This is a genomic window from Verrucomicrobium sp. BvORR034, assembly GCF_000739635.1.
In the GTDB taxonomy this organism is placed as follows: Bacteria; Verrucomicrobiota; Verrucomicrobiia; order Verrucomicrobiales; family Verrucomicrobiaceae; genus Verrucomicrobium.
Window position 1 is genome coordinate 56,483 of record NZ_BATQ01000041.1, and the last position, 57,671, is coordinate 114,153.

Annotated in this window: 46 protein-coding genes, 2 tRNA genes and 1 pseudogene (2 of these 49 running past the window's edge); 30 read left to right on the forward strand and 19 right to left on the reverse strand. The window is 60.0% G+C overall.

The window, feature by feature from the left end; translation table 11 throughout:
• A protein-coding gene (gene fusA, locus BV034_RS06495) for an elongation factor G (protein WP_050025316.1) crosses the window boundary here: on the forward strand, positions 1 to 18 show its final stretch. 2,100 nt of this gene lie to the left of the window's left edge; 18 of the gene's 2,118 nt are visible here — the last part of the coding sequence; its start codon lies off the left edge, out of view; the stop codon is at positions 16 to 18.
• A gap of 850 nt (positions 19 to 868) precedes the next feature.
• Positions 869 to 2,082: pseudogene (locus tag BV034_RS06505) on the forward strand (IS110 family transposase).
• Positions 2,083 to 2,512: 430 nt separating this feature from the next.
• Here the strand turns inward: BV034_RS06505 and BV034_RS06510 are convergent.
• From BV034_RS06510 to BV034_RS06545, 8 genes are all read right to left on the reverse strand, one after another.
• Positions 2,513 to 3,298, reverse strand: coding sequence for a hypothetical protein (locus tag BV034_RS06510; protein ID WP_265592708.1), 786 nt, complete (start codon positions 3,296 to 3,298; stop codon positions 2,513 to 2,515).
• A gap of 22 nt (positions 3,299 to 3,320) precedes the next feature.
• Positions 3,321 to 3,662, reverse strand: coding sequence for a hypothetical protein (locus BV034_RS35790; RefSeq protein WP_265592709.1), 342 nt, complete (start codon positions 3,660 to 3,662; stop codon positions 3,321 to 3,323).
• A gap of 770 nt (positions 3,663 to 4,432) precedes the next feature.
• Positions 4,433 to 7,270, reverse strand: a complete 2,838-nt coding sequence (locus BV034_RS35795; RefSeq protein ID WP_050025324.1) for a von Willebrand factor type A domain-containing protein — start codon at positions 7,268 to 7,270, stop codon at positions 4,433 to 4,435.
• Between the two features lie 28 nt (positions 7,271 to 7,298).
• Positions 7,299 to 7,814 carry a sigma-70 family RNA polymerase sigma factor gene (locus BV034_RS06525; RefSeq protein ID WP_265592710.1) on the reverse strand — a complete coding sequence of 172 codons (516 nt, stop codon included), beginning with the start codon at positions 7,812 to 7,814 and terminating at the stop codon, positions 7,299 to 7,301.
• 114 nt (positions 7,815 to 7,928) lie between these two features.
• Positions 7,929 to 8,963, reverse strand: coding sequence for a PH domain-containing protein (locus tag BV034_RS06530; RefSeq protein WP_050025327.1), 1,035 nt, complete (start codon positions 8,961 to 8,963; stop codon positions 7,929 to 7,931).
• Between the two features lie 45 nt (positions 8,964 to 9,008).
• A complete protein-coding gene (locus BV034_RS06535) occupies positions 9,009 to 9,530 on the reverse strand; it encodes a YbjN domain-containing protein (protein ID WP_050025329.1) in 522 nt (173 codons plus the stop codon).
• A 69-nt stretch (positions 9,531 to 9,599) separates the two neighbouring features.
• Positions 9,600 to 9,676 (reverse strand) — tRNA-Pro (locus tag BV034_RS06540).
• Between the two features lie 87 nt (positions 9,677 to 9,763).
• A complete protein-coding gene (locus BV034_RS06545) occupies positions 9,764 to 10,576 on the reverse strand; it encodes a DUF4339 domain-containing protein (protein ID WP_050025331.1) in 813 nt (270 codons plus the stop codon).
• A gap of 153 nt (positions 10,577 to 10,729) precedes the next feature.
• On the opposite strand from BV034_RS06545, the gene thrS reads away from it, so the two are divergent.
• Positions 10,730 to 12,688 carry a threonine--tRNA ligase gene (gene thrS / locus BV034_RS06550; RefSeq protein WP_081887611.1) on the forward strand — a complete coding sequence of 653 codons (1,959 nt, stop codon included), beginning with the start codon at positions 10,730 to 10,732 and terminating at the stop codon, positions 12,686 to 12,688.
• An 881-nt stretch (positions 12,689 to 13,569) separates the two neighbouring features.
• Here the strand turns inward: thrS and BV034_RS06555 are convergent.
• Complete coding sequence (locus BV034_RS06555; protein ID WP_050025334.1) at positions 13,570 to 15,162, reverse strand: excinuclease ABC subunit UvrC; 1,593 nt, start codon at positions 15,160 to 15,162, stop codon at positions 13,570 to 13,572.
• Positions 15,163 to 15,289: 127 nt separating this feature from the next.
• On the opposite strand from BV034_RS06555, the gene BV034_RS06560 reads away from it, so the two are divergent.
• Both BV034_RS06560 and BV034_RS06565 read left to right on the forward strand, forming a co-directional pair.
• Positions 15,290 to 15,697 (forward strand): hypothetical protein, encoded by a 408-nt coding sequence (locus BV034_RS06560; protein WP_050025336.1) that lies wholly within the window; start codon positions 15,290 to 15,292, stop codon positions 15,695 to 15,697.
• 241 nt (positions 15,698 to 15,938) lie between these two features.
• Positions 15,939 to 18,101, forward strand: a complete 2,163-nt coding sequence (locus BV034_RS06565; protein WP_050025338.1) for a TonB-dependent receptor — start codon at positions 15,939 to 15,941, stop codon at positions 18,099 to 18,101.
• 703 nt (positions 18,102 to 18,804) lie between these two features.
• Here BV034_RS06565 and metF read toward each other — a convergent pair.
• A complete protein-coding gene (gene metF / locus BV034_RS06570) occupies positions 18,805 to 19,707 on the reverse strand; it encodes a methylenetetrahydrofolate reductase [NAD(P)H] (protein ID WP_050025339.1) in 903 nt (300 codons plus the stop codon).
• Between the two features lie 125 nt (positions 19,708 to 19,832).
• Entirely contained in the window at positions 19,833 to 22,193 is a 2,361-nt protein-coding gene (gene metE / locus BV034_RS06575) for a 5-methyltetrahydropteroyltriglutamate--homocysteine S-methyltransferase (protein WP_050025341.1), read from the reverse strand.
• A gap of 72 nt (positions 22,194 to 22,265) precedes the next feature.
• Between metE and BV034_RS06580 the strand changes: the two genes are divergently transcribed.
• From BV034_RS06580 to BV034_RS06600, 5 genes are all read left to right on the forward strand, one after another.
• Positions 22,266 to 23,201 carry a LysR family transcriptional regulator gene (locus BV034_RS06580; protein ID WP_050025343.1) on the forward strand — a complete coding sequence of 312 codons (936 nt, stop codon included), beginning with the start codon at positions 22,266 to 22,268 and terminating at the stop codon, positions 23,199 to 23,201.
• Between the two features lie 889 nt (positions 23,202 to 24,090).
• A complete protein-coding gene (locus tag BV034_RS06585) occupies positions 24,091 to 24,522 on the forward strand; it encodes a hypothetical protein (protein ID WP_050025345.1) in 432 nt (143 codons plus the stop codon).
• A gap of 216 nt (positions 24,523 to 24,738) precedes the next feature.
• Entirely contained in the window at positions 24,739 to 25,227 is a 489-nt protein-coding gene (locus BV034_RS06590; RefSeq protein ID WP_081887612.1) for a cytochrome c, read from the forward strand.
• 4 nt (positions 25,228 to 25,231) lie between these two features.
• A complete protein-coding gene (locus BV034_RS06595) occupies positions 25,232 to 25,990 on the forward strand; it encodes an SCO family protein (protein WP_050025347.1) in 759 nt (252 codons plus the stop codon).
• Between the two features lie 259 nt (positions 25,991 to 26,249).
• Positions 26,250 to 26,624 carry a heavy-metal-associated domain-containing protein gene (locus BV034_RS06600; RefSeq protein ID WP_081887613.1) on the forward strand — a complete coding sequence of 125 codons (375 nt, stop codon included), beginning with the start codon at positions 26,250 to 26,252 and terminating at the stop codon, positions 26,622 to 26,624.
• A 182-nt stretch (positions 26,625 to 26,806) separates the two neighbouring features.
• On the opposite strand, the gene BV034_RS06605 is transcribed toward BV034_RS06600, so the two are convergent.
• The 3 genes from BV034_RS06605 to BV034_RS06615 form a co-directional block, all read right to left on the reverse strand.
• On the reverse strand, positions 26,807 to 27,184 hold the full coding sequence (locus BV034_RS06605) for a hypothetical protein (protein ID WP_050025351.1): 378 nt from the start codon (positions 27,182 to 27,184) through the stop codon (positions 26,807 to 26,809).
• A 44-nt stretch (positions 27,185 to 27,228) separates the two neighbouring features.
• A complete protein-coding gene (locus BV034_RS06610) occupies positions 27,229 to 28,716 on the reverse strand; it encodes an Hsp70 family protein (protein WP_050025352.1) in 1,488 nt (495 codons plus the stop codon).
• A 66-nt stretch (positions 28,717 to 28,782) separates the two neighbouring features.
• Positions 28,783 to 33,684, reverse strand: a complete 4,902-nt coding sequence (locus BV034_RS06615) for an FHA domain-containing protein (RefSeq protein WP_081887614.1) — start codon at positions 33,682 to 33,684, stop codon at positions 28,783 to 28,785.
• 121 nt (positions 33,685 to 33,805) lie between these two features.
• Between BV034_RS06615 and BV034_RS06630 the strand changes: the two genes are divergently transcribed.
• Positions 33,806 to 34,618 carry a hypothetical protein gene (locus BV034_RS06630; RefSeq protein ID WP_050025358.1) on the forward strand — a complete coding sequence of 271 codons (813 nt, stop codon included), beginning with the start codon at positions 33,806 to 33,808 and terminating at the stop codon, positions 34,616 to 34,618.
• A gap of 74 nt (positions 34,619 to 34,692) precedes the next feature.
• Positions 34,693 to 35,133, forward strand: coding sequence for a nucleoside-diphosphate kinase (gene ndk, locus BV034_RS06635; protein ID WP_050025359.1), 441 nt, complete (start codon positions 34,693 to 34,695; stop codon positions 35,131 to 35,133).
• A 115-nt stretch (positions 35,134 to 35,248) separates the two neighbouring features.
• Here ndk and BV034_RS06640 read toward each other — a convergent pair whose 3' ends face one another.
• Positions 35,249 to 35,662: a TM2 domain-containing protein gene (locus BV034_RS06640; RefSeq protein ID WP_050025360.1), complete on the reverse strand. Its 414-nt coding sequence runs from the start codon at positions 35,660 to 35,662 to the stop codon at positions 35,249 to 35,251.
• Positions 35,663 to 36,020: 358 nt separating this feature from the next.
• On the opposite strand from BV034_RS06640, the gene infC reads away from it, so the two are divergent.
• Both infC and BV034_RS06650 read left to right on the forward strand, forming a co-directional pair.
• Positions 36,021 to 36,824, forward strand: coding sequence for a translation initiation factor IF-3 (gene infC, locus BV034_RS06645; RefSeq protein WP_081887615.1), 804 nt, complete (start codon positions 36,021 to 36,023; stop codon positions 36,822 to 36,824).
• A 31-nt stretch (positions 36,825 to 36,855) separates the two neighbouring features.
• Positions 36,856 to 37,560: a haloacid dehalogenase-like hydrolase gene (locus tag BV034_RS06650; RefSeq protein WP_050025362.1), complete on the forward strand. Its 705-nt coding sequence runs from the start codon at positions 36,856 to 36,858 to the stop codon at positions 37,558 to 37,560.
• A gap of 92 nt (positions 37,561 to 37,652) precedes the next feature.
• Here the strand turns inward: BV034_RS06650 and BV034_RS06655 are convergent, their stop codons facing one another.
• The gene (locus tag BV034_RS06655; RefSeq protein ID WP_050025363.1) at positions 37,653 to 38,435 is read right to left on the reverse strand and encodes a DUF1080 domain-containing protein; all 783 of its coding nucleotides are present in this window, start codon (positions 38,433 to 38,435) and stop codon (positions 37,653 to 37,655) included.
• A gap of 146 nt (positions 38,436 to 38,581) precedes the next feature.
• Between BV034_RS06655 and BV034_RS06660 the strand changes: the two genes are divergently transcribed.
• Together BV034_RS06660 and BV034_RS06665 are read left to right on the forward strand one after the other, a co-directional pair.
• A tRNA-Met gene (locus BV034_RS06660) sits at positions 38,582 to 38,658 on the forward strand.
• Between the two features lie 160 nt (positions 38,659 to 38,818).
• Positions 38,819 to 40,078, forward strand: a complete 1,260-nt coding sequence (locus tag BV034_RS06665) for a tyrosine-type recombinase/integrase (protein ID WP_050025365.1) — start codon at positions 38,819 to 38,821, stop codon at positions 40,076 to 40,078.
• Here the strand turns inward: BV034_RS06665 and BV034_RS06670 are convergent.
• Entirely contained in the window at positions 40,070 to 42,649 is a 2,580-nt protein-coding gene (locus tag BV034_RS06670; RefSeq protein WP_050025367.1) for a hypothetical protein, read from the reverse strand. The two genes, BV034_RS06665 and BV034_RS06670, sit on opposite strands and share 9 nt — an antisense overlap.
• A gap of 37 nt (positions 42,650 to 42,686) precedes the next feature.
• Between BV034_RS06670 and BV034_RS06675 the strand changes: the two genes are divergently transcribed.
• From BV034_RS06675 to BV034_RS06690, 4 genes are all read left to right on the forward strand, one after another.
• Entirely contained in the window at positions 42,687 to 42,938 is a 252-nt protein-coding gene (locus BV034_RS06675; RefSeq protein WP_050025369.1) for a hypothetical protein, read from the forward strand.
• A gap of 22 nt (positions 42,939 to 42,960) precedes the next feature.
• Complete coding sequence (locus BV034_RS35800; protein WP_050025371.1) at positions 42,961 to 43,524, forward strand: hypothetical protein; 564 nt, start codon at positions 42,961 to 42,963, stop codon at positions 43,522 to 43,524.
• Positions 43,525 to 43,861: 337 nt separating this feature from the next.
• A complete protein-coding gene (locus tag BV034_RS06685; RefSeq protein WP_265592711.1) occupies positions 43,862 to 45,235 on the forward strand; it encodes a DNA polymerase in 1,374 nt (457 codons plus the stop codon).
• A 52-nt stretch (positions 45,236 to 45,287) separates the two neighbouring features.
• Positions 45,288 to 45,731, forward strand: a complete 444-nt coding sequence (locus BV034_RS06690) for a hypothetical protein (protein ID WP_050025373.1) — start codon at positions 45,288 to 45,290, stop codon at positions 45,729 to 45,731.
• Here BV034_RS06690 and BV034_RS06695 read toward each other — a convergent pair.
• Positions 45,728 to 46,000, reverse strand: a complete 273-nt coding sequence (locus tag BV034_RS06695) for a hypothetical protein (protein ID WP_050025379.1) — start codon at positions 45,998 to 46,000, stop codon at positions 45,728 to 45,730. The genes BV034_RS06690 and BV034_RS06695 overlap by 4 nt on opposite strands.
• Before the next feature lie 220 nt (positions 46,001 to 46,220).
• On the opposite strand from BV034_RS06695, the gene BV034_RS06700 reads away from it, so the two are divergent.
• From BV034_RS06700 to BV034_RS06740, 10 genes are all read left to right on the forward strand, one after another.
• Positions 46,221 to 47,723, forward strand: a complete 1,503-nt coding sequence (locus BV034_RS06700; protein ID WP_265592712.1) for a hypothetical protein — start codon at positions 46,221 to 46,223, stop codon at positions 47,721 to 47,723.
• A 2-nt stretch (positions 47,724 to 47,725) separates the two neighbouring features.
• Positions 47,726 to 49,159 carry a hypothetical protein gene (locus tag BV034_RS06705; RefSeq protein WP_050025382.1) on the forward strand — a complete coding sequence of 478 codons (1,434 nt, stop codon included), beginning with the start codon at positions 47,726 to 47,728 and terminating at the stop codon, positions 49,157 to 49,159.
• A gap of 153 nt (positions 49,160 to 49,312) precedes the next feature.
• Positions 49,313 to 49,528, forward strand: a complete 216-nt coding sequence (locus BV034_RS34545; RefSeq protein WP_081887617.1) for a hypothetical protein — start codon at positions 49,313 to 49,315, stop codon at positions 49,526 to 49,528.
• Between the two features lie 117 nt (positions 49,529 to 49,645).
• On the forward strand, positions 49,646 to 50,203 hold the full coding sequence (locus BV034_RS06710; protein ID WP_050025384.1) for a hypothetical protein: 558 nt from the start codon (positions 49,646 to 49,648) through the stop codon (positions 50,201 to 50,203).
• A 112-nt stretch (positions 50,204 to 50,315) separates the two neighbouring features.
• Complete coding sequence (locus tag BV034_RS06715) at positions 50,316 to 51,932, forward strand: hypothetical protein (protein ID WP_050025386.1); 1,617 nt, start codon at positions 50,316 to 50,318, stop codon at positions 51,930 to 51,932.
• A 126-nt stretch (positions 51,933 to 52,058) separates the two neighbouring features.
• Entirely contained in the window at positions 52,059 to 52,325 is a 267-nt protein-coding gene (locus BV034_RS35805; protein WP_265592713.1) for a hypothetical protein, read from the forward strand.
• Positions 52,297 to 52,824: a hypothetical protein gene (locus BV034_RS06725; RefSeq protein ID WP_050025390.1), complete on the forward strand. Its 528-nt coding sequence runs from the start codon at positions 52,297 to 52,299 to the stop codon at positions 52,822 to 52,824. The genes BV034_RS35805 and BV034_RS06725 overlap by 29 nt, the downstream gene beginning before the upstream one ends.
• Positions 52,825 to 52,946: 122 nt before the next feature.
• Positions 52,947 to 54,020 carry a hypothetical protein gene (locus BV034_RS06730; protein ID WP_050025392.1) on the forward strand — a complete coding sequence of 358 codons (1,074 nt, stop codon included), beginning with the start codon at positions 52,947 to 52,949 and terminating at the stop codon, positions 54,018 to 54,020.
• A gap of 125 nt (positions 54,021 to 54,145) precedes the next feature.
• Positions 54,146 to 55,618: a hypothetical protein gene (locus BV034_RS06735; protein WP_050025394.1), complete on the forward strand. Its 1,473-nt coding sequence runs from the start codon at positions 54,146 to 54,148 to the stop codon at positions 55,616 to 55,618.
• A 151-nt stretch (positions 55,619 to 55,769) separates the two neighbouring features.
• A complete protein-coding gene (locus BV034_RS06740; RefSeq protein WP_265592714.1) occupies positions 55,770 to 56,540 on the forward strand; it encodes a DUF932 domain-containing protein in 771 nt (256 codons plus the stop codon).
• A 111-nt stretch (positions 56,541 to 56,651) separates the two neighbouring features.
• On the opposite strand, the gene BV034_RS06745 is transcribed toward BV034_RS06740, so the two are convergent.
• Positions 56,652 to 57,671, reverse strand: partial view of a S8 family peptidase gene (locus BV034_RS06745; RefSeq protein ID WP_265592715.1) — the 3' end only. The gene runs 1,209 nt beyond the window's last position; 1,020 of the gene's 2,229 nt are visible here — the last part of the coding sequence; the start codon falls outside the window, past its right edge — the gene reads right to left on this strand; it ends in the stop codon at positions 56,652 to 56,654.

Below are 57,671 nucleotides of genomic sequence, written 5' to 3' on the forward strand. Positions count from 1 at the left end.
GAAGGTGCAGTGAGGTGAGTAAATAGGAAATACGAGGAACCGCTGACTGGCGCTCACGAACTCTCATGGTGAAAGCCTGAGGGTTCGAGGTGTTGGTCAGCGGTTCTTTTTCTTCGTAGCGCAGATTGTTAATCTGCTTTGCCGCCGATTGGCAATCGGCACCGGTCGCTAACGCGAAAGACGTTTGTTCTCACACGAAGGCACAAAGGCACGAAGGTTTGAGATCCCGGATGTTCCTAAAGGAGGCGGGAGCGCAGCCTCGCTCAATGATCGTAGCACCACTGACTTTTCGGATTCTATCTCATGCGCATCTCGGCTGTGTCTGTGTCCCGGAGGGACGATGGACATTAGCCGGTGGTGCCAACCACCGGGTAGGGTGTATGAAGTGAATTTGCGTCCCGCAGGGGACGCCGGAATTCCCGCTGACCGACTGCTTCCACACAATCATTCCGCGCTCCTCTCCAGCGTCCCTCCGGGACGCGACACCTATGCGGGGATGCAATCCGGTGGTTGGCACCACCCGCTAATATCCGCCGTCCCTCCGGGACGAATGCTTTGACCATCCTGCCGCATCAACCAAACACCCAAGCAGCTCATGCTGGGCAGAGGTGACACCGGCGTCTTGCCGGTGAGCTTCCCCAATGCCTCCCTGACCACCTTGAGGTCATAAAGGAGGCGAGGGCTCCCAGTCTCGCTCAGTCTCCCCACCGAGCAGGTGCAAAATACCCAGATCCAACTTACGCTCCTTCCGCCCGCCAATCGGACTCCACGCCGAAGGCATCCCAGAAGGTAGACGCCATGATGGCGGGATCAGCAAACAACAGGCAACATGCCTGGTGCCACGCGAAAGGCACTGACCCACACCATCATGACTACCTATACTTTGCACACCCCCGTCCCTTGTCACGCTGCGATCTGCAAGGCCCTCAATCTTGCCGGCCAGGAACGCCGTGTCACCCTGGGCCTGGACCTGGAGCTAAACACTCCCGCCGGAGCCCTGATCGTCGCTGGAGGCCAACCGCTCAATCTGGGCAAGCATCCTCGCAGCCTCTGGGTTGAACTGGTTGGCTGGCTCATCAAGCAAGGCTGTGAAGTCCATTGCGTGCAGGAGGCTTGTGGCTTCGGCTGGGAGTTCCACCGTGAGTTGGAAGGGGCCGGAGCCGGCAGCATGGTGGTTGCTCCCCAGGAGCTCAGTGGCAAACGCAAGACCGACAAACGCGATGCCCGCATGCTGGCCTCCCTCTCTGGGACTATGTGAGCCGGGGCAACCGGGCCTGTCTGCGCCCGGTCAGGGTCCCCTCGGTGGAGAAGCAGCAGCAACGAGGGTATCACCGTCGCCGGTCTCAGGTGATCAAGATGCGTTGTCAGATTGCGGCTCAGGGGCGCAGCCTGTTGTGGGACCATGGCTGGTTGAAGCAACTCAAGAGCTGGTGGACGCCCAAGAACTGGGAGCAGCTCAGAGCCGATTTGCTCGCCGCTGGCTGCAGGTGGCTGGTGGGCATGATTGAGCCCATGCAGAAAATGTGCCTGCAATTGAACGGGTATGGCAACGAGCTTGAAAAGAAGGCCGTCAGCGAAGTCAAGCCGCCGAAGGCTGCCACCAGGAAGTCCGAATCTGGCTTGCCCTTGAATGCGGCCCAATCTCCCGCGGCGTCAGAGGCCGCCCCGACAGGCAAAGTTCGCCCCAAAGGACTGGGTGAACTCAGCTATGCCATTATCACTTCGGAAGTGGGTGACTGGAACCGGTTCAAGAACCGGGGTCAGCCCGGCTCCTTCATCGGCTGCTGCCCCAGTGAGTACAGCAGCGGAGAAAGTCAAAAGATGGGGGAGATTGACCGGATGGGCAGCTCGCGGATCCGCACGACGCTGGTGGAAGCGGCGTGGAGGATCTGCAGGCTCAATCCGAACTGGAGGGGGGTGAGGAAATATCCCGAGGAACTGGGGCCTGAGGCTACGGTCCGAGGAGCCAGGAAGCGCAAGGCCATCGTGGCATGCGCCCGGATGCTGATGATCGATCTTTGGAGATTGCATGTAGGTACGGCAACGTTGGAAGGCCTGGGCTTGGAGCCAGCCACCACCTGAGAGCCGCCCTGCTGAAACACTTTCAGTCGGAGAATCTGATCGACCCCTGGCTTGGTCGCCGCAAGGCTTAGCCCGCAGTAGTAGAATGATCGATTCCTGACTGATCCTTGGAGCCCGCAAGGGCGCGATGCACGGCCCTGAGGGCCTGTGCGGATAGGAGCATGAGAGCAGGAGTAAAGCTGCTCAACAGCGCGTGTCGTAGACCGGGCTGCATCAAGGATCAGACGACAGAAAGAATCACGACGAACCCTTCACCCTCAAAGAGCAGCAACGCCGAAGAAAACCGCAAGTCACCTCACAAACCAATTGACCCGCCTCATAGGAGCCAGGGGCCGGGCGAGTTTGACGAGCCCTGTCCCTTGAAAGTGTAAAGAGAGGATCGCACCCTGAAGGGGTGCCAGACAGTCATCACCACAGAGCTCGCGTCCCATTACTTCTCAACTTCCTTCCGAGTCGCCTTGGACGCCCGCTTTCCCTCCCACTTCTTCAATCCCTCCGACCTTTCCTCATCCCGTTTCGTCATATCTGCCTTGGGCGTGAACGAGAACACTTCCGGCTCCACCTTGTGCAGCGAGGAAAGCGCCACATCACAGACCCGCGGTGACTTGGGCCAGCCGTAAGCCACCATGCCGATGACGGGCGATGCATCCCCCAGGGCGCTGATCAGCAGCTGCAACGCCGTCTCTCTGCTCGCCTCATCCCGATGCACCAGAGAAGGCCCATCAGATCGGATCGGTCCGTGATTTTCTGCCGCCAGCATCTCGGGGAGACGTGTGATCACAGCGGCGCGTATTCCGGAAGGCAAAGCATCCCATCTCCCCTGCAACGCACGGAGCGCACTGGAGTCGCCACATCTGGCAAGGAAGCTGGCGTAGCCGCTCATTTCCGGATAGGAGCGCGCTGCGGCATGGGAACCAGGTAGTTTCTCGAACTCAACGAGTGCTGCCGGCAGGGCCTCCGGATGTTGCCGGTCCCAGAGTTTCTGAATGGCCAGGAGCTTTGAATCAGAGTTCGGCACCTGACGCAGCAGGTCCAGCAGAGTGTCGTCTACCAGATGATCACGGTTGATGCGGACCAGAGCTTCGGTCAGGTCGTCGAAGTAGGGTTGAGATTGAGTGTTACGAAGCCCGGCGACCAGTGCAGCCTCCAGAGAGCGAGGGTACTTGCTGTCGAGCACTTGTGCCAGTTCGCGGGGTGGCCAGTTTCCAGAAGACAAGGCATCCACCAAGGTCTTCTCCTCACCCTTCGCCTGGACCTCCTGCCACCAGTCGTTGAGCAGTTTGTTGTCGATAGGAGTGAGCCTGTCCCTGATGCTGCCGAATCTGAAGGGGCGCAGATTTCTGCCCGAGATCTTTCCGGCCAATGACAAATGCGGGAAAATAGTTACCTTTGCTCGGCTCACTGCCGATGTTCGTTCCATCCGGAATCCACACCTGCACCCAATTCGCCTCCTTGAGCTCGGGATATCCCAATGAGTTGAACCATTCAAAATCAGCCTTGGCCTCCGGGGAGAGCGGGGCTGCCGCAGCCGCGGCAAGGGCCAGCGCGTACAGGAACGAGGCGATGAGGAAGGGTTTCATGGCGGCCTGGAGAATACCGCAGACAGGGCAGAAGCGGCAAGGGGAGAGAAGGGGGCGCTCGGGTGTTCCTTCCCAGAGCGGCATGGCATTGCATGTCTAAAAAGCAAGGAAACAACTAATTCAGCAGTTGTTGGAGGTTGTTTTGTTCAAACTTTTTGCTCAGTACGTGCTACCCCCGTGAGCTGAGGCAAACTGATGTTTGAACTACGAGCAGGGCCTCGCTGGCATCATCAGGGGGGATGATGAACTTGCTCGTTTGATTGGGCCTATTGTGGCCGTTGTTGAAGGGTGTTGTTTGCTTAGGCGACTGAGCCGACTAAAGTCGGTACTCCAACCCCGGTGCGAAGGTTGCTTGGAGGTTGGAGAGGGGTTCGCGCTGTTGGGTGGGCATGGGGAATTTGAGCCGCGAGGTGGGTTTTTTCAGTTGATGAAGCGTTCGTGGCAGGGTTGGAGTTCCGCCTTCACGCGGTGTGTTGGAGGGGGGCGCGGGACGGTTCTAGGAGGTTGTGATGAGGGGCGTGTGGCGTGTTAATCGGGGGAGGGCGTTTTCTCCTCCGGCGACTGAGCCGCCTAAAGGCGGAACTCCAACCCCGGTGCGAAAGCGGTCTGGAGATTGAAGATGGTTTGGCGCTGTTGGCGTGATGGTCGTGTGCTGAATGCTGTCGTCAGACGCAGCCGCAAAAAAACCGGGGCGTCCTCGTGGAGAGAACGCCCCGGTCTGGGGTTGTTTATTTAGGGTGGGGTCTTTTGAAAGGGTGCGGACCGCTTGCTTACTGCGGACGGTCGGTGACAATGCCGCGGGCCTTGTCGATGAGTTGGAGGAACTCGCCGCGATAGCCCAGGTCATCGGAGCCTTTGCCCGCGAGGGCAAGCTGCCGGATTTGTTCCCAGGTGAGTTCGCCGGTGTGTTGGGAATTGCGGAGCATCATCCCAAATCCTGCGACGGACGCGGCGAATTTGAAGTCACCGGGGGCGTCGGCCATTTTCTTCTCCTTGTCCACCACGGGCACCTCCATCAACACGCTGGTGTCGGCAAGCGGTTGCTTGTAGCGGAGCTTTACGGTCATGGTTTCATTGCTGGCGGGGGCGGATTTGGCGGCTTCGGCAGGCATGGCTGCAGGGGCCGCCGGATTGTTGGCGTATTTGAGGTCATCCACCAGGGGGCGTCCGTCGGGGAACTTCACGTTGGAGGGAACGATCTCATAGAGGGCGGTGACGGTGTGGCCTTCGCCGATCTCGCCGGCATCCTTGCGGTCGTTGTTGAAGTCCTGCTTGGCCAGCACGCGATTCTCGTAGCCGAGGAGGCGGTAGGCCTGCACCTGGGCGGGGTTGAACTCCACCTGGATCTTCACGTCCTTGGCGATGGTCACGAGGGTGGCGTTCATCTGCTCCACCAGCACCTTGCGGGCCTCGCTGAGGCTGTCGATGTAGGCGTAGTTTCCGTTACCCTTGTCGGCCAGGGTCTCCATGGTGCGGTCCTTGAGGTTGCCGGTGCCGAAGCCCAGCACGCTGAGGAACACCCGGGACTTGGCCTTTTCCTCGATCAGCTTCTGCAGCTCCTCGGGGCTGCTGATGCCGACGTTGAAGTCGCCATCGGTGCACAGGATCACGCGGTTCACCCCTTCTTTCTGGAAGTGCTGTTGCGCCTGCTCGTAGGCCAGGCGGATGCCGCCGGCACCGTTGGTGGAGCCTCCCGCTCCCAGGCCGTCAATCGCCTCGATGATCCTGGACTTCTCCGTGCCTGCCGTGGAAGACAGGGTGACGGCGGTGGAGCCTGCATAAGTGACGATGGCGACGCGATCCTTCGTGGAAAGGCGCTCCGTGAGCATGCGCAGGGACTGCTTCACCAGGGGGAGTTTGTCGGGTTCGTCCATCGAACCTGACACATCCACCAGGAAGACAAAGTTGGCCGGGGCGCGCTCTTGCTGGTTCACACGACCTTTGATGGCGATGCGGGCCAGACGGTGCTCGGGTTTCCAGGGGGCCTCCGCCATGTCCACCTGCACGGCGAAGGGCTTGTCGTCTGCGGGAGGTTCGTAGGCATAGGGGAAATAATTGATGAGCTCCTCCAGGCGCACCGCGTCAGCAGGCGGGCGCTGGCCGCTGTTGAGGAAGCGGCGGACGTTGGCGTAGGAGGCCGTGTCCACATCGATGGAGAAGGTGGACAGAGGCTCCTGGGCCACGGCCTGGAAGGGGTTCTCGTAGATCGGGGTGTAGGTTTCGCCCGCGGAGGCACTTTCTCTCCGGCGGAGGGCCTCCGTGCCATCCTTATCCGGTGCCTCCAAGTACGAGCCTGCAAAGGCCCCGGCGGGTTTGCTCTTGTCAGTCTTCGTGAGATCTGTCCCCACGTAGAAGTTTGATCCTGCTGTGATCGTCACCCCTGATTGCGGCTGTGCACCTGCAGCAGGTTGGGCTGGCTGACGGGCTCTCAAGGAAGCTCCATCTGCCGGCATATCCAGTTGGGGGACGGCATCCAGCATGGCTGGCGCTGCTGCCAAAGGGTCCGGATTGGACGGTGCTGCGGGAGCGGCTGGTGCAGCTGCTGGTGCTGGTGAGGCACCCGCCGCCGCAACGCCGCCGGTGGTGCGGGTGGAGGGGACCATCTTGGCAAGAGGCTTGGCCGGAGCCGGGGCGGGGGCCTTGCTTGCGGTGGTGAGGGCTGGTGTGGCTGGCGTGGTTGGAGAGGATGAGGTTGGGGCGGCGGCGGCTGTCTGCTTGGCGCGCTCCATCGGATCCACGGGCATTTCGGAGAGCTGCGCTTCTTTGGCTTTGAAGGTGCGTGCCGGGGCCTGGGAATCCAGCATGTAGCCCGCAACGCCAGATGGCGGGGGGCTTGGGGCCACGGAGCCAGCGGATTCTGGCGCAGGCGCGGTATTGGCCTTCCACCCTCCTTTTTCAGACTGCTCCTTTTTACTTTCGACGGCCCCCAAGCCGCTGCCAGATCCAGCGCCTCTGCCACCCGTTGCGGGCTGAGGCGCGGAGATGGGAGCAGGAGGCGGGGTGGGGAGCGCCAAAGGCGCTGCCGGAACGTCGCCCAGGAGCGATTTCCTGCCCGCTCCCTCCGCATCGGTAGTACCCATGAACCGATCATCCTGGAGCTCGACCTTGTCAGCGACGCTGGATGAGCGCGCCTCCGCGGGGAGCGTGCGGTTCTTCTGCTTCACGGCTGACTCCAAGTCTTTGAGCGCCGGTTCCGCACGCGTCACCGTGATTTCCTCGGACGCATTGGACCGGGCGGCCGCTTCAGGCATGTCCTGCTTGCGCTCAATGAGCACACCACTGGGGACCAGCAGTGTCAGAGCCAGGCCCGCAGCGATGGCGGTGGAAATGAACTCGGCCCGCTTCCAGAAGGGAGGGCGCACGACTTTGCGAGGTGTGTTGAGGAACGCCTTGAGCACCTGATTGCGTTGATCGCCGGTCAGTTCCTCTTGCTCGGGTGCGGATTGACCGGTGTGTTCCCCCACCTGCTCCTTGAGGAGGCTGCAAAAGACCTTCATGGCTTCGGCTTCCTCACGCAGGGCGGGGTCCAGGGTCATCTGCTGCTCCAGAGCTGCCCGTTCGTCCGGAGGCAGTTCATTGAGCGCGTAGGCAGTGAGTTTTTCGTTCATGGCTGGAAAAGGGTGGTGAAGGTTCGCCTCAGGCATTCAGGGCGAGCCAGCGTTCGCGGAGGTTGGCCACTCCGAGGTGGATGAGGGTTCCGACGTTTCCGACGCTGGTCTTGAGAGCCTCGCTGATCTCCTTGTAGCTGAGATCTGCTTCAAATTTGAGCCGGACGGCCTCCCGTTGCTTCTCGGGAAGCTGGTGGAGCCACTGGCGCAACTGCTGCGCCAGCTCCTTCTGCTCCAGCTCTGCAGAGGGCATTGGAGTGTTGGAGGATTCCTGGTCGAGAACTTCGAGGTCCATGGGAACAAGACGTTGATGTTTGCGCTGGTGGTCCAGAGCGCGGTTGCGGCAGACCGTGAAGAGCCACGGGGCCAGGCGCTCGCGATCCAGCGTGGCCAGCGACTGGCTCAGCTTGATGAAGACATCCTGGGCGATGTCGCGAGCCTGGTTGATCTCTCCCACGATGCCAAACGCATAGCGAATGACGGGGCGCTCGTAACGTTCGAGCGCGGCGAGGAGGAACGCATGATCAGGGTCACGTTGGCTCATGAGATGTTCAGGGGGCATGACGGCAGGGCGGACCGGATCTTGGAAAATAACGAAAACATTCTTTTCGCGGTCTCCGGAGGGGATCCGCGGGCGCAGAGTTCGTGGAGAGACGCGCTAGCCCTGGAGCTGGCGGACGAGCTGCTTGATGTCATGCGGACGACGCACGTCCTTGAAGCGCACCTCCGCACCAGGGCTGGCGGAAGAGTCGAAGTCCACATTGCCGATGCCAAGGAGGGCTGCGTAACTTTTTTGCCGCACATCGATGGCGCGAATGTCGGCGATGCGCACCTCCTTCGAATTCCTGCCCACCAGCCCAAACTCCATTTCCACGCGCCGGGTGGTCACGAAGTAGGTCGTGGTGGTGCGGTCCAGAGAGACGAAAACCAGGATGAGCGCGGCGATGGAGCCGAGGAGGACGATCCACTCCAGCCCGTACTGCTGGGTGAAGCAGAAGGCCGCACCGCCCAGGCAGGCAAAGGAAACCGCCAGAGATTTGGGATAGGCGAACCAGCTGGGGTGACCCAGGAAGAGAATCTCCTCGCCACCCCGGGAGGGCAGGGTGGGGCCCGCCGGGGCCGCAAACTCGTCCGTCTGCAGCGAAGGCGGGATCGGCAGGATCGGGACAGGGGGAGACAGACGGGGTTCTAGGAAAATGTCCTCCGGCTCGTCATCCAGATCGGCCGGGCGCTGAGACAGAGGCTGAGGTTGGGGCTGCCGGCTGACCGGGCGGGAGTAGGAAAAGAGATCGCGCTGATCAAGGTCCTCATCTTCATCCTCGCTGTCCTCGACGGGAGGCTCGTCATCGAAGCCATCGTCCCCTTCATCGTCGTCGTCCCGTTCATCCACGTCTTTGTGAATCCGTACGTTCTGGGGCGGCAGAGATCGGGTGAGGGGCGTGTCCGCGCGGAATTCCTGTTTGAGAGGGGGGCGCGGCCGGGAGCCAGTGGTGGTCTGCGTCGGTGTCCCGGTCACATCGGGATAGGGGGCTGCGAGCAAGTCACCCAGCAGATGTCCCAGACCCGTCTCATCATCCACCACGATCTCGCTGCGGCTGAGCTCCCCGCTCTGGAGCATGGCACGGAGATCCGCCTTGCTATAGACTTCCGTCAGAGCCGGGTGGTCTGGGAGGAAGTAGCGGGGCTGGCTCATGGCGGGTTGGGTGGAGCAACCATTACCCTTTTTTGAGCCCTAAAATCAAGCCTGCAAAGGCTTCTCTTCATCCTCATCTTCTTCTGGCACCACGGGCAGCAGGTCCTCCCGACGGAGGAGCTGTTGCAGATCCAGCAGGGGAAGCATGGCCGCTGTGGATTTGCAGAGCTCCGCAAGGTACGGCGTCAGGCGGTCCATCTCGGCGATGGAGTTGTGCACCAGATTGATGATGATGCTCTCATCGTAGCGGTGCTTGGAGAACACCTGCCCCTGGCGGAAGACGACGGTGCCCTGATCCCAGTCGAGTTCGAAGTTGCCCAGATTCAGGTCGCGGTTCACGCGCATGAGCAGCTCTGCCGCCCGGCTCTTGTGCGTATGGGGCACGTTGATGGAGGCTGTGGCCACCACGCCCAGCACGTGCATTTCGCCATAGCTCTGCACGTGGACCGGCACTTTTGTGTGGTACGCCTCGAAGTTGGATTCCACCACCTCCATCTCTGAAACTTCCCGGTAGGCCCAGCCCTTGTTTTTGAAGGCAGTCAGGACAGTAGCGTGGAGTGCGGACATGGACTGGGCAGAGAATTGAGGAGGGGGCTCAACTCTGCCATGAATACGGCACCCAAGATCAAAAAGAAATGGTCGGGGCGAGAGGATTCGAACCTCCGGCCTCGTGGTCCCAAACCACGCGCTCTACCAGGCTAAGCTACGCCCCGAAAAAGTTGAGGGCGGATTCTCGGTCAGGATTGAGGAACGTCAAGTATTAGACTGAAATCCTGCAAATAAAACCACCCTGGGGCATTTCAGCCCTGACCACGCCACTGGGGCAGGCTGTCGAGCACCGGGCGACCTGCCTTGGCGAGCCAGGCGTGCGTCTTGTCGATTTTCTTGGCCGCGACGGTCGAGGCAAGGGCCGCCCACAGGAGACAGGCCAGGAGCAAGGTCGCCCCGGAGATGGCAAGAACCCCGGTCATGCTGGGATCGGTGGCTCCGGCGGCGATGCCCGCGCACAGGAGCCCAAAGCCGATGACGGCCCCTGTCCAGGCGAGCGTCAGCTTGCGGTTTCGGGCGCGGTTGCAGTCCCGACAGAGGGGAATGCCCACCTTGGTCGTCTTGCGCACGCAGAGGGCGATCAACACGTACACCAGGAGACCTGGGAGGATGGCGATGTAAACCAACGGATGGTGCCAGGAGAGGGTTTTCTTCACCGTCTTGACCGGCGGGGCCGCGCATTTGAAGCACTTGTCTGGCAGCGGCGTGTCCTTCATGACGACCATCTGCTTCCCGTCCTGCCAGGGCCCGGCTCCCAGGGTGACGCCCTGGCGGAGCTTGTCGATCACGGTCGGCTTGCAGGCGGGGCACACCTCGACGTTGTCGATCCGCATCAGTTCAGACGCAGGATAGAACCGGTTGCACTCCGCGCACGAGGCTACGGGGCCATTGGACCGGGCGATCTGATCATCGGGCCATACGTCGGCCGCTTGCTGCCAGTCCGTCCAGCCGGATTTCCAGACCCGGGTGGTGCTGGAGATCTCTCCGCTGGCTCTCATCGCGTGCAATTGAGCTTCGCTCACGGGACCTGCCGAGCTGCCATCCTTTTCATAATGCCAATCCATGGGGTCCTTAAGCAAAAAAGACGCGGTCACGCAAACGAATCCGCGAGCCCGTGAGATTGCCGGCCACCTTCACCAGAGCGGTGGAGCACAAATCTGGCGCTCCAGCTTGATGATTCCCCGTGATGCGCGAAACTGGCCGACTTCCTCAATTTTATGTCAGCCGAACGCAAGACCCTCGAAGAACGCGCCCAGATGTCCGACCTGGAGCGCCTGCGTCACTCCTGCGCTCACATCATGGCGACAGCCATCCTGCGGATCTGGCCCGACGCGCAGTTTGCCTACGGTCCGCCGGTGGAGAGCGGGTTCTACTACGACTTCGCCCTCAAGCATCGCATCACTCCGGACGACTTCGAGAAGATCGAAGCGGAGATGAAGAAGATCGCGAAGGAGAACCAGAAGTTCGAGAAGCGCGTGCTCTCCCGTGAGGAAGCCATCGCCTTGGCTGAGAGCGGCCGTTTGGGCGGGCTCAGTGAGCGTCCCGGCAATGCGTCCCAGTTCAAGCTCGACCTCATTGCCAAAATTCCGGAAGGGGAGGAAATCTCCTGCTACCAGAACGGCGAGTTCCTGGATCTGTGTGCCGGGCCTCACGTGAACTACACTTCCAAGTGCAAGAACGTGAAGCTCATGTCCATCGCCAGCGCCTACTACATGGGCGATGAGACCAAGCCGCAGCTTCAGCGCCTCTATGGCACCGCTTTCCCCTCCAGCGAAGAGCTGGCCAAGCATCTGGAGCAGCTGGAAGAAGCGAAGAAGCGCGACCACCGCAAGCTGGGCCGCGAGCTCCAGCTCTTTGCCATCGACGAGAAAGTGGGCCAGGGCCTCATCTTGTGGCTGCCCAAGGGCGCGATCATCCGCCAGGAGTTGCAGAACTTCATCGGCGAGGAGCTGCGCAAGCAGGGCTACCAGCAGGTCTTCACCCCGCACATCGGCAAGCTGGAGCTGTACAAGACCAGCGGCCATTTCCCCTACTACAAGGAGAGCCAGTTCAGCCCCGTGGTGGAGAATGACGAGCTCGCCAAGGCGGCCGATTGCGGCTGCTCCTGCGCCGAGGTCATGGCCCGCCTGGAAGGTGTGTCCAAGAAGCTGCGCGAGGAAATCAACTCCCGCACCGGTCAGGACACCATCACTGCCGACCGCGTGGTGCCGGACGAAGATCTCATGGACGGTTTCCTCCTGAAACCCATGAACTGCCCGCATCACATCCGCATCTACGCGCAGAGCCCGAAGAGCTATCGCGATCTGCCGGTGCGTCTGGCAGAGTTCGGCACCGTGTATCGTTGGGAGCAGAGCGGCGAGCTGGGTGGCCTCACCCGGGTTCGTGGTTTCACCCAGGATGATGCGCACCTCTTCTGCACGGAAGACCAGGTGGAGCAGGAGATCATGGGCTGCCTCAGCCTGGTGAAGACCGTGCTCACCACCCTGGGCATGTCAGACTACCGTGTGCGTGTGGGTCTGCGTGATCCGGACAGCAACAAGTACACCGGCACCTCAGAGAGCTGGGACAAGGCTGAAGCCTCCTGCCGCAAGGCTGCGAGCACCCTCGGCGTCCCCTTTACCGAGGAGCCCGGCGAAGCCGCCTTCTACGGCCCGAAGATCGACTTCGTGGTCAAGGATGTGATCGGCCGCGAGTGGCAGCTCGGCACCGTGCAGGTGGACTATAACAACCCTGTGCGCTTTGACCTCACCTACATCGGTGCGGACAATGCCGCCCACCGCCCGGTGATGATCCACCGTGCGCCGTTCGGCAGCATGGAGCGCTTCACCGGCGTGCTCATCGAGCACTTCGCCGGTCACTTCCCCGTCTGGCTCGCTCCTGAGCAGGTGCGCGTGCTGACTGTGAGTGAGAAGAGCGATGCCTTCGCCAACGAGGTCCTCAACGAGCTCAAGGCCAAGGGTGTCCGCGTGGTGCTGGACCAGTCCTCCGACAAGATCGGTGCCAAGATCCGCAACGCGCAGATCGACAAGATTCCCTACATGCTCGTGATCGGCGAGAAGGAGGCCAACAGCGGTGCCGTGGCCGTGCGTCATTCCAAGAAGGGTGACCTCGGCGTGAAGGCGCTGGGCGAGTTCGTGACCGGCCTTCAGAAAGAGATCGCGGAGCGGAAGTTGTAGGAAGTTTCCAACTTCAAGTTTTCAGTTTTCAGTTTTCAGGTTTAGGAAACCCCGGTTGGAAGACCGGGGTTTCTTGTTTGTGGGTGCGGCTTGATGAAAGTAGAAGAGCCGTCCCGGCTCTTGGGAGCGCTGGGTGATGTGGGAGCAAGAATCGCTGGGGTGCAGGAAGCTGGGGGGGCTGTTCGGAGTGGCTTTGGCCTGCCTGCGTCAACAGCAGCTTCAGCGCCGCTCCCTCTGCCATTGCACCTCCAAAGCCGGCGGTAGTTGTCGACGTGAGGAGAACCGACCAACCGCGCGCGTTTTGGGGTGGCTGCCAAGGAACCAGCTCTGGCAGGTCAATCTAATCCCCGAAGGGGATTTCTAGCACAGCCCAGCGGTTGGACGAGCCTTAAGCGAGTCAACCCTGGGTACCTCCGGAGACGTTGATCAGGTGGGAAGGCCGACAGCATCCGCTTTCTCCCCTCCGCCATCAACACCTCCACGTCAGGCGGATACGATGTCGTGCGTTGACTGACGTTCGCGGCAAGATGCCGCGAACAGCACGCAGGATGCGTGCGCTCCCCAAGCTGCCCGGGCACAGACCATTTGAGGACTGTCAGACCGTGCGTTCCTCAGGTTCCTTGGCAGGCACAAAATTTCCCCGTCTATCACGCTGTGGCAGGAAAGAGGACCAAAGGGCCAAGGTCTGCGCTGGAGCGGGAGCGAGTCGCTGGGTATGCGGAAGACCGTTGCGTGAATCACGTCGCAGACGCTTCAGTTAGTGCCTCCTCACGTCGACAACTACGACCGTCGGAGGTCGCGCCTTGGCAGAGGGTATGACTCCACTGGCCATTGCCGCCGTCGTCAGCCTGTGCGCTGTCGCGATGTTGGAATCGTCACACTCAACCCCGTTCCCTCAAGAACCGCTCAATCTCCTCGGCGAGTCCCTTGCCGATTCCTTGAACCTTGGCGATCTCTTCCACGGTCGCCTTGCGCAGGCGCGTCACGGAGCCGAAGTGGCGTAGCAAGTTGGCCTTCCTCGTCTGGCTCACGCCCGGGCAGTCATCGAGGATGCTTTCCTCGACCCGGCGGCCGAGCAGCAGCTGGTGATAACCGTTGGCCCAGCGGTGGGCTTCATCGCGGATGCGTTGCAGCAGCTTCAGGGCACCGCGATCGTGCGGGATCAGCAGCGGCTGTTCCACATCGGGGCGGTACACTTCCTCGTTCTCCTTGGCCAGTCCGATGATGGGCACCTCATGAAGGCCCAGGCGTTGGAGCTCCTTCGTGGCAGAGGAAAGCTGGCCCTTGCCGCCGTCCACGATGATGAGGTTGGGCAGGGTGACAAATTTCGGACTCACGCCCTTGGGCTTTTCTTCCTCCAGCCGGCGCATGGCTTCCAGCGGGTTTTCCTGGGAGGCATCGGCGGCGTCTTCACCCAGTGCGGCCCGTCCTTCCAGCAGAATGCGGGAGTAGCGTCGGCGCACCACCTCGCTCATGGCAGCGAAGTCGTTCTGCCCGCTGACGATGCGGATGCGGTAGCGACGGTAGTTGGCGTTGTCCGGCGCTCCGTTTTTGAAGCGGACCATGCTGGCCACGCAGTGGGCGGTGCCGATGTTGGCGATGTCAAAGCACTCCATCACCAGCGGAGGTTCGTCCAAGCCCAGGTACTCCTGCAGCTCGGCCACATCGCTCATGGGATCGATGGTGCTGGAGATACGGGTGCGGGCACCGCGCTCGAAGGTGCGTGTGGGGCGCAGGGTCTTCTTGAAGTCCTCGATCATGTCGCGCAGCTCAGCAGCCTTCTCGAAGTCGAGCCGGGCTGCCGCCTTCTTCATCTCCTCCTCCAGGGCAGTGACGAGGTCCCGCGATTTGCCTTCGAGGAATTCACAGGCGCGATCAATGCGGGCGCGGTACTCCTCCTGCGTCACCCGGCCGATGCAGGGGGCGGAGCACTTCTTGATGATGTCGTTGTTGCAGTGCTTGTAGTCGTCTTCGTCCGGATTCAGGGGGCGGCAGACGCGCAGACCGAACTCCCGGTTCATCCAGTTCAAGGTGGTGCGCAGTGCTCCCGAGTGGGCAAAGGGCCCGAAGTAGCGGGCGCCGTCGTCCTTCTTCAAGCGCGTGAGAGTGAAGCGGGGGAACGGCTCCGCCATCTGCACCTTCACCAGGAGGAAGCGCTTGTCGTCGCGGAAGCTGATGTTGTACTTGGGGCGGAAGTCCTTGATGAGGCGGCCTTCAAGAAGGAGGGCCTCCGGCTCATTCCGCACAAGCTGGGTTTCAAAGTCCCAGATGCTGTCGATGAGCGCCCGCGTTTTGAGATCCGCCTTCCGCGCCCGGGAGGGCATGAAGTAGCTGCTCAGGCGCTTGCGCAGGTCGCGGGCCTTGCCCACGTAGATCACCCGGTTCAGGCGATCGCGCATGACGTAGATACCCGGCAGGTGGGGCACGTCATGGAGCCTGGCATTGAGGTCGGGTTTCTCGCGGGAAAAAGACATGGAAGAACCGATAATCTAGCGTGGGCAGCCACCCGGCGGCAAATTGAGATTGCACTCTGAAGCTGGGTGGAGGAAAATCCGCCCGCTTGATGGGCGGCTGGCTCCGCTCACCTCCAAGGTACGTTTCATGGCCCCCCTTCGTCCCAGCATCCGGCATCTTTATCTGCTCGCGCTGTTTCAGCTCGTGGGTGGGCCGCTGGTCATTCTGGCGGTGGTCTTCTTCAGCCGGATGGTGGTTCACCAGGCTGCGGAGCATGGCTTGACGGTCGGAGTCGTGAAGGCCAGCCAGAGCGCGGAATGGCAGAAGGTGGCCTCTGCCCTGAGCGGAGCTGCCTACGGTCACCCTTCCTCCGGGCAGAAAGATCCGGTGCCTGTCGTCAAAGATCCCGGCGGCAAATTGATCGGCCTGGTGTGGGAGGGCGTCACCCTCCCAGAGGAGCAACCCGTTCCCTGCGAAGGTCCGCATCTCTGGGTGCGAACCCTGACCTCGGCCTGGCCTCATGCGCCGCCCCTGCCACCGCCACGATGCGTGTGAGCTCCTACCGGTGAACCCTCGGCAACCGGTGCCTTTTTGCTGAATGCCGCCTCCCGCTGTGGAGGAGGCTGAACGGTGCGTGACTGCGCCCTGCCCACGTGAACTGAACGGGCGGGCTCCACGACCCCAGGCAGCGAAGCATCCTGCTGACCGACGGTGAATCGGATCCTCGTGCCCCGGTCAGCCCCGCCCCTGTGAAGGCGGAAGCTCCCATGACAGAACGAATTCTACCTGTTTTTCCATGTCACTTTCAAAACGCTCCCGATTTGTTATCGCTTCATCCTTCGTGGCGGCTGTTGCCGCTCCTCTAGCAGCGCAGGAAACCGCCACCGAACTCGACGCCGTCACGGTAGTCGGGAAGGCGGATGACCTCTTGGGCACCGCACCGGCGGCTTCCGAAGGTCATGCCAGTTCAGAAGATCTGTTGAGCCGCCCGATCCTGCGCCGGGGTGAGATCCTGGAAACCATCCCTGGTCTCATCATCACCCAGCATGCTGGTGGCGGGAAGGCCAACCAGTACTTCCTCCGCGGCTACAATCTCGACCACGGCACCGACTTCGCCACCAGTCTGGACGGGATGCCCCTGAACATGCGCACCCACGCTCACGGCCAGGGCTACACTGACCTCAACGGCGTGATCCCGGAACTGGTGGAGCGTCTTGACTATGTGAAAGGCACCTACACCGCCGCCAATGGAGATCTCTCTACGGCAGGCAGTGCCAACTTCCTCCTCTTCAAACATCTGGAGCGCAACCAGGCCACCTTTGAGATCGGAGAGGACAACTACTACCGCGGCCTCATCGCCGGCTCCATCCGCCTGGATTCACCCGTGGCCCCCGCCGATGGCGTGGTGGTGAGTGCCAAGAACGCAGGCAAAAACGTTCAGCCGGTGGCTCCTGCAGACCCCGGCGTGACGGAGAGCCTCACCTATGCGCTGGAATACAACACCTACGATGGCCCCTGGGTGCTCCCGGAGGACTTCGAGCGCTGGAATGGCCTGCTGCGTTATTTCAAAGGCGATGAGGACAACTGGTTCACCGCCACGCTCATGGGCTACCATGGTGAGTGGAACTCCAGCGACCAGATTCCAGAGCGGGCCGTCAAGGACGGCCGGATTGACCGGTTTGGCACCGTGGATCCGACGACGGGTGGCCACTCCCAACGCTACAGCTTGAACCTTGCCTTCCAGACGACGGACGGCGATGTCGTCACCACGGGGAATGTGTACGGCATCCACTATGATCTGGACCTGTACTCGAGCTTTACTTATTTCCTCGACTATCCGGATCACGGCGATCAGTTTCAGCAGAAGGAGAAGCGATGGGTGATCGGCGGCAATCTGGCCCGCACGTGGAAGAACCAGGAGTTCTTCGGCACTCCGGCGGACTACACCCTCGGCTTTCAGACGCGGCATGATCTGATCGACCCCATCGGCCTCTACCGCACGGAGGCGCGCCGGCGCTTTGCCACCGTGCGCGAGGATGAGGTGTATGAGAGCAGCTACAGCGTGTATGCTGACAGCACTGCCCGCTGGACGGACTGGTTTCGCACGAACATCGGCGTGCGCGGGGATGTGTTCTACTTCGACACCTCACAGAGCACCCTGGCCGCCAATGAAGGCTCTGAGTGGGACGGCATCGTGAGCCCGAAGTTCAGCGCCATCTTTGGCCCGTGGAAGGAGACGGAGCTCTATCTCAACTATGGGATGGGCTTCCACAGCAACGACGCGCGTGGCGTGAACACCGTGGTTGATCCCAACAGCGGCGATCGCGTGGACAAGGTGGACCCGCTGGTCCGCACGATGGGGGCAGAGATCGGGGTGCGCACCCAGGTGGTGCCGCACCTCACCAGCACGCTGGCCCTTTTCTGGCTGGAGAGCGATAGTGAGCTCGTGTACATCGGCGATGCCGGTGCCAACGAGGCCGGTCCTGGCTCCCGGCGGTATGGCATTGAGTTCGCCAACTACTGGCGTCCGGTGCACTGGTTTAGTCTGGATGCGGAGTTCGCGATCACTCACGCGCGCTTCACAGACTCTGGCAATGAGGACCACATCCCGGGGAGCATCCCCTTCATGTTCAGCGGCGGGATGACGCTCGGTGCGCATGCGGAAGACGAAGGTTTCTTCGCCACCCTGCGGGCGCGCGCCTTTGACCGCCGTCCTCTCATTGAGGACAACAGCGTGAAGGGCAAGTCCAGCTTCCTGGTGAATGCCGGCGTGGGCTATCGCAAGGCCAACTGGGAGGCGGCGGTGGAGTGTCTCAACCTCTTCGACCGGGATGACAACGACATCGAGTACTACTACACCAGCCGTCTGCAGAACGAGAGGCCGGAAGGGTATGATGACGTGCATCTGCACCCCACGGAGCCCAGGACGTTCCGGTTGAGGGTGACGTATCGGTTCTAGGAGTCAGTGAAGGGGAAACTTCAAATGCCAAACTTCAAACTCCAAACTCCAATGATCGGTGTGGTTGGAGTTTGGCATTGGGGTGGCGGGGTCTCCGGCCCCGCGGTCTGTTGGGTGGGCGGAGCGGAAAGAGGATCGTGGGACGATTGGTGCGTGAGCCGGTTGGGACAACCGGACTACGCCCGTAGCGACCTCATATGGTCAGAACTCAAGTCTTGAGTCTTTTGTCTTCTAGTCTTGTGTCTCCCGCGCAGCGGGTAGGGGTCTCCGGCCCCGCGGTCTGTTGGGTGGGCGGAGAGGGAAGGGGGCCAAGGGCCTAATGGGGCCAGGGATGGGGGTGATGAAGTGTTTGCCTTGAACCCGGAGGGTTCGCCAACCGTAGCCATGGGTCGGCCGAGTGTAGCGAGGCCTACCCATGGAAACAGGCCGGGTTGCTCTACCGCGGAGCGGTAGGCCTGAGGGGCCAATCGACTGTAGCGGCTTCCATCGCAGCGCCTGTCACCGGTCTGGCAACGCTATGGGCCTACCACTCCGTGGTAGCAGTACACACTTCCATTCCAGGGGCAGGCCTCGCCAGACTCGGCCGGCCCCTGGCTATTCGTGGTGAACCCTCAGGGTTCGATGCAAATACTGTGACACCAGGGGCGGCGTTTCAGGATTGGCATCTATCCAATATCCAAATCCAAATTCAAAAATCGCCATCTCACCCCCGCAGTCGCCCAAGCCGCTTGAGGATCTCCAATATCGGTACGGCCTGATTCAGCGTGTAGAGGTGGATGCCGGCTACTCCCTGGTGGATCAGCTCGGAGCACTGCTCGGTGGCGTGGTGCAGCCCCACCTCGAGCACCGCTGCAGGATCGTCCTGCACCTGGAGCAGGGCTCTTTGCAACCTGGCCGGGACCCGGGCGCCGCCCGCCAGCTCCGCCATGCGTCTCAATCCACTGAGGCTGGTGACGGGCAGGATGCCGGCTAGAATGGGGACCCGGATGCCTGCCAGTTCACACCGTTCGCGGAAGTCGTGGAAGTCGCGGTTGTCGAAAAAGAGCTGCGTGCAGATGTAGTCGGCCCCGGCGTCGATCTTGGCTTTGAGATGGTCCATCTCCAGCAGCCGGTTTGGAGTGCCGGGATGACCTTCTGGAAAGCCTGCGACGCCAATGCCGAACCCTCGTTTGTCGGGGTGAGTGCCGCTTTGGTTGAAGTTCTGAATGTGCCGCACCAGATCGACACATTGCACGCAGTAGTCCTGGCTGTGATCGTAGTTGGGGAGGTTGCGCGGGGCATCCCCTCGCAGCGCCAGGATGTTGCTGATGCCCTGTGCGGCATAGTGCCCCAGGAGGCTGTCTATTTCCTCGCGCTGATGATTCACGCAGGTGAAGTGCGGGATGGGGGGCAGCGTGGTGGTGCGCTTGACGTGCTCCACGAGTTGCATCGTGGCATGGCGCGTGGAGCCGCCTGCCCCGTAGGTGATGCTCAGGAAGTCAGGCTTGCAGGCGCTGAGTTGCGAGATGGTGTCGTTCAATCGATCACGCCCCTCCGTGGTGTTGGGGGGGAAGAACTCGAATGACAGCGACGGTCTGGAGGCCTGGAGGATGTCGCGGATATGCATGATAGGCAGGGAGGTGAGAGATTCAGTGGAGAACGGGCCGCCAGCAGGAGTGAGGAAGAGAGGGACACGATGAGACCGTGGAGGGGAGTTGCCTTTCCTCCACGGTCTGCGGGGTGGGGGCAGGCTTAGACGGTGGCAGGCTTGGCAGCGCGCAACGTCCGGGCGGCGGCCACCATGTGGATGAGGGAAGGCTTCACTTCCTCCCAGCCGCGGGTCTTCAATCCGCAATCCGGATTCACCCAGAGATTGCGACGGGGCAGCACGGCCTCGGCCTTGCTCATGAGGCGCACCATCTCCTCCTCGGTTGGTACGCGCGGGGAGTGGATGTCATAGACGCCGGGCCCGATTTCGTTGGGATACTGGAAACCAACGAACGCGTCCAGCAGCTCCATGTTGGAGCGGGAGGTCTCGATGGTGATGACATCGGCATCCATGTCAGCGATGGCCTTGATAATGTCATTGAACTCCGAGTAGCACATGTGCGTGTGGATCTGGGTGTCATCCTTCACGCCGCTGGCGCTGAGGCGGAAGCCTTTGACCGCCCAGTCGAGGTAGTGCTCCCAGTCATTGCGACGCAGGGGAAGCCCCTCGCGAATCGCGGGTTCGTCGATCTGGATTGCGGCGATGCCGGATTTCTCCAGGTCCACCACTTCGTCCCGGATGGCGAGGCCGATCTGGTGAGTGGTCACCGAGCGCGGCTGGTCATCGCGCACAAAGCTCCACTGCAGGATGGTCACCGGGCCGGTGAGCATGCCCTTCATGGGGCGCTTGGTGAGAGACTGTGCATACTCAGACCAGTAAGTGGTCATGGGCTTCGGACGGCTCACATCACCAAAGATGATCGGCGGCTTCACATAGCGGCTGCCGTAGCTCTGCACCCAGCCGTTGCTGGTGAAGGCGAATCCTTCGAGGTTCTCACCGAAGTATTCCACCATGTCATTGCGCTCGAACTCGCCATGCACCGGCATGTCGATGCCGATCTCATCCTGCCACGCCACGCACTTGGCCGTTTCTTCCTTGAGGAACTTGTCATAAGCCTCGTCGCTCAGCTCGCCCTTCTTCCACTGGGCGCGCGCCTTGCGCACCTCGGCAGTCTGGGGGAAGGAGCCAATCGTTGTGGTGGGGAACTCGGGCAACTGCAGCTTGGCCGCCTGCTGCTGCTGACGTGCTGGGAAGGCGGAGGCACGCTCGTAGTCGGAGGCCTGCACCGCGGCCAGGCGGGACTTCACCGCGTCGTTGTGGATGCGCGTGCTGGACTTGCGGGAAGCGGCGGCGGCCTTGTTGGCAGCCAGTTTGTCGATCGCTCCGGTGCCGTCCAGGAGTTGGCGCAGGTCCACCACTTCGGCGAGTTTCTGGTCGGCGAATGCGAGCCAGTTCTTCAGTTCATCATCCAGCTTGGGTTCGTTCGTCAGCGTGACGGGGGAGTGCATGAGCGAGCAGGACGGTGCCACCCACAGGCGGTCTGCACCCACTGCAGCCCTGGCCTTTTCAAGCACCTCAAGCGAGGCGTCGTAGTTGTTCTTCCAGATGTTGCGGCCTTCCACGATGCCCACGGAGAGGATCTTGTCCTGCGGGAACTTGGCCAGCACGGCGTCGATGTCCTCCGCGCCGCGCACGAAGTCAAAGTGCAATGCATCCACCGGGAGGGCGAGGTAGGCGCCCAGATTGCCGCGCACCCCGCCGAAGTAGGTGGTGACGATCAATTTGGCGGCACCTTTGGCCTTGGAGAGGCGCTCGTAGCTGCTCTTCAGTGCGGCGAGTTGTTTTTCCGTGAGATCGAGGGAGAACACGGGCTCATCGAGCTGGATCCACTGCGCGCCGGCTGCGGCCAGCTGGCTGATGACCTGCTCATAAACCCCAAGCAGATCGTCCAGCAGCGTGAACTGGTCGAAGTCGGGATGGTTGGCGTCTTGAACCTTGCCGAGGGAGAGGTAGGTCACCGGCCCCACCAGCACCGGCTTGGCATTGAGCCCGAGCGCTTTTGCTTCCGCGAACTCATCAAACACCTTGGTGCTGCTCAGGGTGAACTTCGTATCCGCCTGAAACTCAGGCACGATGTAGTGGTAGTTCGTGTCGAACCATTTGGTCATCTCACTGGCGTAGGTGGAGACGCCCTTGCTGCCGCAGCCGCAATCACTGCCGTGCGCATGAGCCACGGGGGACGCGCCCCCCTGGGTACCTCGGGCCACGGTGAACACGGTGTTCGCATCCGTCTGACCGCCCTGCCACTGGAATCGCGGCGGCACATTGCCCACGAGGCAGCTCAGGTCGAGCGTCTGGTCGTAGAAGGAGAAATCGTTGACCGGAATCAGGTCGATCCCTGCCGCCTGTTGTTTCTTCCAGTTGGTCTCACGCAGCTTCTTGCCGGTGGCCAGCAGCTCGTCCAGAGCCAGCTTGCCCTTCCAGTAGGCCTCGGTGGCCTTCTTCAGTTCACGTTGCTCCCCGATGCGCGGGTAGCCGAGGGTATGTGTTTTGATCGCAGTCATGAATCGGAAGCATTCATCTGTCTTGCGATTTCATCCAATTCATTGTATTGAGGTTTCACATTCATCTGATTTATGATTTCCGGAACCTCGTCCACCCTGGAGTTTCGTCATCTCCGCACCATCTCGGCCATTGTGGACACGCACAGCCTGTCCAAGGCGGCGGAGCGTCTGCACCTCAGCCAGCCTGCCGTGTCGCACCAGGTCCGGGTGATGGAGGAGCTCTGCGGTCTGCCGCTCTTTGAGCGCAAGACCATGCCGGTGAAGCTCACGCCTGCCGGACAGCGGCTGCTGGAACTGGCCCGCTCTGTGGAGCAGCAGATGGCCGAGACTGAGCGCGATCTGGCCAGGATCGCCGGTGGCAGCACGGGCCAACTCCGGATCGCCGTGGAGTGCCATTCATGCTTCGACTGGCTGATGCCGTCCATGGACGCCTTTCGTGAGCGCTGGCCGGAAGTGGAGCAGGATCTGGTTTCAGGGTTTCACGCTGATCCGATCGGCCTGCTTCATGAGGACCGGGCAGATTTGGTGATCGTCTCCCATGCCATCAAGCGGCCTCACACGGCCTATCATCCGCTGTTCCGGTATGAAGTTTCCGCTTTGCTGGCCAAGGAGCATCCGCTGACCAGGAAGCCGTTTCTCACGGCCAAGGACTTTGCGAAAGAGACGCTCGTGACCTATCCCATCCCGGATGATCGCATTGATGTGATGCGGGAGGTGCTGATCCCCGCACGGATCGATCCCGCCAAGCGTCGCGCCACCGAGTTAACGGTCGCTATTCTACAACTGGTGGCCAGTCGTCGAGGCATCGCTGCGATGCCCCGCTGGGCCATCCAGCCCTTCTTGGATCGCGAGTACGTCGTGGCCCGGCCCATTGGCAAGAACGGCCTGCAGAGCGCCCTGTACGCTGCCACGACGGACTCCCTGGCCAAGGTCGCGTGGATGTCAGACTTCCAGCAGATCATGCGGCGGGTGAGCTTTGCCTCGTTGCAGGGCATCAAGGCGTTCTGAGAGAAGAGGCCAGACTGCCAGACCTGAGGGGGAGGGGCGCTGGGTTGCGACACCATCGACACCCTTTTTGGAGTTTTTGCGAAAATCGTTCATTTCTTCGTATTGTGCATATAGTGTTGGTAGTGAGATACTTGTGATGCAAAAAGGAGGTGTTGTCAGTTGTTGTGAGTACGAGTAGGGTCAGGGTAGTTGAGTGGATGGTCTTCACTTGGCCAAGGTGCGGGTGATACCCTGAGAACCTGTTTGGATAAAAACATCTGGGTGTGGCAGGATAAATTAAGGGATTAAGATAAGAGAGGCTTCGCCGAGGCTGAGATCTACCCCTCCGGGTTGCGGTCCTTTTGAGCCTGGACGGCGTTGCTCATCGGTTGTGAATCTCGATTCACGCCCTCTTCGCGCCTTGTCCAGACTCAAAATGCCCCGCAACACACCCAGCGTTTTTATCCAAACAGGTTCTGAGACCCCGGTGCTCCCGCCTTGGGGGGAAATCCGCAGTGGTCGGGGCTGGGGAAGGAGGCTGTTTCCTCCACCCCTCCGAGGGGCTGGGTCATCCATCGGTGAGTGTGTAAGGGTACATGAAGTACACCTATTTTTAGGCATATATGGCTCAACATAAGCACTATATGTAAAATAGTCGTTAAATCGTCGTTTTTCGTAAAACCTCCAAAAAGGGTGTCGATGGTGTCGCAGAAGAGGGGGGCTCCTTGCGCCAGCTCCCGGCCGCCGCTCACGGCGGCAAATTGTCACGCCGCATCCTGCATGCGGTGACGCCATGCAAGCTATCAGGGTCCTGTTTTCCCTTGTAAAACAAGCCTCTACGGTCTGCCCAGGAGTCATAGGAAACAATCTGCAGCATCTCCGCACCCCCAGATCTTCTGTTGACGGTGTCATGTCGGCGGATCACCCTTCTCACGTTGTGAAGCGCCACCTGCAATCCCTGCTGTGTCTCCTCGCCGCCCTCCATCTGGTGGGCGGGCACTGGGGCGTCATGCAGATGGTGGCGTGGGCCCAGATGCTGCGGGACTATTCGCAGGATCGCAGCGTGGCTGAGGCGGTGATGGACACCTTTGACGGGGAACATCCCTGCCCGATGTGCCAGAAGATCAAGTCATGCCGTGCGGAAGAGGAAAAGCAGAAGCCTGCGTCCCTGCTCAAGATGGATCAGTCAGGATCCTGGTTGGTGACCTCTGTGGTGGCGCTGGATCTGCCTGAATCACCGTGGACTCCTGAAAACAGTCTGGTGGGGTTTGTCATCCCGCAACCGCTCGCTGCCCAGTACCTGGCCGCACCGGCCACCCCACCGCCCCGAGTGGACGTGTGATCCCCCGCGGCGATGTTGTCGGCTCCCTCGCAGGCTGAGCCGCGAGTGTCCGCACGCGATCCAGCACCAGTTCTCTGATCATCACTCCAGGCATCGTTGCCGTGCCTGAGGGATGAGGATGTTCTCCGGCGCTCGATGGAGCTCCGCGCATCTCCCTGCCCCTGAACCGCCATGCCCTGATGCAGGGCTGGTATCTCCAATCTTCTTTTCACTGATATGCCCCGTCCAAACTTCCTCAAGCTTTTCCCAGTCTTTCTCATAATTGTTATTACCTCATCCCGGTTGTGTGCCCAGGATCCGACGCTGGAGGCCCGCAAACAGACGGGGCAGCAAGTGTACTCCACGATCTGTCTGGCCTGCCATCAGCCAACGGGTGCGGGCATTCCCGGCATGTTTCCGCCCCTGGCAGGATCGGACTGGGTGGCAGCGAAGAAGCCTGACCGGTTGATCCGTCTGGTGCTGCATGGAGTGGCGGGGCCCATCTCGGTGAACGGCAAGCCTTTCCCGACCCCGGCACCCATCATGCCGCCGCAGAGCACGCTGACCGATGCGCAGGTGGCAGACGTGCTCACCTACGTGCGTGCCGCCTTTGGCAACGGGGCTGCAGCGGTGTCTGCCGCAGAAGTGGCGGCGGTGCGCCAGGCGGAGGCCGCGCGCCGTGCGCCCTGGACGGAGGCAGAACTCCTGAACATCCCCGCAGAGTAAGCTCATGAACCCAACCCTTGATTTGAAGGAGGGGGAGGACGGTGCTCCGCCCTTGCCCACGCCGGTGGCGGCTCCGCGACACGAGGCAAGCCGCCCTCCCATCCATCTGGGCGTGTTCTGGACCCTGATCGTCGGTATTTGTGCGGTGGTGGCGGGATTCTCCTGGTTGATGCACACCCATTTGCAGAAGAGGGGAGCCCGGCCCGAACCTCTCCCGCACTACCATCGACTGGGTGAGGCGTTGCAGGCGGTGGAGCGTGATGGCAAGGCCGTGAGCACGGCCTCACTGGAAGGCAAGGTGCGGGTGTTCGCATGTCTCTACACGGTGTGTCCTCATGGCTGTGCGGCCGTCATGGGGCAGATGCGGAAGCTGCATCTGGAACATGGCGATCGCAGTGATCTCCAACTGGTCTCCATGACGGTGCTGCCGGAGCGCGACACCCCGGAACTGCTCACCGCGTATGCAGAAAGCATGGGGGCGAGAGAGTCTGCTTCGTGGTGGTTCCTGAGCGGTCAGCAGGCCAGCCTCTGGGGCTTCATGACCCGGGGGCTGGGCATGAATGCTCCTGAGCCCATCCCTCCTGATGAGCGGTTGAATCCGCTGGATCTCTACCAGCACGACCTGCGGGTGGTGCTGGTGGACCGTGCCGGTTGGGTTCGCGGGTATTACGAAGTGTTTCACCCCCAGCCGGAGATGGCGGCCCTCTTCTGCGAGCGACTGGAAAATGATGTCCGCCGGTTGCTGGAGGATCGTGGGCTTTAGAACCTGTTTGGATAAAAACATCTGGGTGTGGCAGGTTCAATTAAGGGATTAAGATAAGAGAGGCTTCGCCGAGGCTGAGATCTACCCCTCCGGGTTGCGGTCCTTTTGAGCCTGGACGGCGTTGCTCATCGGTTGTGAATCTCGATTCACGCCCTCTTCGCGCCTTGTCCAGACTCAAAATGCCCCGCAACACACCCAGCGTTTTTATCCAAACAGGTTCTTAGGCCGCTGCGTCCTCAACCTTTTAAACCACTCAACGATGAAACTGAACAAGAAGACAGATATGAACCCGAATCCTACGACCCATCCATCACGTCGGTTTGCAATGTTTTGTGTTTCCCTGGCCTTTCTCCTGGTATCGGTCACAGGACTGCCGGCGGAGGACAAGGTGGTGTACACCTACGAAGGCCGGATCAGTGGCGTGTTCTGCAGTGCCTGCTCCGCCAAGGTCAAGGCGGCCATGGGCAAACTCGCGGGCGTGTCCACGGTCAAGATCAGTCCTGCCGAGGAACTCGGCGTGCAGGCCTTGAAGGTGCAGTCCACCTCTCCAGATCTCACCAAAGAAGCGGCCATTGCCGCACTCGGAGAAGCGGCGAAGGAGTTCACGATTCACCAGTTTGAGCGAAAGCCGTAGGTGCGGATGCTCCTTGGGAACGATGGGGCTGGCGAAGCTGGAATGGCGACAAGACGCATGCCTGGCAGGCGAAAGCGGCGTCTAACCGCCAGCACTCCAAGACACTGGCGTGTCGGTTGAACCTGCCAGGTGAAGCGGTGTCCCCCCACTTATCACCTTTCACTCTTAACTTTTTACTCCTTCTAAATCGGCCCAAAGACATTCTCCCGCACGGTCACAATGGCATCAAGCATCCGCTCTGCCTCGTGGCGGAGTTTGGGATCCAGGCTGCTGGCGGCCCGGTTGTAGCGACGGTAGAGCAGCGCCAGTCGCTGGCGGATCTCTTGCTTCGGCATTTTGGGGGCGATGCCGCAGATCTCCTCAGGGGTGGGACCGGCCAGGGTGGCTGGCTGAACGATGTCGATGAGCCGGGAGATGCGCTGCGGCTTGAAAACGCCATCGCCTGCGGGAAGAGCATCATCAGCCGCGGCTGCCGTGGCTCTCTTTTCCGCACGACGGATCGCGTCAGCCGTGAAGCTGTCCTTGATGGCTTTGAGGGATTTGAAGACGTTGTCAAACATGCAGGCAGATCGGAGGGAGGTGTGGGAGTCTTTGAAACTTCTAACTACTCGATGCGGAGCTGGCGGAGGGCCCGGCCGCGTTTCAAGAGCTCCTCTTCGGACAGGATGCCGGCACCGCGATAGCTCACGGCCACCTCCTGCGAACGTCCACTCTGCTTGTCCACCACCAGGGCCCGGACCCGCTGGTTTTCATCGTAGCTGTACGTCACTGCCACTTCGCAGCCGGCTGGGCGGTCGGGGGGCACTTCCAGGGTGATCTTGCCAATGACGTCAACAAACCGCGGATCGTCATCCTCCCCCTGGGTGATGTCCACCTCGATGAAGCGCTCATTGGCTTCTGAGGTCATGTAAACTTGCGTCTTGGAGCAAGGGATGGGGGTGTTCTTGGCGATGACGATGGAGTTGCGCACCGCTTCCTCACCGGTGGACGCATTCACCAGCATGGCCAGGGTGCCATAGCTCTGGTTGCACACCTCGCGAACATGAGAGGCCCTTTGGGCGAAGACGGCCGCTCCCAGGGCCACGGCTTCATCCACATTGCTGCAGGACTTGGGCTGCTTGCCAAAGAACTTCTCCAGCGCGGTCTTGACCTTGGGAATCCGGGTGCTGCCCCCCACCAGGACCACGTGATTGATGTCGGTGGGTTTCAATGACACGCCGTTCAACGCCTGCTCCACCAGCATGATGGAGCGCGTCAGCAGCTTGGAGACGGCTTTTTCAAAGGCCTCACGATGCAGCTCGATGCGCGCAATGCCGTTGATGTCGTTCCCGATGGTGTCCGTATAGCGCTGCAGCTTGCTGAGCATCTTTTTGGCATCTTCCGCCGCCTGCAGGGCACGACGACGCTGACGCTCGTCATTGAAGAGGTCGGCATTCACCTGCTGCCGGTACTGGTCGGCATAGAGCTCAAGCAGCATCTCATCGATGTTGGAGCCGCCCAGGTGCCGGGCACCTTCGGAGGTGAGGATCTGTATTTCCTCGTTCTGCACCTCCAGGATGGTCACATCCAGAGTGCCGCCGCCCAGGTCAAAGACCAGAATGCGGCCATTCACGTCCTGGGTGTGGGCGTAGTACACCGCGGCAGCCGTGGGTTCATTGACGAGGCGGCTCACCTTGATCTCTGCCATCTCTGCGGCAGCGATGGTGCTTTTGCGCGCCAGTTCGTTGAAGTTGGCCGGCACGGTGATCACCGCCTCGGTGATGTCTCCGATGAGGCGGGAGCAATCCCGTTTGAGCTTGGACAGGATGAGCGCGGAGATCTCCGCCGGGGTCCAGCGGCGGCCGTCCACCTCGACGTAATGGTCCGGGTCATCCATGTGCCTTTTGATCTGGTACACGGTGCGTTCCGGATCCCCACCGTCACGCGCGGCGCTGCCCACCAGGGTGATTTCCTCGTGCTGATCGAAGTACACGACCGAAGGCGTGAGGCGTTCACCGTCCCCATTGGGGACGATTTCAGGCTGGCCGTCTGGCCGCAGGTAGGCCAAACCTGATAGGGTAGTGCCGAGGTCAATGCCGACGAAGTCTGCCATGGGGGCTGCGTGCGCGTGCGCTCTGAGGATGGGGAGAAGGGCGGTGGGAGTGCCGCCCGGCAATTGCTACTCGCTGGAGGTTTTCACCTCCACTTTGCGGAGAACGATCTCGCGTCCGTCTCCCGGAGCGTAGAGGTATCCGGGCCGGTAGCTTTCCGCCACGCGGGTCTTTCCGGTGCCGCCCAGGTTTTCCACCACGTTGATGCGCTGGCGCAGGGCAATGTCCACTTCCGTGTCCGGGCGGACCTTGAACTCCGTGACACCGTGCTGGGCCAGTACATCCTCAAAGGAGGCCCGCAGGGTGCGCAGTTGCTGCGCGACACCGGCGGAGGCGGGTTCGCGCTCGTAACGTTGGATGAGATTGTCCAGGAGGTCGAGCCGCTTGATGACGTCACCCGCGAAGAAGATGACCGTCTGCTCTTCAGTATTGGAGGAGAGCTTGTTTTTGAGCTCTTCGTGTTTCTCCAGCAACTCCCGGTTGCGCTCCTTCATCCGTGACACGAGCTGGGACTCCTCGGCGCGAATCTCGTCGGAAAGCTTCTTCTTGATCTCTTCGGCATCGCGGCTGGCCTTGTCGAGATTCTTCTGCACCTCGGTCTCCACCTCCTCACGCTCATTCCGCAGCTGGTCCAGGCGCTGGTTTTCCTTTTTCACCGTTTCCTGGAGGCTGTTCAGCCTGACCTGCAGGGAGAGTTCCAGTTCGGAGAACTGGCTCAGCCGGGCTTCGGCGTCACGACGGCGTGCTTCTGCCTGGGAGGTGGCCTCCTGGAGAGAAAGAATCCGGTCGCTGCTCTGGGTGAGGGACTGCACGCGGTTCTCCGTCTCCAGCAGGCGTGACTGCGCTTCCAGCACGTCAGACTCATGGCCGGAATGTTGTTTCCTGAGCGCCTCGATGCTGGTGGTGAGGCCAGATTCCTCCTCCCGAAGTTGTTTGAGGTAGAGATCGTGTTTCTCAGACGCGTCCACGAGCAGTTTCTCGTGCTCCTGGATGCTGGTCTGCAGCTCGTTGAGCTTCTGGCCGGCCGTTGCTCCGGCATCCAGCACTTTTTGAATGCTCTGCTCCTGGTTCTCGATCGCACGCTGCAGGTCTGCGAGTTCGCGTTCCCGTCGCCCTTTCTCGTCTTCCAGCGCACGGTTCTGTTGCTCCATTTCTCCCAGCTTTTTCTGGGTATTGGCGGCCTCTTTGGCGAGGTTGAGAGACAGGCTTTCCGCCTCGCTGCGCTGGCCCAGCAGGGTTTGCAGCGTGGACTGGGCGGCGGTCATTTCAGCATTGAGCTCGGGCATGCCGGCTCGAATGGCTTTCTCCTCGTCAATGGTGGCCTGGAGCTTCCGCTCCAGTTGCACGAGTTCTGCCTCCTGGGTGTTGATCTGCGTGGCAAGCGTGTCTGCCTTTTGCTGCACATCCTGGAGCTGGGCCTCGCCCTTCTCCAGACGGCGGGTGTGATCCTCCATGCGTGACCGGCCCAGCTTCTCCTGCTCCGTCAGCGTGATGACCTCACGACGGAGTGTTTCACGCTGCATTTCCAGGTCCACGAGCTTTTTCTCCTCCGCGTCACGCTGCTTTTCAGCGGCTTTCAGCGAGGCCAGAGCCTGATGCAGACGTTCCTCAATCTTCTCCAGTTCGGCAAGCCGCTCATTGGCAGCGGCGACGCGGCCATACAGACTCTCCAGCGTGCGCTCGGCACTGCCGATCTCGCTCTTCTTCACCGCGAGGGAGGTGGTGAGCATCTGGATCTCGCTGCGAACGTCCACCGTCTTCGCGTCGAGCTGGGCGCGTTCAGTTCGGGAGCGCTGCAGTTCCCGGGTGGCGGTCTCCAGACCGGAGCGGGTGGATTCGAACTGCAGGCGGTCGGCCTCCAGATCTGCCTTGAGCTGGGAAGTGGCGGACTCTGCAGACTCTTTGTCAGAGAGAAGCTGGGCCAGCAGGCTCTGCTGCTCGGAAGTGTTCTGGTTCAAGGAATCCAATGTCTCGCGCACTGTCGCGAGCTTCTGCTCAGTATCGGCCTGTTCGGCGAGCTGCGCCTCCAGGGCGGCGGCCTGCCGTTGCAGATCTGCCAGACGGGAGTCGAGCTCGGCCACCTCATTCTTGCGGGTGCCAAGCACCAGCGTGGCGGACTCCGTCTCCAGATGGAGGCTTTCCAGGCGCTTCGTCTGGGTAATTTCCTCTTCGGTCATGCGGGCCAGGGCTTCCGCGAGGGTGCCGTGACGTCCGGTGACGTCTTCCAGTTCCTTGTTTCTGACGAGCGTCTGTTCACTCAGGGTTGCGTGCTCGAGGTGCTTCGTCGCGAGGTCCTCGTGCAGAGTGGTCGTTGCCTTCTCCGCCTCGTGTTTCTTCTGCTCTGCTTCTTCGAGTAGCTTCCTGGTCTCAGCCAGGCGGGTTTCCGCTTCTTTGTGCTCGGAGAGATGAATTTCCAGCTGGGCGGACTTTGCCAGGAGATCCTTCAGCACCGTGTCTGCGGAGATCCGTTTCTGCTCCAGCTCGTGGGAGAGTTTCTCGTGCTCGGCCTGCCGGTCGGTGAATCGTTGCTGCTGCTCCTTGGCGGAGGCATCCAGTTCCTCGTTCTTCTTGCGGGAGTCTTCTTGGGTGATTTGAAGGAGCTCGATGTTCTCCTCCAGGCTGGCCTGCTGCCGGGTGAGGGTCTGGACCAGCGTGTGTTGGGCCGTGCCACGCTCCAGCAGGGCCTTGAGCACCGTTTCCTTCGCGTCGCGTTGACCATTCAGCTCCAGCAGCTGGGACTCTTCTTTGGACCGCTTTTCGGTGATTTCCTCGAGCGCCTTGGTCGCAGCTTCCAGCTTTGACTCGGTGGCAGCGAGTTCGGCGAGCCGTTGATCAGCGCTTTCTTCTTTGGAGCGAAGGGTGGCAAGTTTCTCCTCGATCCGCTTTTCTTCGGCCTCCAGGTTCCCGATGGATTTCTCCAGGTCTGTCTTCTGGGCGGTGAGTTTTTCGCTGGTTTCTTTGGCCCGGGCGTTCTCTTCATCCAGCCGCTTGCGCGTGGACTGGAGTTCCGAGTTGAGCACCTCCACCCCTTGGCGGAGGGATTTCTCCAGCGCACCAGCCTCCTTGAGTGCCTGCTGCTTCTGGGCGAGTTGGGCCTCCAGGGCGGCGTGCTCCTCCTTGGTGACTTTCATGGCCGATTCCAAGCTGTTCAGCTCGGGGGAAGACGATGAAGCAGGGGGAGGGGAAACCTCAGGGAGGTCGCTTTTCTGGGATGGGGGAGCGAGGCTTTCGGGCTGGCTCTGGGATTCTTGGGAGGGCAGCGGGGAGACCACCTTTACCACCATGGTGTCTGAGGAAATCATACCATAGCGGGGCAGGCGTGCGCCCGCAGGGGCTGGAGGCGGTGCCGACGGACTCGTAGAGGCGGGCGGGGAAGATGGGACGGGAGCCGGAGCGGGGACAGGGGGCGCTGCCGGTGAGGAATTCTGCCCGGAGGCGGTGGCAGGTGCAGGTGGGACAATGGGCACAGGCGGTGAGAGGGGCTCCTCTACAGAGGCTGGCGGTGCCGGAGGGGCTGCGACGGCTGCTTCTGCCTCAATTTTGATAGGGGCAGGGGGTGCTGGAACCGGGGCGCTGGCGGGCTGAAGGGCCACGGGCTCGGTCCTGGTGGAAGGGGCGGCCTTTAGCACGGGTGGGGCCGGAGCCAGGGGGGTAACCGGAGCCGTAGCGGCGGTCACCACAGGCGCGGCCACCAGTACCGGTGCAGTCGCGGGGCTCACTTTGGCAACTGGCGCAGGAATGGTCACCTCCGCTTCAGGAGCGGGCTCTGGTGTGGGCTCGGGAACTGGCACGACAACCTGTGCAGGAGCAGGAGCAGGGCCAGCCGCTGGTGGAACGGGCCTACCTGGTACGGGGACTTGTGGGCCTTGGCCTTGAGAAGGGACCGGGGGGCGACCCGGTATGATGGGGCCTCCGGGGCGAGGGGCCTGCGGTCCTTGGACTGGGCCCGGCGGCCTGGCTCCGCCCACAGTGGGGCCGGTGGGCCCGGTAGGACGGATGGGGGCACCGGGGGGGCTCACCACTGGACGGGCTGCGGGGCCCACGGGAGCTGCAGGACCGGGGCGCTGGGCACCGGGTGGAGGGATGACGGGCTTGCCAGCTGGAGGCGGCGTGGGGCGTCCTGGCACCTGTGCCATCGGTTTTCCGGGCATCGGCGCGACCGGTTTCCCCGGGACGGGCATCCCAGGCTTTGCGGCAACGGGCGCTCCGCCGGGGGCAGGTGCGGCAGGCATGGCCGGGCGGCCAGGACCTGCGGCAGGCCCGGGTGGCAAGGGGCGGGGGCCGGCGTTCTGCCCCGGGATTGGTGCCCGGGGCATATTGGGAGCCGGGGGCAGATTGGGCCTCGGGGCTACTCCTCCGGCAGCTGCCAGATTCGGTGCAGGCGGTGTGGCGGCAGCAACAGCGGGAGGCGGAGTGAGGGTTGAGGGAGGGGGCGCAAGCGTAGGCGCGGGAACGGCGGCCGGAGCAGGCGTTGAGACGGCCGCAGGCTTGGCTTCAGTTTCCGTTGGGGCACTCTTTTCGGTCGCCCCATTCAGGACGGGCTGCCCGCCTGTGGGTGCGGACGCAGGGATAGGGATGAGTTGGGTGGAGCGATGGCCGCCTTCCAGGGTTTCGGCATCACGGCGCTTCTCCTCTGCTGAAGAGGTGCCTCCGCGGGCCTCTCGCTCACCACCTGGCAGCTTGGTGTCGCGGAACCGGGCTTCGAGATGGCCAAAGTTGACCTTGTCGCCAGGTTTGAGCTTGGCCCGCTCCACCCGTTCATCGTTGACGAACGTGCCATTGGACGAATTGAGGTCCACCACTTCGTAGAAACCGTCAGGCTGTCTGAGCAGTTCCGCATGGAAGCTGGAGATCCCCTCGTTTTCGATCAGGATTTCGTTTCGAGCGTTGCGCCCGAGGCTGAGCCGATCTTCGACCAGGTCGAAAATGAACTCGTTTCCGTTGTTGAGATTGAACGCCAGATAGGGCATGGGACACTGGGCTATGCGAAGAAGCCCATTTTTGGGCTGCGAGCTTGCTTAATGAAAGAAATCCAGCGGTGAGTCACTGGGTGACTCATTGAAAATGATCGTCACTCCGACTGCCAGAAAAATGAAATTTGGCTTTAATAATATCTCCGTACCGGGGCGGGTATCGAGCCTGCTCGTCTTCCTCTTCACCACTGTTCTTGTCGTTTCGGCTCAGGCGCAGAACCTTTCGCAGCCGCAACTGGAGCGCATCGGGCGCAGGATCTGGCAGAACGAATGCGCCGGGACCGTGGAGGGCCTCACCAGCTGGAACAAGGGGGAGTACTTCGCCTCACTGGGGATCGGACACTTCATCTGGTATCCCGCCGGAGTGCAGGGCCCGTTTGAGGAGAGCTTCCCGCCGCTGGTTCGCTGGCTCCAGCAAACCGGGGCTCCGGTCCCTCCCTGGCTGCTGAAGACTCCTGATTGCCCGTGGACCTCCCGCGAGGCGTTTGAGCAAGACCGCAACTCACCGCGGCAGAAGGAACTGCGAAATCTCCTGGCCAGAACGGTGGCCCAGCAGACCCAGTTCATCATCCACCGGCTCGCGGCGGCCACGCCGAAGTTCAAAGCGGCGGCTGGCAAGGCAGCCCCTCATGTGGAGCGGAACCTGGCGCTGCTCCAGCAGTCGGCGGCCGGCAATTTTGCGCTCATCGACTACGTCAATTTCAAAGGAGAGGGGCTCAACCCCAAGGAACGGTACAATGGGCAGGGCTGGGGGCTGCTCCAGGTGTTGATCGAGATGCGGCCGACGGATGCCGATGGGGCACCCGCGGCGTTTTCAGAAGCGTCCAAACGGGTGCTTACCCGGCGGGTGCAGAATGCTCCAGCAGAGCGCAAAGAGCAGCGTTGGCTGGAGGGCTGGAAGAATCGTTGCGAGGGCTACAAGTCCGCCTGAGGCGAAATCGCCCCAGAATCCCCCACGGCATCTTGCTTGACTCCCCGGATGCCTTGACCTAAACACTCCGCCCCATGGCCGAACAAACGACCCTCATCCTTCTCAAGCCCGACTGCGTCTCCAAAAATCTCTGTGGCGAAGTGCTCAAGCGCTTTGAAGGAGCCGGTTTCCAGATCCGTGGCCTGAAAATGCTTCAGCTTGATGACGCAGTCCTCGCTGATCACTACTCCCATATCGCTTCCAAGCCTTTCTTCCCGGATGTGGCTGACTTCATGAAGAAGACCCCGGTGGTCGCTCTGGCCCTCGCGGGTGAGAACGTCATCGAGCAGGTGCGTGCCCTCCTCGGGCCGACGGACTCCCGCAAGGCCGACAAAGGCACGATCCGTGGCGACTTCGGTGGCGACATGATGGTGAACGTGGCGCACGCCTCCGACTCCCCGGAAGCTGCCGCGGCAGAGCTCCAGCGCTTCTTCAAGGACGGCGAGATCTTCTCTTACACGAAGCTCACTGCCTGATTTCAGGCCGTCAGAGGCATGCATGCCCCTGGCCATCAATGATTTGAACGAAATACGGGCGGATGGCGTGAGCCATCCGCCCGTTGCGTTTCTTAGCTATCTAAAATGGGGTGAATCAGGCGGCTCCGGAAAGGAGCAGGCGGTTCCGCTCATCCACCTGCTGGTTCAGGGTGCAATAGTCCCAGGCATAGCCGAAGCCGACGAGTCCGCCCGTCAGCGCCCAGAGGATGCCGGTGACCCACTTGCCCATGTAGAAGCGGTGAATGCCAAAAATGCCCAGAAAGGTCTGGAGCACCCAGGCCACCGAGTAGTCGATGGGGCCGGACGTGAACTTCAGATCGGCCTCCCGGTCCATCTTGGGGATCAGGAACAGGTCAACGATCCAGCCAATGAGGAAGAGGCCGAAGGTCAGCATCCAGATGATGCCGCTGACCCGCCGCCCATAATAGAAGCGGTGGGCGCCAAAGAAGCCAAAGATCCATAGCAGATAACCAACGGTTTTGCTGTGTGTACTGGAGGTGGTGTTCATTGAGGGGTTTGCAGAGTTGTCTGCGGCATCAATTTAGTGCACCAACGCGATGAACCCAACCGAAACTGGTCAGGATCGAACACGACAGAAAATTCACCTTGCCTTCTTGAGGAATGAGCGTATCCCTACCTGTCTGGCACATAAGGGCGTATTTGACTCGGCCCGCCAGGGATTTTTCTTCAGCATGTCGTCCAACATTTCGTTTCGCCGCAGCCTCATCCGTTTTGTACAGGGTGTGAAAGAGTTGTCGGCTCGCGTATGTTAAGTGTGTTCCGTATGGTACCCACTGCGTTCATGCCCGTATGCTTTGGCATCCATGTTGGATGTCTTTTTGCCCTAAACTCACCGGAGGTGCGTCATCAACCCTAGCTTCAATAACAGACCACGACCAGGCTTCAACCGTGGAGGCCGGTTCCAGGACCAAACCCGCGTCAACGACCGTATTCGGTCTCCCAAAGTCCGTGTCATTGACGGTGCTACCAACCAGCAGCTCGGCGTGTTGCCGACTGGCCAGGCGGTTCGCATGGCCAAGGAACGCGGGATGGACCTCGTGGAGATCTCCGCTTCTGCCGATCCACCGGTCTGCAAGATCGTGGACTACGGCAAGTACAAGTACGAGCAGGAGAAAAAGAAGAAGGAGTCTGCCAAGGCCCAAAAGGGTGGAAAGCTGAAGGAACTCAAGTTCCGCGTCGGCATTGATCCGCACGACTACCTCATCAAGATCGCCCACGGCGAGGAATTCCTGTCCGAGGGCAACAAGGTCCGCGTCCAGCTCCAGTTCAAAGGTCGCCAGATGGCGCACCAGGAAATTGGATTCCAGCTCGCCAGACGCATCCGCGAAGATCTTCTGACGATGGGCCACGTGGACCAGGATCCGAAGATGGCTGGCCGTAACATCAACATGCAGATCTCCCCGTTGCCCGAAAAGCAGCGTCAGCGGAAGTTCGCCAACTTCAAGCATGGGAAGTTCCTTGACCCTGAGGAAGAGGACAACACCCATGAGGAGCATCATGAGGATGACCACGCCCATGATGAGGTGGAAGGCTCCAATGGCGACGCTCCTACGGGCGAAGCCCCCGCTCCCGCGCCTGCGCCCAAGCAGAACGGCACCAAGGCGAAACCTCGTCTGGTGATCGATCCGTCCAACGTGGATTCGGCGTAGTCTTGAACAGAACCCAGTGGAGCCAGCCAGCATGAGCGGAAGCCCAGAGCATCGGCTGCTCCTTTTTGATATCGACGGCACCCTGCTCGACACTGGTGGGGCAGGTGCCGGAGCCCTGCTGGATGCCGCCGAGGAGGTCCTCGGCGTCCGGCGGGAGGATCTCCCGCCTCTGGATCTGGCGGGCGCGACCGATGGCGGCGTGATCCGCAAGCTCTTTGCGGATGCAGGTCAGCCCTTGCAGCCTGATCGCGCGGAGGCCTATTACGCCTCCTACCTCGGGCATCTGCAGCGCCGGGTGCGGCACGAGGAGTTTGCCGGGCGGTTGCTGGGTGGCGTGGTGGACCTGCTTGCCCAGGTGGGCCAGGAAGATCGCTTCTCCGTCGGATTGCTCACGGGCAACATTCGTCGGGGCGCAGTGATCAAGTTGGAGCGCTTCGGCATTCATGGTCACTTCCTGGATGGCGGCTTTGGGGATGATGGCGAAGACCGCAATCATCTCGGTCCCGTGGCGGTGCGCCGTATGGCCCAGGCCGCGCAGCGGCATTTCACTCCGGAGCAGGTCATCGTGATTGGCGACACCCCTCGCGATGTGGCTTGTGCCCACGCTATGGGGGCACGTTGTCTGGCGGTTGCCACAGGCAAGTTTGACCACGCCTCGCTGCAGTCCCTCGGAGCCTGGCGGGTCGAGGAAAATCTCCACGATGCCGCGAGGTTGATCGAGGCGTTTGCCGCCTGAGGCGTCGGCATCAGGGCGCAAACACAAAAAATCCCGGACCCTTTGATGGCCCGGGATTTGAGGTCAGAGAAGATCAGCGCTGAATCTCCTGATCAAGGCAGCGGACGCACCCAGTAGTTGCGCACGCGCACTGGCGGATCGTTCTTGTGGTCCTGCAGGCGGACCGGGGCTTTCTCCGGGAACTCACCATCGTAGTTGGTGATGTTCTTGTGTTTGGTGGGTCCCATGATCTTGGTGTGCACCTGCACGCAGACGCCGTTCACAAACGTGGTGACGTAGGCGGGCTCCACTACCTTGCCGTCCTTGAGTTTGGGCGCGGTGAAGATGATGTCGTAGGTCTGCCATTCACCAGCAGGGCGCACCGCATTGACGAGCGGTGGCGTCTGTCCGTAGATGCAACCCGTGACGCCATCGGCATAGGTGGGGTTGTTGTAGCAATCCAGCATCTGGCTCTCATAGCGATCCATGAAGAACACGCCGGCGTTGCCTTTCTTCTGGGAGTTGCCCTTGGTCTCGGGGGCGCTCATCCACTCGATGTGAAGCTGGCAGCTCGCGAACTGCTCCTTGGTCCAGCAGTCGCCGCCAGCAATGAGGAGTTCACCGTTCTCGACCTTCCACGGGCAGGGCTTGCCATCCTTGCTCACCAGGGCGTCCGTGCTGCCGCCATCAAAGATCACCACCGCATCAGCCGGAGCGCTGGCATTCGTCTTGCCAGGGGCCACCACAGGCGGGGCTGGGCGCTTGATGTCATGCACCCGCCATTCCGTGCCAGGAATGATCGGCGTGTCTTCGTAGCCAATGGGAGAGGGCTTGTCTTCGCCATGGCAGGCCGCGGCAAAGATCGCGAGGAGGGTGAGCGCTGGTAGCTTCTTCATGTGTCAGGGAGTGGTGGATCAATAGTGTCTTGAGTCTTCGGTGATCGGGCAACACGCGGAGATGATGCGGGACCAGAAAGATAATCGTAAACTGTTGCATATTCCTCTTGCAACAAGCGGATTGTGAACGACTATGCACTTCCAATCGCGGGGTGGAGCAGCCCGGTAGCTCGTCAGGCTCATAACCTGAAGGTCACAGGTTCAAATCCTGTCCCCGCAACCAATTTCAAGTCCTTCAAAATCAGCGGTCTGCAAAGACCGCTGATTTTTTTTGGCTACCGCCCCAAACGGGGCGTGTGCCTAGGAAATCACGCTGCGTGTGCCCTGAACCGGCACTTCATTTTCCGGAAGGAATTTGCCTGTGCCCTTTCCCGAGCACAGACATGGCATCCAAGTTCCTCCGCCGCCAGAAATGGTGGGTCAAATTTCGTCATCCTCGAACCGGGCATTTGTTCCGGGAGAGCCTGCAAACGCATGATGCGGTGCGGGCCGAACTGATGCGCGCCCGCATCGAAGTTCAGCTCCAGCTGCTGGAGCCGAAGTTCCTCAATGTGGAGCTGCCCCAATCCCTCGCGAGCCTACTCGACTGCCCGGCCGTCGCGGGTTCTGAGACCCCAATGCTGGAGGCTCCTCTCCCGCAGCCGACAAAGGCAGGCCCTGCGCAAGAATCTCCCACTGAGAAACCTCGAACCACCGTGGATGAGGCTGTGGCCGCCTACCTGCGTTTTGTTCGTTCCGAGAATGCCTCGGCCCACGTCTCCAACAAGGTATCCATTTTCAGACGCTTCTTGGGTGACAAGCGAATTGAGGCCATGGGCGGACCTGCACGGGTGAAAAACTGTGCCCGAAAAGCTTCCTCCACCGAGGGAGCCATCGTGAAGCCCTTTTTCACCGGGACGTATCTGGACGAGATCACACCTGCTCTGGTACAGGAGTTCATCGAAGGATTGGGTGTGGGGCGCGATACCATGCGCCACTATCGGCAGTGCTTCCATCACTGGTTTTCGTTCTGTCTGAAGTTTGATCTGTACCACCCGACGAACTGGCATCGGCCCAACCCGATGTCCGGGCTGTCCAGCTATGTGACGCGCAATCGCCAGATCGACTTCCTCACTCAGGACCAGATCCAGGCGCAACTCTCTGCGCTGCATGAGCACCCGACAATACGGATGGCCGTCGCGGTGATGATCTATGCCGGACTGCGACTCTCGGAAACGCTCTGGCTGACCAGAGACTCCATTGCCCCGGACTTCAGTTTCCTCTCAGTCCGCAACCGTGCTGACAAGGATGCTGGCGTGGACAGTTCCCTGAAAACGGGTGAGCGTACCGTCACGATCCTGCCGACTTTGCGTCGTGAACTGGAACTCTATGTGAATCGTACTGAGGGCACTTGGCTGTTTCCCAAGTCCGGGGGAGGTCGCTGGCGTGCCGATACCTTCGGTGCCAAGCTTCGCACATTGAACGAGAAGCCTCAACTGCCCTGGACGTGCCTCGCATTTCGGCACACCTTTGCCACCCAGCGCGCTGCGGAAGGCTGGCCGCTCTTCCGCATCGCCAAGGAGATGGGCAACAGTGTGGCAGTTGTGGAGAAGTACTATGCGGGTTTCATTCGCCCGGTTCAGCTCCAAGACGGATCAAGGTGAGCTTGATTTCAGCTTTTCGAACGCAAGTCTGATCTGACTGGTCTTCTCGACTATTAATCTGGAACTCTTGCCGATTCGCAGGGCTTCTCGCACTGTTGCTTGCAGGGCCTGTCCGAAAGAAGAATCGGCCAAGTTTTCGATGATTTCGGCCCATTCAGCAGGGCTGAGGAGATTCGCCAGTTCGACGAACTCTGCGGCCGCCATGGTGTTTGCGGGATGCGTTGTCAGTGCTCCGATGAGATCTTTGGCATCCTCTTCGTCGTGGGGTTCCAATACAGACTCAGCCGGAGTAGAATGTAGCGCGTCGTCGAAGCTCAAGTGCGTTTTGTGAGACAATAGCTTCCCAAGGATATGTCGACTAAGAAACGCCTTCCATCTTGTATGGAGACTCTTTTCAGATTCGGCAAAATAGGGGGCCAAATCCAGGCCTCCCTGAATTTGTCGCTGTACGTTCTCGATGGTGTATCTGCTGATCCTGTGTGCCCCCTCACCGAAAGACTTCAATGCATCGCTTACCGCAGCTTCGATCTCCGACCAGCGGTTAGTGGCTTCCTTTCTGAGGCTTTTGTCAATGGCTAGCAGAACCTGCTTTTTGCCATGTGGCGTTTTGGTGTTGTAATGGTTCGCTATGCTTTCGCAAACAAGCTGGCTCCACTTCACTTCCAGCAAGTCGATCTCCGACCTTATTTCCTTTTCAATTCCAAGCAGGAGCAGATCGGCATCTAGATCCAACAATACGTTCCCGAAACTTTCATTGGACCTTGCATTGGGATTATGATTTCTATGCGGCTTGCCCCCGTTCTGCCCAAGAATCGGCAGTCGGTCGTGGAAAAAGCGACGTCCGAATTCCATCGTCTTGAACTCCTCTGGAGTGACTTTGCCGTCGTGGAAGGTCCAGTGGGAGGGACAAGGCTCGTATTTGATGAAACCAAGCGTTTCATGGGCGAATCCCGTAGACAGCTGTGATCCAAGTTCCTCTACAAACTCCTGTTGCTTGAGGAAAATGTGTAGAAGATAATCGCCGTACCAATTCCGTTCGACAGCTTCAAAGATTGCCGCGGGCAATATCGGCGCGCTAAACACGAAGTACGTGGTTTCGACTCCGTCTTCAAAAATCACTTTCCGGAAAACACCATTTTCGCGGTATAGCTCCTTGTCAGCGGCCCCGACATTAAGTTCCACCGATGGGGGACCAAGCTGGTGACGTGGAATAAGCACGAACGGAGTGCTGCAGTCGAGGGAGTTCGCCCTTGAACCTAGCAGCATCGGCCCGAGCATGCGTGACCCCAGTTGCAGCCCGACTTGTCTGTTCGAATACTTTAAGCGAAGGGATCGAACCGATTCCCGAAGGTTCTTCCTGAGCTGACGGGCCATTTCGTCAGGATTCCGGCCTGCTTTAGCAGTCTCCAGCTTTATTCCTAGGTGCGGAAGTACATGAAGGGCCATTTGAATGCGATTCGAATCCGCTGGATCTTGAACTACTTCGACTCGAGGTCGCAGCGAAACTTCCTTCCAGTCAAATTCATCACGCCATGTGAGCTTTGCCCGCAGTTTTTCGTCCAGTTCAAACATCGCTCCATATGCGGCATGGTAGTAGCGGTGGAAGTCGAGTTGTCGGGCTAGTTTGAGCATCTGATCCAAGTCCAGATCCCACCAGAATCCGCCGTGAAAACGGTCTGACCGCCATATCTGGATTGTACGTTCAAGAAGACTTAGCCAGGGAAGAAATGCCGCTCCGTTCCAAAGAGGCCGCAGTTCTGTCAGCGTGTTCTCCAGTGTTCGAAGCAAATGATAAGGCCTTGCGAAAAAGATAAGATTCTCATTCATGTCCCACGTCACCGCAGTTCCACACCATGTTCGCAACGATTCGATTGCTGTTCTGCCTGAGCACAACGCAATTAGATTTACCTGAGTGGGGATGACGCCGGGCAAACTCGCATTTTTTGAGATCTCCAAAACAGACGACTTCTCCTTGCACTTCCTGAATGCTTCATTGCAGGATTTAAACAATGCTGAAAAGCAATGGTCGGATGATGTCCAGGGCTTAGTCTGGGGTCTGGCTTCGTAAGCCTTGAGCAATTTCTTCTTGGTAAGGTGGAGGAGCTGGTTCGTGTCATCGGCGGTTTCCGCTCTTGAGCTGACCACTGCAAGCACCACGACGATCTCGTCTTTTGAAATGCTGAGATGGGTGATGTCCAAAATGTCGGGCAAGTTGCGATTTGAGCTAAGCAACCATTCTACAAGGGTGTTGAAGCCTCGTCTCCCGGGGGCACCTTGGGGCTGCTCTTGGAATGCCGTCATTCGTTGCTGCTTCCATCGTTCGATATACTTGCCGACACCTAGCTGGCGAAGTTCCGCTAGGATATTGCTGATGTTGGATTGACCAACATTGAACCGACTGGCTATGACGTTACGAGGTTCTCCCGACAAGAGGCTTGAGACAATCGCGACCCTGCGCTGCTGAGTGGGAGACAGGAACTCGGCGGCGTGCGCTGCGATAGACTTCAGCTCCTCTCGCTCGTTGTCGTTCACCGAGATTGTGACGGTGGCACTAGCGGGTTCAGACTTCATTTTTTAGGCTGAGTTTGCCGGAGATCTTTGTCAACGGATGAAAAATACCAACTCCACGAGCTGGACCGCTGCTGAGATCGCCCTGCGCTGGGCGGTGCACCCCGCTTCAGTACTTCGGATCATGCGGCGGTTTGGAATTGCCGGCGCCAAGTTCGGCACCTCCCGGCAGTCTGCCCGACGCTTCTCGGCTGAAGAGCTCAAGTTGGCGGAATCCTATGCCCAGTTGAACAACACTACCCAAGCTAATCATGCAAAACACGACACCACCTCTGACTGCAAACAATCCTGACCTCGCGTCCGTCCTCTCGCAGATGCCCTCTGCCCCTCTGGATCCTCTCGATCTCACTGCCTTTCGTCTCGAAGCGACCATCAGCGATGGTGTCGCAAAGAAGGTGCTCACAGTGCTACCGATTCGCAAGCCAGCGAAAGACTCGTTCGTCCGTACGCACCTTGACCCGCAGTGCTGGATGGTTTTCGGACTCATCGAGCTTCAAGAAACCAGCCGGATCTATCTTGTCGATCCGAAGATTGTACCTGCACTCCAGGAAAGGGGGGAGGCCACCTTCTTCCGGGCACACCTTGTCCTGACTGTCGATCGGAAGGGAAACCCGTTCCTGTGGCCGCTAAAGTTTTCCGCACAGGACAACATTTGGCATATTTCGGCGCGGGGGGCGGCGGAAAAGGCCCGTGAAAAGTGGGTGCGGGTTACTTCCAACAGAGCTGCGGGGTGCTATGACGCGGCTGTTGCGGAGAACCAGGACGCAGAGCCTCTGTGGCCTGACATGGAGTACAAGGAACTCCTGCGTCTGGCTTTCGGAAATCGGACCATCAACTCTCTGGAGCATCCGGTGCTTCTCGAACTTCGCGGTGCTTGATATGAAGATTTTCCTTGTGGATTTCGAGTACAGCGCACCTGAAGGTTTCATGCCGAGGCCGATCTGCATGGTTGCTCGGGAGTATTTCTCTGGGGAGACTGTCAGGTACTGGCTCTGGGATTGTCCGCCCAAGGACTGTCCTATCCCCACTGGGCCTGACGTCCTCTATGTTGCTTATCTTGCGAGTGCGGAACTGGGATGCCACCTGGCACTTGGCTGGCAAATGCCAGTCCACGTTCTGGATCTCTACGCTGAGTATCGGTGGATGATTTCCGGGCGCAGGCCCTTTGCAGGCTACTCTCTGTTGGGAGCCCTCCAGTCATTCGGACTGGGCGGCATGCCCGCCGTCGAGAAGTCCTCGATGCGGGAACTCGCCATCAGGGGTGGCCCATACAGTTGTGAGGAGCAACAGCTTCTGCTGAAATACTGTGAATCTGATGTGATTGCTTTGACTCAGCTACTGCACTGCATGCTGCCCCATCTCAATCTCGCTCTTGCCGTCATTCGTGGCCGCTATATGTCGGCAGTCGCCAAGGTGGAAAGGACCGGGGTCCCGATCGACTACGCTTTGTTGAACGCGATCCAGGCGCGTTGGAGGGAGCTAATGCTTGGCCTTGTGGAGAAAATGGACCGGGACTACGGAGTGTATGAAGGCACGACCTTCAAGACGGAGCGATGGGCCAAGTGGTGCTCCGCCGCCGGCATCTGTTGGCCCAAGCTGCCAAGTGGAGAGTTGGATTTGAAGCGGGAAACGTTCCGGAAAATGGGAGTGTTACACCCCCAGGTCTTGCCTATGTACGAACTGCGGACGACTCTGGCGGAACTTCGGATCAATAAACTGGCCGTCGGGCCAGACCAACGTAATCGCTACCTCGTGGGCGCTTTCGGAACGAAAACCGGTCGCAATGCGCCCTCGAGCACGAAGTCGATATTCGGACTGTCTCGGTGGATCAGGCACCTGATAAAGCCCCGTGAAGGCATGGCATTGGCCTACATTGACTGGTGTCAACAGGAACTGGGGATTGCCGCATTGCTTTCAGGAGACCGGGTGATGCAGGAGGTCTACAATTCTCATGACCCTTATCTGGCTTTCGCCTCATTGGCCGGAGCCGTACCGAAGACCGCCACCAAAGGGAGTCATCCTCGTGAACGTGGGATCTACAAAGTGGCTTCCCTTGCAGTACTAATGGGAATGGGGACAGAGGCGCTGGGGGAGGCCACGGGGACTTCTGGCGCAATGGGGGCGAGATTGCTCAGTCAGCACAAGGAAAAATTTTCTAAATTCTGGGAGTGGTCCGACGGTCAGGTTGACCGGGCGACGATGGGAGAGACGTTGCAGAGCAACTATGGGTGGCAACTGCACCCAGAAATGGATGGACCTACCACCTTCCGGAACTTTGGTCTACAGGCGAACGGGGCCGAAATGCTTCGGATCGCTGCGATGGCGATTACCGAGCGCGGAATAAGCCTTTGCGCCCTGGTGCACGACGCTCTGTTGATTGAGGCACCTTTGGACGAAATCGACGCTGTGGTTGCAGACGTGAAGGCTTGCATGGCCTCTGCCAGCCGCGCTGTGCTCGGGGGTTTTGAACTTGATACGGAGGCTTACGTCATTCGTTGGCCGAACCGATTCTGCGACGAGCGCGGCGCGAAAATGTGGGAGACAGTGATGGAACTCCTCGGTGCCAATGACTCACCTGCTCCAGTTTGAAACTTGACCTGCATCAATCTGATACACCCGATCTATATCTTCTCAGTCTTCTATGAAATACTACCTGCAAGATGAAAGTGAACCTATCGCTTATGTGATTAGTGGAAAAGGGCAAGGTGCCTCGATGAAGGCTGCTCGTGGAGCCAAGGGCTATAGCGGGAGGAAGTTTATTTGTGGCCCTATTCCGCTTTTGTGGATGTGTAAGGCAGTGTCGCTGCCCAAGTGCGGCATCGTTGTGGCCCTTCTCATCTCTTACTGTCGCGGACTGGAAAGGAGTGATAGGTTCAAGCTCAGACCTGCCCGACTTCGTGAGTTTGGCATTGGCCGATCCAGTGGTAGCCGCGGAATCCTTGCTCTCGAAGAGGCAGGCTTGATTCGTGTAGTTGACCGACACCGCGGTCGTGCACCACTGATCGAGGTGTTGAACTGGGAGTCGTCCTTTACCGCTGAGCTCTCCGCCTCAAGTGGGCCCATTGAGAATATTCAGGTCTACTAGGCGGCAGAGATGGAATCATCTTCAAGCTCATCCTCTTCCTCTTCCTCTTCCTCTTCGTCGAGTCGGGCTAGGTGCTTCCAGGCTTCTTCCATGAGATGCTGAGACAATGCGAGTTGCTTCTCGTACGGGATGCCAGCCTTGTTCATGGCATCCATGGTGCGTTCCTGGTCGATTCGAATTTCACCGGAGGCACCGGCGACAAACTCGCCGGTGCCAAGCTCCAGATCCATTTTGAAGCGAATGACCAATTCATCAGAAGGGGTGATCATAAGTGAAGCCTGTGATGAATGGACGCTCGCGCAACACAAATGTGCGGTCTAACTTTAAATGAGCGCGTTATTGACCAGGCGGTGCAGGTATTGCATGAAATAACTCATGTGCCATGGCTGGGACATCGCCCCACATGCGAACCGGAGAACCTGCCCGGCTGGACGATTGATTCTCAAGGCTGCCTCAGAGCTTGCTTTTCTCACACAACCCAATTGCCAGGTGAAGATCGACCAACACTACGCCTCCGATTACTGGACCGAAACTTTCGGCAACACCATCTGTGTGTACTCGCAGGTGCTGGGCTTGCCTCCCGTAGAGACGGCTCTGTTCATGGCCGGAGTGCTTTGCAATCTCAGCGGCCACACTGCTGCATTGGCGGACGGTGTATCTCATCACGGCATCCCAGGCTTCAGCCTGACCGTTGTGGGCTCTGGGGATCATCGGTACCAACGGCTCCTCGACAAGCTGGTAGGGCCGGTGAAGTCGATTCAGGTTCACCTCAGGGAGGGCGCGCTTCGTTTGAACCGGTCCGTGGTCGATGGGCATACTTTTGGCCCTGTCAATGGATTGGCGGGTTTGCAGGGACAGCCGCGGAGTGAACTGTACGAGCAGTTCCTGAAAATGTGGGACGCGTCGGCGCAGGTAATGAAGCGCGGGGCAACGGTACCCCATGTTTGGGAGGAAAGGGATCCGATGATCTATTTTGGTAACTATGGCGAAGTCGAGATGGCATTGCAGTCCCGGCTCCCGGATACCCACCATCGTCCGACCATTCTTCATCTGACCAATGATCTCACCCGGCTCGAGGAGGTTCTGGGCGAGGTGTTTGATCAGAGGTTGTGGGTCGTGGATACAGCGGGAGGATTTTTTGGGAGCACCTTCAGCAAAGGGGCCGCAGCGGGAAACCGGTCCTTGCTACAGTTGGCGTCCCTGCTTGCCGGCAAAGACATCGAGGTGAGCAGGCTCCATCCCGAGCAAGGCTACGGATCGCTTCAGCATGCCCAGGTCAGGGTGATGACTTGCTCTTGCGAATCGCGCCTCGCCGACATGCTCTCCATTGAGATGGCTTCAGCCCGTCCCTCGCTTCTTCAGGAAATGTTGCTCGTAGCCCCGCAGTGGAAACCGATCATCGTGCTCGAAGACCCAAAGTGGTTTGCAGAGGCGCAGGCCGCCTACCGAGCAGCCTTGTTGGAGGTGATCAATCATCGCATCTGCCGGAACGGACCCGTTCACAAATTGGGTAGCGAGAACATGACCAACATTTGGAAGGTTGAGAGTGCTTTCGTCAATACGCTGGACAGCAGTGCTGTCGATTTGGGTAGTCACACCAGGGTGCTCTCTTGTTTGGTGCGGCAGTTGGTGTGGGCGTTTGGCCTCCTGAGGCGGGAAGGCGAACCCTTCTGGTGTCTCAGAGCCGCAGAGGTCGTAGCGCACCATGCCGCAGCGGCACATCTGGGACAGTTGCGAACCTGTCGGCAGCTTGCCAGTTCCTCCGAGGCTCAGCGCCTGGAAGAACGAATTGTCCGCAACCTGGAAAACAAGGGCCCCTCTACCCGGAGGGAAATCCAGCGGTCCTTGTTCGGTTGCAGGCAGCGTGAACTGGCTGGTGCACTGGAGGCCTTGATCTCGAAGGGAGCCCTGGCGTTTGACCGCCAGTCTGAACGCTTCGCCATTGATGTGCAGAGGGCGACGATTGCTGGGGAGGGGCACGGCGCATCCTGACGATGACCCGAAACATTCTTTCACTGGAGAGACCGATCACTGAGCATCGTGAGTGTGCCTTGCGCCAGGTGCCCTCGGTGGTCAGTGACTACGTGCAACTGGCAGCCTCCAGGTGGGGGCTTGGTGTGGCTCCCCTTCTTGCCGCCGCGCTGCATCACTTGTGTTCGGTCCAGGCGCACCGGCATCGTTTGCGTGAGACGCACATTGGCCACTCCTGCCCGTTCAATCTCATCGTTTGCACGCAGCGGCCTTCGCAGGACAGATGGTTCGAGTATATGGGAGAGGCGTGGATGGGAGTGGTGCGTCACAATATGCGCCAGCATCAAGCCAAGGGGCGTGAACGTCTTGAGGCTGAATACCGCAAGCTTGAGCAAATGAGATTGCTCCCTGTCGGGATGGTGGGCAGCCCGGTTCCTGATCAACTGGACAGGCAACTGTTTGAGGTCGCCAATCAGTACAAGCCCTGCCTTGTAGAACGACGGTCGGGAGCCGCGGCGGCACTGAAGGCCTTGGAGAACTGCAACGACCTTTGCGTACTCCTAACCAATGGTGGGATGGATCCCGTGGAAGAGTTGCTCAATTCGGGACGCAAGGTCTGTCTGGACCTTGCCTCTCTGCTTAACTTGAGCTGGTCGGACATCGGGCTGCCTGGAAAGTCTCCCGTACCGACCCGTGGCATTGTGCACCTGTACTGGTGCACGTATGCAAGTGCCCTGCGCCGCCTGCTACTGGGTCTTCGCAGCCCATGGGCTTGCAACCAGCCACCGATTCTGCTGGTGCGGCAGCATGACCCCGCCTGCCTGAACGAGCTGCCCGTGGAAGACAAAACCAAGGCCTGGGATGAACTCTTGCTGAAGGGGCTGATACAACGACTGGCATTGTCCGAAGTGAGGGCGTGGTCCTTGTCCCCAGAAGCTTCCCAGATGATGGTGGATTTCAGAAAGCAATCTCTCCAAGACTGGAATGGGGCAGTGGATCCTCTGGCCTTGCCGGACTTCTTTCCTTCCCTGGCATTGCGCATGGCCATGTTGCTTTCCGCCCTGGAGTTGAACACGGAGTCTCTGAATGATGCGAGCCTCGTTTCAGTCTCAGTGATGGAACGTGCCTGTTGCCTCGCGCAATGGATGGCCAGTGAACATCGGGATTGTCTTCGATGGTTGAAGAATCCCCATGCCGGTGATGTCGATGACCTGCTTCATGACCGGGGCATCGACACCATTGACTTGGAAACCTTGAAGCGGGCGATTCCCGAAAAACTCCAGGTGAACGGACCACTGTCACCGCGAGATCTGAGCCGGAGCTTCCATCGTCTTCCCAGAAAGGCTCGAGACCTGGCTCTGGCGCGATTGTTGAAGGATGGTGTGATCGAAGAATTACCCGATGGCAGACTGCGAATTGCCCCGACTGCTGCCAATGTCAGCGTCAGCGGCGGTTAGGGTGGGGGTGTTGCAGCGAGGCGTGAAAGCCTATATCGACAGCTAGGCTGGCGTGCTGCGTCTTGCCAGATCGACAGAGCCTGCAACAGAGCCTGCTCCTGTGTCATATAAACCTGAGAGACTCAGGTTAGCTGATCTCACTATTGCAATCTCATGTCCCGTCCCCGTCACTATGTACCCTGCATTTCGCGGAACGTGGTGTGCGCTCTATTTCACGAAGCCAAACACCGGCGCAAGCCGATGACCCGGCTCGTGGATGAACTGCTCACGGCTGCCCTCACCGGCACTCCTGGATGGCAGATCGCGCACACTCCTTCCTCTGTGATTCAGGAATCACCACCCACAGTCTATAGCCCCCCCAGGCCGTAGCCTTCGATCACTCCTCCTTCCCTTGTTCGACTGACCCGGCCTTGCGCCGGGTTTTGTTGTTTCAGGGGCCGGCGGTTCAACTTCAAAACCAAACTCCAATTTGAAAGGAACACTTTTATGGCCATCACCTTGTCAGCCAACTACAGCAAAAAGCTCGGCCTACCAGCCTTCAGCAGCCACAGCTTCAGCGCCTCTGTTCAGGTCGAGCTCACGGACCTTTCTCAGGCCGAAGCCGAATGCCGGAGGCTTTATCAACTACTGCAGCAATCCGTGGATCGTGAGATCCAGCAAGTCGGCTTTGTGCCCGATCCCTGCACCTACGGCATCGTGGATGGACGGGCCAGCTTCGGCAACGGCCCAGCTCCCTACAAGAAAGGAAGGCGAACGGTGCCTCTCACCGACGGACAGGCCCGTTCACCCCATGGGACGGACGCTCCGTGGCTCTGCACCGAAGGCCAGCGGGGATTCATTCTGCGCCTGGTCAGCGACTATCAACTCGACAAGCAACGCATTGATGACCTCGCCCTCCAGCTCTTCGGAGTCGGGGTGAGACTGCTCAACAAGATGCAGGCTTCCCAGCTCATTGATGAGTTGCTCACTCAGGTTGGCAAACCCCGCCAGACGCGCCTGCGGCATCCAACTCTCAACGGTCATGCTCATGACCGCGCTGCCTGAGGGCCCGGTACCTGCCGCCCCACAAAGGACATCCCAAACTCCACAACAGCGGAGGCGTGGTGATCGACCCGCCATCGCTGCTTTCAACCCTCAGTTCATCATCACTACCATCATGTCATTCCCATTCTTCAAAGGTGTGGTCCTTTCCATGGGCCACGCCTTCCTTCTACAGGGGCTGTTGCTCCTGTGTCCCTTCAGTCTGGTGGCGGGTGCCCAGCCCTCCACCAGCATCGTTCCAGATGAGAAGTACTTCCTCCTCCGGTTGCTGGAAGAAATGCCCGGGTTCCATGCCCCGGCAGATGTTTCATCACAGGCCCTGGAGCGTTCCCTTAGTTCCTGGCGCAGTGCGCTGGTCCGACACGCCGCCGACCTCAAACGTCAGCCTAGCTATGCGGAGCTCGAACCGCTCTTCCTCAAGCAGATCGAGCTGGTGGACTTTCAGGCCAGCCAGCTTGTCAGTCTGGGGAAACTCGAACAACAGGTGCTCAATCAGCAGATCCAGAGCGGCTTTGACTCCGGATACGCTGGAGGCATGGCGGGATCTCAAGCTGCTGCCTTGGCCTCAGAGAACGGCTTCTCCAACGGAGAATCCCTCCTGGCTGGAGCCGCCGTTGGTCTGTTCACCTACTTCGCAGAAAACCAGCAGCGTTCCGACGCGCTGGCCAACGCGCAGCAGGATCAGTTCCTCCAAGCTGATCGCGCCTGGCGGACTCGGTGGTCTGAATACCAGGCCCAGGTTGCTGCCACCGCCCTGGCGCTCTCAGAACAACATCAATGGCCTCGGGGTTCGGTAGGCTGGGACGAAACTCCCCAAGAAGATGTCCGGCTGGCAGGCTTGATCAACGCCAGTGACGTGAAGGCGCTTCAGGCAGAGTTTGAAGCCCAACGGCGCCGGCGTCCTCAGGATCCGTTTGCTGTTTCTCGTGTGGCCATGCTCGCTCCCTTTGTGGAGTCAGATCCCGCCCGACTTGCTACAGTGGCCGAGGACTGCGCCAACGCTGCGGCGTGGGTGCCTGCACGACGCATCTATGACCCCTACCGGTATCTGCTCGCCTATCGGGCGGCCGATACCCACGTCAAGGCAGTGGGGCACGCTCTCAAAGGCAAGGCACGTGTCAATGCCCGGGATCCCCTGGCGTTGCGCGCGATCCAGTACTGGGACGCCTGTCTGGCTCTCGATCCTGGTGATGCCACCGGCGAACTGCGGGAACGCAAAGCCTGGATGCTCATGACCAGTGGTCTGGTGGACAATGCTTACACGTTGGCTACCGCGGTCGCTCCGCTGCGTGGGCGCACCTTCCGCTACCACTACAACATGGCGGTCCTCAACACCTATCGTGGCGGCGACAACGCGGCCCTGGAACACTTGGACGCCACCGTCCGGATTCCCGGGTGCAACATCAAGCCCTTGTGGACCGATCTGGATCTCGCGCCTTTGCGAAATCGTCAGAAGCAAAGGTTCGAGAACATCCTCAAGGTCAACTGGAAGTCTGAAGTCGTCTTCGGCGTCCTGCTTGATGATGTGGTGCTGCACAACAAGTCACCCTTCACGCTGACCAACGTGGTCTACCAGACCAACATCCGTTCGGGCAGCCAATGGTTCCGCAAGGAACTGACGGTAGCCTCCATCGGACCCGGCCAAAGCCATCGCTGGATCAACGTCCTCTCCATTCCGGGAGGCAAGATCGACTACTCATCGCCTTCGTTGCGATGTGACCAGTCGCGTTAATCCTCCGGCAAGGCACAGTGCTTTGCTCGCCCCTCCATCGCCCCGTGCCGACACCCGTTGGCACGGGGCTTTTTCATTTCAATCCCCACTCAATCCAAACCCAAACTCAAACCTTCAGACCCAACCATGAAATCATCCCTGCTATTGCTGTTGAGCGTCCTGCTGCTGGCGTCCTGCGCCAAGCAACCCCCCAGGACGGTCATCCAGCCTGATGAACAGGCCCGACGTCGCGTCGTGGAACTGGAGCAGCAACTCCAGCTTCAGCGTAAGAACACCGACCGCTGGGAATTCTACACCGGATGCCTGGGTGTCGCCTGCCTGGTCTGCCTTGTTATCGGAACCTCCCTTGGAGCCAAGACCCGCCATGACTCCCTCCTTCAATCCCGCCTCTGACGAGGACGACGATCCCTGGCAGGCTTCCGATCAATTGTCTGCCCGGGCTCCAGATCCATCCGAGAAGCCCACTTGGGTGCGTCGCACGCGAGGGTTGATCACCACCACGTGGTCTCCGCAACCGCTGCCTACGCCCCGGGTGGATCCTGAGCTCTCGCAGTTCTCCGGCGTGGAGCGTTCCGCCGAGGTCTTTCGCTACAACTTCCGTTTGGCGGAATACTGGCTGTCCCCGGGAGGATTCATGCGGGAGTGGATCCGGTTGAATGTCCGCATCGCCCTGGCGCTGCTGGTCCCTTCAGTCCTGGTCGTTCCGCTGGTCACCTACACGCTGCAACAGTTCAGCGTGTGGACAGAGCTCCTAGCCACCACCACTTCCAAGATGGTGCTCTTCCCGCTGTCAGCCTTGCTGGTGGTGGGACTCGTCTGGGGTCTGGTCCATCTGGCCAAGTCCTTCCAAGGACGACCGCGGCACCGTCATCCCCATCAGTACTACGAGTGAGCCCTCACGGCTTGCGCGGATTCACCCACAAACCCAGCCCACGCATCAGAGCCGTCCGCCGCACCCCGGTGGACGGCTCTTGTGCTTTCAACCCACCCCAACCTCAAACCTCAGAACCGTTCATGGAAACCACCACCCTCTACTGTCAGCAAGGTCCTTCGGACAAAGTGTACAGTGTCAGCCTCAAACCCGAAGGTGACGGCCATGTCGTCCTCTTCGCCTACGGCCGTCGCAATGCCACGCTCAACACGGGGCGCAAGACGCCTCACCCCGTGCCCTACGATCAAGCCAAGGCCTGCTACGACGGACTCGTCCGTGAAAAGCTCGCCAAAGGCTATCAGCACGGCGAACCTGGGACGGACTACCAGCCTTCACGGCCCGGCAAGCCGTTCACCGGCATCCTGCCCCAGTTGCTCAATCCGGTCGATGCTGACGATCTGTCCGGTCTGCTGGATCATCCGGCATTCTGGATGCAGGAGAAGCACGACGGGCGGCGGCTTCTGCTACGGCGGCGGTCCGATCTGGTCACGGGCATCAACCGTCTGGGCCTGGAAACCTCCGTGCCCATGCCCATGGTGGAAGCGGCCCGGCGCAGTGTTCACGACTTCGTCGTGGATGGCGAAGCGGTGGGCAATTGTCTGTGCACCTTTGACCTGCTGGAGCTCGATGGTGAGGACTTGAGGGGGCTGCCTTACGGGCAGCGTTACCTCAAGCTCATCCAGGTGCTCGCCCCCTTGAAAACCGCCAACCTTCACTTCGTGCAGACCGCGTTCCTGCCGCATGAAAAACACCGGATGCTTGAGGAGCTCAGGCAGCAGGGGAGGGAAGGGGTGGTGTTCAAGTCCTGCGATGCGCCGCACTCTGCAGGTCGTCTCTCCTCGGGTGGACCGCAGCTCAAGCACAAGTTCTATGAAACGGCCTCCTTCATCGTGGGCCGCATCAATGAACAGCGCAGTGTGGGCCTGTTGCTCTTTGAGGGCGACCGGATCCGTCCTGCAGGCAATGTCACCATCCCTCCCAACCACGATCTGCCCCTCTCGGGCCAGGTGGTGGAGTGCCGCTACCTCTATGCGTTTCGCGAAAGCGGAGCCATCTATCAGCCGGTCTTCCTGGGCATTCGGGAAGATGTGCTCTCAGCAGAGTGCCTCACCGGCCAGCTCAAATACAAAAGTGAACCCCTCGGTCAGGCCGCCTGACCACCGGTAGAACCCAACCCGCCCTCATCCCACGCCACGAGCCCCTCGCTTCCTTCCGGAGGCAGGGGCTCGTGGCGTTTTGGGAGGACTCATTCAGCCCCAACCCATTTTGAAAGGATTTCATCATGACCCCCATCTCGCTGCCCATGGCAGAACTCAAACCGGCTCTCACCGGGCTGGGCAAGATCATCCACCGTCAGTCTACTCTGCCGGTGCTTCAGTGCCTGCGGATTGAACGCACCGTCGACGGCTGGGTGTGCCTGACGGCCACCAATCTGGAGCGTTACGCGACCGTCCGGCTGGAACAGCCTGCCGAGGGCGACCCTTGTACCCTGCTCGTTCACTTTGACGATCTGGTGCGCGTTGCCAAAGCCTGCGTCCGACAAGAGAGCATCGGCATTGAGCAAACCTCGCCCAAGTGCGTGAGCGCAAGCTTTGCCCTCGCAGGCAAGATCGGCATGAACAAGCTCCGGTCCCTTCCTGTGGCCGAGTATCCCGACCTGCCCAGAATCGCTGGCGAACCTGTTCCTTTACCCGGACCGTTCCGCACGGCGCTGAAGGAGGCGATGGATTGCACCAGCAAGGACCACACCCGGCCAGTGCTGGAGGGCGTCTGCATCGATGTCAGCGTGCCTGATGCCCACTATGTGGTGGGCACCGACGGGAAGCACCTGTACAGCGGCAACTCACTCCAGCTGGCGTTGCCCCATTCTCTGGTCTTGCCCCGGCACAAGTTTCTGGCGTGGCGGGACTTTCAATCAGATGGCGAGTGGTGGCTCACCAAGGGCGCTCACAACGGTCTGGACCATGTGCAGATCAGTTCCCGCCGCTGGCGGTTCATCACCCGGGTCATCGATCATCCTTACCCCTCCTGGCGGCAGGTGGTACCCGGCGACAAACGGTTCATGACGGCCATCCGATTCGATCCCCTGAAGCTTGATGGCGTCCTCCAAATGCTGGAGCAGATGGAAGAGCAGGAGGATGAATTCCGCACCGTTGGCATCGAATGGCGAGGCGGCAAGGTCCAGTTCCTTCACCACCCTGCCAATGCTGGCAAAGCCTGGGATGAGGTGGCCGTGCCGGGTGCATCGGGGCAGGGGGTGGAAGTCACAGTCTTCTGCAACCGGCTCCTGCTGCTCAAGGCCCTCAAGTTCGGGCTGCTCGAGCTCGACCTTATTGATGAACTCAGCCCCCTGCGGTTCCGCGAGGGCGGGCGTCGCCTCATCGTCATGCCCGTCCGGGTCAGGACCACCTCCGATCCCGAACCCGGCCCTGTCCCCGTCAACGCCCCGGCGCCTCGTCATTTGCCCCCGATCAAAGCCCCCCATCCCCATTCAGCACCCGACATGAAACCACCCATCAATTCAAACCCTCTGGCAGATCCCCGACTCCAGCCACCTGCAGAACCGGGTTCACCCCGGCTGGAGGACGTTCTGGAGTCGCTCGACCAGTTGAGGGATTCCTGCACCAAGAGTCTGTCACAGATCAAGGACCTCACCGGCAAGCTCCGTCTAATCCAGCGGGATCAGCGTTCCTCCCAGCGAGGCCTGCAGACGGTGCGGCACACCTTGCGGTCCCTCCAGGGGATCCGGTTCTAGACGTCATCTCCACCAGTTCGAATTCGCCCACGTGCCAGGCTCATCCTTCTCAGGGTGACCTGGCCGCTTTGTTTTCGGACAGCTCACTCCCCCGACAATCCACCCATCAACACCCCCCTTAGAAATCCAAACCTTCAAACCAAGTATCACCATGAACCAACTCATTGAACCACCGCGCGTGCGTCGCATGCCCAACCTCATGCTCCATTGTGGAGCCCATACCGTCGACATGGCAGACGTCGCCGGCGTCAGCACTCCCCGTGCTACTTCCACCTGGACGCCCATTCCGCATGCCCAGCTCATCCAGACCGTGCAACGGGCTCTGGGTGCGGCAGGGCTGCGTATTGGCACCCAGGCTCACAGCCTCAGTCACGAAGGCCAGCGCTACTTTGGTCTCATGGAGATCAACGGTGGTCGGGCCAACGACGACTACTGCTGGGTCCTGGGCCTGCGCAACAGCCACGACAAGACGTTCCCCGCCGGCATCGTGGCCGGGGCCAGCGTTTTTGTTTGTGATAATTTGTCGTTTTCAGGCGAGGTGAAGTTCGCCCGTAAACACACCCGCTACATTGTGCGGGATCTGCCTCTGCTCACGGGGAGGTCCATCGGTCAGTTGATGTCCAAGTGGACGCACCAGGACCGGCGGATTGCGGCCTACAAGGAAGCCAGTCTAGACGACGTCACGGCCCATGATCTCATCATCCGAGCAACGGATGTCGGCGTGTGCAGCAACCGGCTCATCCCATCTGTCTTGGGTGAATGGCGGGAACCGCGGCACCAGGTGTTCCAACCGCGCAATGCCTGGAGCTTGTTCAATGCCTTTACGGAATCCCTCAAGGAGGGAAGCTTGGCGGAATTGCCCAAGCGGACGGAGGCGTTGCACGGGTTGATGGACAGTCATGTTGGGCTTGGGCTCAACTAGGCTGTTCAGGAGGAAGGGTTCTGCTGAAACAGCGGGCCTTTTCTTTAGCTGTTGGGTGCAGCCAAACCTGTGCTTTTTCCGTCCCCTCAAACACTCTGGCCTATCTGTCATCTATGCCGTAGCCCGGACACGCTCTCTGACGCGGGCATAAAGCTGTTGGAAGACTCCGGATTCTTCTTCTATTCGGACGACCACAGATAACGGGACTGTTTTTTGATCGTCTTTCAACCATCTGGCCGCGCCCAAGACGGAAACTGCGAGGGTGTAGTCGTTCGCGCTGTACCCTGGTTGATGCTCTGCCCACTCAAAGACGTCATGTTGGAGCGCCCCATCGCTGCGCTGATTGATTCCCACATTGCCAATGAAATGGTCAATACTGTCCTCTGTTGCGACATTGGGCTCATCTTGATCTCGCTGATGTTGAGCCATAATATCCGCAGTCGGCTTATCACCGCGGTAAAGCCAAAACTTGAATCTAGCACCCAAATATTCTCCGAAACCCCACTTCTGGACGTGAGGTGAAGTGGCGACCGCAACGGTAATACTCTTCTTGCTTCGGCCAGTGCTCGCTAACTCGGAAGGCACGTGAATTCTAAAAATCGCGGTGGAATCAACCTCCAAGGAACCGTCCCAATACAGCAGCACGGAATGGCCTCGGCAATGCATTGCAGCGCTTCCATCAGGTCTCCCGTAGCCAACCAGTGCCAATGCCTGATCTTTGGTGAAACTGGCCGGAATCAAAGGTTTTTTACAAGACACGGCCAGGAACGCACGAAGCAGCGTTGCGCTAGGGTTGAGACCGAGGATTTTGCAATCACGCAAGATTGTTGCCAGATGATTGGCTATGCGTGGTGCTGCGAAGCTGGTCCCAATACTCCGTTGCAATGCGGGCGTCAGCCTGTTGCTCGCCATCACAACATCAGTGCCCATATTTCGGACTATTCTGTTGGTTTCAACGTCGCGCACCAAACTGCCCCCGTATTCGACAACGTCCGGTTTAATGGCGCGCCCAAAACCAGGGCCGCTTCTACTAAAAGGGGAGGGCTCATCCAAATTGGCAATGAGCGAATGAGCGGCACCCGCCAAATGCGTTGAGTGCGCAAGCGAGCCGCAGATGACGCTGAGTGCGGA

Excerpts from the sequence above, each read along its gene's own strand:
- BV034_RS35790 (WP_265592709.1), bottom strand. The coding sequence starts at position 3,662 with ATGAAACCCTTCCTCATCGCCTCGTTCCTGTACGCGCTGGCCCTTGCC.
- BV034_RS35795 (WP_050025324.1), bottom strand. The coding sequence starts at position 7,270 with ATGAACGAAAAACTCACTGCCTACGCGCTCAATGAACTGCCTCCGGAC.
- BV034_RS06525 (WP_265592710.1), bottom strand. The coding sequence starts at position 7,814 with ATGAGCCAACGTGACCCTGATCATGCGTTCCTCCTCGCCGCGCTCGAA.
- BV034_RS06530 (WP_050025327.1), bottom strand. The coding sequence starts at position 8,963 with ATGAGCCAGCCCCGCTACTTCCTCCCAGACCACCCGGCTCTGACGGAA.
- BV034_RS06535 (WP_050025329.1), bottom strand. The coding sequence starts at position 9,530 with ATGTCCGCACTCCACGCTACTGTCCTGACTGCCTTCAAAAACAAGGGC.
- BV034_RS06545 (WP_050025331.1), bottom strand. The coding sequence starts at position 10,576 with ATGGATTGGCATTATGAAAAGGATGGCAGCTCGGCAGGTCCCGTGAGC.
- thrS (WP_081887611.1), top strand. The coding sequence starts at position 10,730 with ATGTCAGCCGAACGCAAGACCCTCGAAGAACGCGCCCAGATGTCCGAC.
- BV034_RS06555 (WP_050025334.1), bottom strand. The coding sequence starts at position 15,162 with ATGTCTTTTTCCCGCGAGAAACCCGACCTCAATGCCAGGCTCCATGAC.
- BV034_RS06560 (WP_050025336.1), top strand. The coding sequence starts at position 15,290 with ATGGCCCCCCTTCGTCCCAGCATCCGGCATCTTTATCTGCTCGCGCTG.
- BV034_RS06565 (WP_050025338.1), top strand. The coding sequence starts at position 15,939 with ATGTCACTTTCAAAACGCTCCCGATTTGTTATCGCTTCATCCTTCGTG.
- metF (WP_050025339.1), bottom strand. The coding sequence starts at position 19,707 with ATGCATATCCGCGACATCCTCCAGGCCTCCAGACCGTCGCTGTCATTC.
- metE (WP_050025341.1), bottom strand. The coding sequence starts at position 22,193 with ATGACTGCGATCAAAACACATACCCTCGGCTACCCGCGCATCGGGGAG.
- BV034_RS06580 (WP_050025343.1), top strand. The coding sequence starts at position 22,266 with ATGATTTCCGGAACCTCGTCCACCCTGGAGTTTCGTCATCTCCGCACC.
- BV034_RS06585 (WP_050025345.1), top strand. The coding sequence starts at position 24,091 with ATGTCGGCGGATCACCCTTCTCACGTTGTGAAGCGCCACCTGCAATCC.
- BV034_RS06590 (WP_081887612.1), top strand. The coding sequence starts at position 24,739 with ATGCCCCGTCCAAACTTCCTCAAGCTTTTCCCAGTCTTTCTCATAATT.
- BV034_RS06595 (WP_050025347.1), top strand. The coding sequence starts at position 25,232 with ATGAACCCAACCCTTGATTTGAAGGAGGGGGAGGACGGTGCTCCGCCC.
- BV034_RS06600 (WP_081887613.1), top strand. The coding sequence starts at position 26,250 with ATGAAACTGAACAAGAAGACAGATATGAACCCGAATCCTACGACCCAT.
- BV034_RS06605 (WP_050025351.1), bottom strand. The coding sequence starts at position 27,184 with ATGTTTGACAACGTCTTCAAATCCCTCAAAGCCATCAAGGACAGCTTC.
- BV034_RS06610 (WP_050025352.1), bottom strand. The coding sequence starts at position 28,716 with ATGGCAGACTTCGTCGGCATTGACCTCGGCACTACCCTATCAGGTTTG.
- BV034_RS06615 (WP_081887614.1), bottom strand. The coding sequence starts at position 33,684 with ATGCCCTATCTGGCGTTCAATCTCAACAACGGAAACGAGTTCATTTTC.
- BV034_RS06630 (WP_050025358.1), top strand. The coding sequence starts at position 33,806 with ATGAAATTTGGCTTTAATAATATCTCCGTACCGGGGCGGGTATCGAGC.
- ndk (WP_050025359.1), top strand. The coding sequence starts at position 34,693 with ATGGCCGAACAAACGACCCTCATCCTTCTCAAGCCCGACTGCGTCTCC.
- BV034_RS06640 (WP_050025360.1), bottom strand. The coding sequence starts at position 35,662 with ATGAACACCACCTCCAGTACACACAGCAAAACCGTTGGTTATCTGCTA.
- BV034_RS06650 (WP_050025362.1), top strand. The coding sequence starts at position 36,856 with ATGAGCGGAAGCCCAGAGCATCGGCTGCTCCTTTTTGATATCGACGGC.
- BV034_RS06655 (WP_050025363.1), bottom strand. The coding sequence starts at position 38,435 with ATGAAGAAGCTACCAGCGCTCACCCTCCTCGCGATCTTTGCCGCGGCC.
- BV034_RS06665 (WP_050025365.1), top strand. The coding sequence starts at position 38,819 with ATGGCATCCAAGTTCCTCCGCCGCCAGAAATGGTGGGTCAAATTTCGT.
- BV034_RS06670 (WP_050025367.1), bottom strand. The coding sequence starts at position 42,649 with ATGAAGTCTGAACCCGCTAGTGCCACCGTCACAATCTCGGTGAACGAC.
- BV034_RS06675 (WP_050025369.1), top strand. The coding sequence starts at position 42,687 with ATGAAAAATACCAACTCCACGAGCTGGACCGCTGCTGAGATCGCCCTG.
- BV034_RS35800 (WP_050025371.1), top strand. The coding sequence starts at position 42,961 with ATGCCCTCTGCCCCTCTGGATCCTCTCGATCTCACTGCCTTTCGTCTC.
- BV034_RS06685 (WP_265592711.1), top strand. The coding sequence starts at position 43,862 with ATGCCCGCCGTCGAGAAGTCCTCGATGCGGGAACTCGCCATCAGGGGT.
- BV034_RS06690 (WP_050025373.1), top strand. The coding sequence starts at position 45,288 with ATGAAATACTACCTGCAAGATGAAAGTGAACCTATCGCTTATGTGATT.
- BV034_RS06695 (WP_050025379.1), bottom strand. The coding sequence starts at position 46,000 with ATGATCACCCCTTCTGATGAATTGGTCATTCGCTTCAAAATGGATCTG.
- BV034_RS06705 (WP_050025382.1), top strand. The coding sequence starts at position 47,726 with ATGACCCGAAACATTCTTTCACTGGAGAGACCGATCACTGAGCATCGT.
- BV034_RS34545 (WP_081887617.1), top strand. The coding sequence starts at position 49,313 with ATGTCCCGTCCCCGTCACTATGTACCCTGCATTTCGCGGAACGTGGTG.
- BV034_RS06710 (WP_050025384.1), top strand. The coding sequence starts at position 49,646 with ATGGCCATCACCTTGTCAGCCAACTACAGCAAAAAGCTCGGCCTACCA.
- BV034_RS06715 (WP_050025386.1), top strand. The coding sequence starts at position 50,316 with ATGTCATTCCCATTCTTCAAAGGTGTGGTCCTTTCCATGGGCCACGCC.
- BV034_RS35805 (WP_265592713.1), top strand. The coding sequence starts at position 52,059 with ATGAAATCATCCCTGCTATTGCTGTTGAGCGTCCTGCTGCTGGCGTCC.
- BV034_RS06725 (WP_050025390.1), top strand. The coding sequence starts at position 52,297 with ATGACTCCCTCCTTCAATCCCGCCTCTGACGAGGACGACGATCCCTGG.
- BV034_RS06730 (WP_050025392.1), top strand. The coding sequence starts at position 52,947 with ATGGAAACCACCACCCTCTACTGTCAGCAAGGTCCTTCGGACAAAGTG.
- BV034_RS06735 (WP_050025394.1), top strand. The coding sequence starts at position 54,146 with ATGACCCCCATCTCGCTGCCCATGGCAGAACTCAAACCGGCTCTCACC.
- BV034_RS06740 (WP_265592714.1), top strand. The coding sequence starts at position 55,770 with ATGAACCAACTCATTGAACCACCGCGCGTGCGTCGCATGCCCAACCTC.